Origin of the sequence: Pseudomonas sp. RC4D1 (assembly GCF_018390395.1) — a bacterium.
In the GTDB taxonomy this organism is placed as follows: domain Bacteria; phylum Pseudomonadota; class Gammaproteobacteria; order Pseudomonadales; family Pseudomonadaceae; genus Aquipseudomonas; species Aquipseudomonas danubii.
The window spans coordinates 165469-218454 of sequence record NZ_JAHBAW010000002.1; the positions used below are offsets into that span (position 1 = coordinate 165469).

Annotated in this window: 65 protein-coding genes, 2 tRNA genes and 1 pseudogene (1 of these 68 only partly in view); 37 read left to right on the forward strand and 31 right to left on the reverse strand. The window is 59.9% G+C overall.

Going from position 1 to position 52986, the window contains the following annotated elements; translation table 11 throughout:
• Positions 1-290: 290 nt before the first annotated feature.
• The 14 genes from KHO49_RS16570 to KHO49_RS16635 all read left to right on the forward strand — a co-directional run bounded on the left by KHO49_RS16570 (position 291) and on the right by KHO49_RS16635 (position 8793).
• Complete coding sequence (locus KHO49_RS16570; protein ID WP_213665368.1) at positions 291-554, forward strand: hypothetical protein; 264 nt, start codon at positions 291-293, stop codon at positions 552-554.
• 252 nt (positions 555-806) lie between these two features.
• The gene (locus KHO49_RS31525) at positions 807-1007 is read left to right on the forward strand and encodes a DUF551 domain-containing protein (protein WP_213665369.1); all 201 of its coding nucleotides are present in this window, start codon (positions 807-809) and stop codon (positions 1005-1007) included.
• A 175-nt stretch (positions 1008-1182) separates the two neighbouring features.
• Positions 1183-1593 (forward strand): hypothetical protein, encoded by a 411-nt coding sequence (locus KHO49_RS16580; protein ID WP_213665370.1) that lies wholly within the window; start codon positions 1183-1185, stop codon positions 1591-1593.
• Positions 1590-1793 carry a hypothetical protein gene (locus KHO49_RS16585; protein ID WP_213665371.1) on the forward strand — a complete coding sequence of 68 codons (204 nt, stop codon included), beginning with the start codon at positions 1590-1592 and terminating at the stop codon, positions 1791-1793. The genes KHO49_RS16580 and KHO49_RS16585 overlap by 4 nt, the downstream gene beginning before the upstream one ends.
• The gene (locus tag KHO49_RS16590; RefSeq protein WP_213665372.1) at positions 1790-1960 is read left to right on the forward strand and encodes a hypothetical protein; all 171 of its coding nucleotides are present in this window, start codon (positions 1790-1792) and stop codon (positions 1958-1960) included. Before KHO49_RS16585 ends, KHO49_RS16590 begins: the two co-directional genes overlap by 4 nt.
• Positions 1961-2113: 153 nt before the next feature.
• Positions 2114-2872, forward strand: coding sequence for an ERF family protein (locus KHO49_RS16595; RefSeq protein ID WP_213665373.1), 759 nt, complete (start codon positions 2114-2116; stop codon positions 2870-2872).
• Entirely contained in the window at positions 2869-3636 is a 768-nt protein-coding gene (locus tag KHO49_RS16600) for a lambda exonuclease family protein (protein WP_213665374.1), read from the forward strand. Before KHO49_RS16595 ends, KHO49_RS16600 begins: the two co-directional genes overlap by 4 nt.
• Positions 3633-3878, forward strand: a complete 246-nt coding sequence (locus KHO49_RS16605; RefSeq protein ID WP_213665375.1) for a hypothetical protein — start codon at positions 3633-3635, stop codon at positions 3876-3878. The genes KHO49_RS16600 and KHO49_RS16605 overlap by 4 nt, the downstream gene beginning before the upstream one ends.
• Complete coding sequence (locus tag KHO49_RS16610) at positions 3875-4345, forward strand: hypothetical protein (protein ID WP_213665376.1); 471 nt, start codon at positions 3875-3877, stop codon at positions 4343-4345. The genes KHO49_RS16605 and KHO49_RS16610 overlap by 4 nt, the downstream gene beginning before the upstream one ends.
• A gap of 81 nt (positions 4346-4426) precedes the next feature.
• The gene (locus tag KHO49_RS16615; RefSeq protein WP_213665377.1) at positions 4427-4906 is read left to right on the forward strand and encodes a hypothetical protein; all 480 of its coding nucleotides are present in this window, start codon (positions 4427-4429) and stop codon (positions 4904-4906) included.
• 9 nt (positions 4907-4915) lie between these two features.
• Positions 4916-5413, forward strand: coding sequence for an NUMOD4 motif-containing HNH endonuclease (locus tag KHO49_RS16620; RefSeq protein ID WP_213665378.1), 498 nt, complete (start codon positions 4916-4918; stop codon positions 5411-5413).
• A 280-nt stretch (positions 5414-5693) separates the two neighbouring features.
• On the forward strand, positions 5694-6545 hold the full coding sequence (locus KHO49_RS16625) for a hypothetical protein (protein ID WP_213665999.1): 852 nt from the start codon (positions 5694-5696) through the stop codon (positions 6543-6545).
• Positions 6538-8067 (forward strand): Lar family restriction alleviation protein, encoded by a 1530-nt coding sequence (locus KHO49_RS16630; protein WP_213665379.1) that lies wholly within the window; start codon positions 6538-6540, stop codon positions 8065-8067. Before KHO49_RS16625 ends, KHO49_RS16630 begins: the two co-directional genes overlap by 8 nt.
• 48 nt (positions 8068-8115) lie before the next feature.
• Positions 8116-8793 carry an ASCH domain-containing protein gene (locus tag KHO49_RS16635; protein ID WP_213665380.1) on the forward strand — a complete coding sequence of 226 codons (678 nt, stop codon included), beginning with the start codon at positions 8116-8118 and terminating at the stop codon, positions 8791-8793.
• A 276-nt stretch (positions 8794-9069) separates the two neighbouring features.
• On the opposite strand, the gene KHO49_RS16640 is transcribed toward KHO49_RS16635, so the two are convergent.
• Complete coding sequence (locus KHO49_RS16640; protein ID WP_213665381.1) at positions 9070-9399, reverse strand: hypothetical protein; 330 nt, start codon at positions 9397-9399, stop codon at positions 9070-9072.
• Between KHO49_RS16640 and KHO49_RS16645 the strand changes: the two genes are divergently transcribed.
• From KHO49_RS16645 to KHO49_RS31070, 3 genes are read left to right on the forward strand one after another with little or no spacing between them, the layout of a single operon-like run.
• Positions 9398-9571 (forward strand): hypothetical protein, encoded by a 174-nt coding sequence (locus KHO49_RS16645; RefSeq protein WP_213665382.1) that lies wholly within the window; start codon positions 9398-9400, stop codon positions 9569-9571. The two genes, KHO49_RS16640 and KHO49_RS16645, sit on opposite strands and share 2 nt — an antisense overlap.
• The gene (locus KHO49_RS16650; RefSeq protein WP_213665383.1) at positions 9568-9927 is read left to right on the forward strand and encodes a hypothetical protein; all 360 of its coding nucleotides are present in this window, start codon (positions 9568-9570) and stop codon (positions 9925-9927) included. Before KHO49_RS16645 ends, KHO49_RS16650 begins: the two co-directional genes overlap by 4 nt.
• Positions 9928-9938: 11 nt before the next feature.
• Positions 9939-10130, forward strand: a complete 192-nt coding sequence (locus KHO49_RS31070) for a helix-turn-helix transcriptional regulator (protein WP_349628980.1) — start codon at positions 9939-9941, stop codon at positions 10128-10130.
• Between the two features lie 6 nt (positions 10131-10136).
• Here KHO49_RS31070 and KHO49_RS16660 read toward each other — a convergent pair whose 3' ends face one another.
• The 4 genes from KHO49_RS16660 to KHO49_RS16675 form a co-directional block, all read right to left on the reverse strand.
• Positions 10137-11363 (reverse strand): tyrosine-type recombinase/integrase, encoded by a 1227-nt coding sequence (locus KHO49_RS16660; protein WP_213665385.1) that lies wholly within the window; start codon positions 11361-11363, stop codon positions 10137-10139.
• A 163-nt stretch (positions 11364-11526) separates the two neighbouring features.
• Positions 11527-11613, reverse strand: a tRNA-Leu gene (locus KHO49_RS16665).
• Between the two features lie 367 nt (positions 11614-11980).
• Positions 11981-12187, reverse strand: coding sequence for a hypothetical protein (locus KHO49_RS16670; RefSeq protein ID WP_213665386.1), 207 nt, complete (start codon positions 12185-12187; stop codon positions 11981-11983).
• Between the two features lie 280 nt (positions 12188-12467).
• Complete coding sequence (locus KHO49_RS16675; RefSeq protein ID WP_102863157.1) at positions 12468-12731, reverse strand: DUF1652 domain-containing protein; 264 nt, start codon at positions 12729-12731, stop codon at positions 12468-12470.
• Positions 12732-13099: 368 nt separating this feature from the next.
• Between KHO49_RS16675 and KHO49_RS16680 the strand changes: the two genes are divergently transcribed.
• On the forward strand, positions 13100-13588 hold the full coding sequence (locus KHO49_RS16680) for a P-loop nucleotide/nucleoside kinase family protein (protein ID WP_110596569.1): 489 nt from the start codon (positions 13100-13102) through the stop codon (positions 13586-13588).
• 588 nt (positions 13589-14176) lie between these two features.
• On the opposite strand, the gene KHO49_RS16685 is transcribed toward KHO49_RS16680, so the two are convergent.
• A complete protein-coding gene (locus KHO49_RS16685; RefSeq protein ID WP_213665387.1) occupies positions 14177-14785 on the reverse strand; it encodes an NAD(P)H-dependent oxidoreductase in 609 nt (202 codons plus the stop codon).
• A gap of 93 nt (positions 14786-14878) precedes the next feature.
• Here KHO49_RS16685 and KHO49_RS16690 point away from each other — a divergent pair, with 93 nt between their 5' ends.
• From KHO49_RS16690 to KHO49_RS16705, 4 genes are all read left to right on the forward strand, one after another.
• Complete coding sequence (locus KHO49_RS16690; protein WP_213665388.1) at positions 14879-15511, forward strand: TetR/AcrR family transcriptional regulator; 633 nt, start codon at positions 14879-14881, stop codon at positions 15509-15511.
• Between the two features lie 56 nt (positions 15512-15567).
• Complete coding sequence (locus tag KHO49_RS16695; protein ID WP_213665389.1) at positions 15568-16101, forward strand: hypothetical protein; 534 nt, start codon at positions 15568-15570, stop codon at positions 16099-16101.
• 105 nt (positions 16102-16206) lie between these two features.
• Positions 16207-16920: an HAD family hydrolase gene (locus KHO49_RS16700; RefSeq protein WP_213665390.1), complete on the forward strand. Its 714-nt coding sequence runs from the start codon at positions 16207-16209 to the stop codon at positions 16918-16920.
• A 189-nt stretch (positions 16921-17109) separates the two neighbouring features.
• A complete protein-coding gene (locus KHO49_RS16705) occupies positions 17110-18015 on the forward strand; it encodes a hypothetical protein (protein WP_213665391.1) in 906 nt (301 codons plus the stop codon).
• Here the strand turns inward: KHO49_RS16705 and KHO49_RS16710 are convergent.
• Positions 18002-18487, reverse strand: coding sequence for a winged helix-turn-helix transcriptional regulator (locus KHO49_RS16710; protein WP_102882575.1), 486 nt, complete (start codon positions 18485-18487; stop codon positions 18002-18004). The genes KHO49_RS16705 and KHO49_RS16710 overlap by 14 nt on opposite strands.
• Positions 18488-18603: 116 nt before the next feature.
• Here KHO49_RS16710 and fabF point away from each other — a divergent pair, with 116 nt between their 5' ends.
• On the forward strand, positions 18604-19872 hold the full coding sequence (gene fabF, locus KHO49_RS16715) for a beta-ketoacyl-ACP synthase II (protein ID WP_213665392.1): 1269 nt from the start codon (positions 18604-18606) through the stop codon (positions 19870-19872).
• A 70-nt stretch (positions 19873-19942) separates the two neighbouring features.
• Here the strand turns inward: fabF and KHO49_RS16720 are convergent, their stop codons facing one another.
• From KHO49_RS16720 to KHO49_RS16730, 3 genes are all read right to left on the reverse strand, one after another.
• Positions 19943-20395 (reverse strand): anti-virulence regulator CigR family protein, encoded by a 453-nt coding sequence (locus KHO49_RS16720; RefSeq protein WP_213665393.1) that lies wholly within the window; start codon positions 20393-20395, stop codon positions 19943-19945.
• 122 nt (positions 20396-20517) lie between these two features.
• The gene (locus KHO49_RS16725) at positions 20518-20751 is read right to left on the reverse strand and encodes a YceK/YidQ family lipoprotein (protein ID WP_102882572.1); all 234 of its coding nucleotides are present in this window, start codon (positions 20749-20751) and stop codon (positions 20518-20520) included.
• 75 nt (positions 20752-20826) lie between these two features.
• The gene (locus KHO49_RS16730; protein WP_102863146.1) at positions 20827-21330 is read right to left on the reverse strand and encodes a hypothetical protein; all 504 of its coding nucleotides are present in this window, start codon (positions 21328-21330) and stop codon (positions 20827-20829) included.
• A gap of 199 nt (positions 21331-21529) precedes the next feature.
• On the opposite strand from KHO49_RS16730, the gene KHO49_RS16735 reads away from it, so the two are divergent.
• Positions 21530-21775 (forward strand): hypothetical protein, encoded by a 246-nt coding sequence (locus tag KHO49_RS16735; RefSeq protein WP_102882571.1) that lies wholly within the window; start codon positions 21530-21532, stop codon positions 21773-21775.
• A 172-nt stretch (positions 21776-21947) separates the two neighbouring features.
• Positions 21948-22097: a hypothetical protein gene (locus KHO49_RS16740; protein WP_170003584.1), complete on the forward strand. Its 150-nt coding sequence runs from the start codon at positions 21948-21950 to the stop codon at positions 22095-22097.
• 142 nt (positions 22098-22239) lie between these two features.
• Here KHO49_RS16740 and KHO49_RS16745 read toward each other — a convergent pair whose 3' ends face one another.
• Positions 22240-22719: a hypothetical protein gene (locus KHO49_RS16745; RefSeq protein ID WP_213665394.1), complete on the reverse strand. Its 480-nt coding sequence runs from the start codon at positions 22717-22719 to the stop codon at positions 22240-22242.
• A 162-nt stretch (positions 22720-22881) separates the two neighbouring features.
• On the opposite strand from KHO49_RS16745, the gene KHO49_RS16750 reads away from it, so the two are divergent.
• Genes KHO49_RS16750 through KHO49_RS16760 form a run of 3 tightly spaced genes read left to right on the forward strand, consistent with a single transcriptional unit; the run spans position 22882 to position 24920 of the window.
• On the forward strand, positions 22882-23442 hold the full coding sequence (locus KHO49_RS16750; protein ID WP_110596562.1) for a hypothetical protein: 561 nt from the start codon (positions 22882-22884) through the stop codon (positions 23440-23442).
• Positions 23443-23453: 11 nt separating this feature from the next.
• Positions 23454-23840 (forward strand): hypothetical protein, encoded by a 387-nt coding sequence (locus KHO49_RS16755; protein WP_102863142.1) that lies wholly within the window; start codon positions 23454-23456, stop codon positions 23838-23840.
• A 36-nt stretch (positions 23841-23876) separates the two neighbouring features.
• On the forward strand, positions 23877-24920 hold the full coding sequence (locus tag KHO49_RS16760) for a hypothetical protein (RefSeq protein ID WP_207166011.1): 1044 nt from the start codon (positions 23877-23879) through the stop codon (positions 24918-24920).
• A gap of 80 nt (positions 24921-25000) precedes the next feature.
• Here the strand turns inward: KHO49_RS16760 and KHO49_RS16765 are convergent.
• The 3 genes and pseudogenes from KHO49_RS16765 to KHO49_RS16775 all read right to left on the reverse strand — a co-directional run.
• Positions 25001-25225, reverse strand: a pseudogene (locus tag KHO49_RS16765) (IS5/IS1182 family transposase); the annotation flags it as partial.
• A gap of 87 nt (positions 25226-25312) precedes the next feature.
• Entirely contained in the window at positions 25313-25705 is a 393-nt protein-coding gene (locus KHO49_RS16770) for a VOC family protein (RefSeq protein WP_213665395.1), read from the reverse strand.
• A gap of 162 nt (positions 25706-25867) precedes the next feature.
• The gene (locus KHO49_RS16775) at positions 25868-26227 is read right to left on the reverse strand and encodes a hypothetical protein (protein WP_170003593.1); all 360 of its coding nucleotides are present in this window, start codon (positions 26225-26227) and stop codon (positions 25868-25870) included.
• Between the two features lie 264 nt (positions 26228-26491).
• Between KHO49_RS16775 and KHO49_RS31075 the strand changes: the two genes are divergently transcribed.
• Positions 26492-26716 carry a hypothetical protein gene (locus KHO49_RS31075; RefSeq protein WP_249735664.1) on the forward strand — a complete coding sequence of 75 codons (225 nt, stop codon included), beginning with the start codon at positions 26492-26494 and terminating at the stop codon, positions 26714-26716.
• Positions 26717-26868: 152 nt separating this feature from the next.
• Here KHO49_RS31075 and KHO49_RS31080 read toward each other — a convergent pair whose 3' ends face one another.
• Both KHO49_RS31080 and KHO49_RS16785 read right to left on the reverse strand, forming a co-directional pair.
• On the reverse strand, positions 26869-27207 hold the full coding sequence (locus KHO49_RS31080; RefSeq protein ID WP_249735819.1) for a hypothetical protein: 339 nt from the start codon (positions 27205-27207) through the stop codon (positions 26869-26871).
• Between the two features lie 23 nt (positions 27208-27230).
• A complete protein-coding gene (locus tag KHO49_RS16785) occupies positions 27231-27557 on the reverse strand; it encodes a hypothetical protein (RefSeq protein WP_213665396.1) in 327 nt (108 codons plus the stop codon).
• Positions 27558-27587: 30 nt separating this feature from the next.
• On the opposite strand from KHO49_RS16785, the gene KHO49_RS16790 reads away from it, so the two are divergent.
• Complete coding sequence (locus KHO49_RS16790; RefSeq protein WP_213665397.1) at positions 27588-28499, forward strand: bifunctional GNAT family N-acetyltransferase/nucleoside diphosphate kinase regulator; 912 nt, start codon at positions 27588-27590, stop codon at positions 28497-28499.
• A gap of 798 nt (positions 28500-29297) precedes the next feature.
• On the opposite strand, the gene KHO49_RS16795 is transcribed toward KHO49_RS16790, so the two are convergent.
• The 5 genes from KHO49_RS16795 to KHO49_RS16815 all read right to left on the reverse strand — a co-directional run bounded on the left by KHO49_RS16795 (position 29298) and on the right by KHO49_RS16815 (position 31741).
• The gene (locus KHO49_RS16795) at positions 29298-29834 is read right to left on the reverse strand and encodes a hypothetical protein (RefSeq protein ID WP_110652724.1); all 537 of its coding nucleotides are present in this window, start codon (positions 29832-29834) and stop codon (positions 29298-29300) included.
• 201 nt (positions 29835-30035) lie between these two features.
• The gene (locus KHO49_RS16800; protein ID WP_146232962.1) at positions 30036-30224 is read right to left on the reverse strand and encodes a hypothetical protein; all 189 of its coding nucleotides are present in this window, start codon (positions 30222-30224) and stop codon (positions 30036-30038) included.
• Between the two features lie 13 nt (positions 30225-30237).
• Positions 30238-31107, reverse strand: coding sequence for an HNH endonuclease (locus KHO49_RS16805; protein WP_249735665.1), 870 nt, complete (start codon positions 31105-31107; stop codon positions 30238-30240).
• Positions 31055-31444 carry a (deoxy)nucleoside triphosphate pyrophosphohydrolase gene (locus KHO49_RS16810; protein ID WP_110652726.1) on the reverse strand — a complete coding sequence of 130 codons (390 nt, stop codon included), beginning with the start codon at positions 31442-31444 and terminating at the stop codon, positions 31055-31057. The genes KHO49_RS16805 and KHO49_RS16810 overlap by 53 nt, the downstream gene beginning before the upstream one ends.
• 223 nt (positions 31445-31667) lie before the next feature.
• A tRNA-Cys gene (locus KHO49_RS16815) sits at positions 31668-31741 on the reverse strand.
• A gap of 394 nt (positions 31742-32135) precedes the next feature.
• On the opposite strand from KHO49_RS16815, the gene KHO49_RS16820 reads away from it, so the two are divergent.
• From KHO49_RS16820 to KHO49_RS16830, 3 genes are all read left to right on the forward strand, one after another.
• Entirely contained in the window at positions 32136-33236 is a 1101-nt protein-coding gene (locus KHO49_RS16820; RefSeq protein ID WP_213665398.1) for a polyamine ABC transporter substrate-binding protein, read from the forward strand.
• 58 nt (positions 33237-33294) lie between these two features.
• The gene (locus tag KHO49_RS16825) at positions 33295-34710 is read left to right on the forward strand and encodes an aminotransferase (protein WP_110652769.1); all 1416 of its coding nucleotides are present in this window, start codon (positions 33295-33297) and stop codon (positions 34708-34710) included.
• A gap of 77 nt (positions 34711-34787) precedes the next feature.
• A complete protein-coding gene (locus KHO49_RS16830) occupies positions 34788-35666 on the forward strand; it encodes a response regulator transcription factor (RefSeq protein ID WP_213665399.1) in 879 nt (292 codons plus the stop codon).
• Between the two features lie 117 nt (positions 35667-35783).
• On the opposite strand, the gene KHO49_RS16835 is transcribed toward KHO49_RS16830, so the two are convergent.
• From KHO49_RS16835 to KHO49_RS16845, 3 genes are all read right to left on the reverse strand, one after another.
• On the reverse strand, positions 35784-36824 hold the full coding sequence (locus KHO49_RS16835) for a gamma-aminobutyric acid-binding protein (RefSeq protein WP_110652729.1): 1041 nt from the start codon (positions 36822-36824) through the stop codon (positions 35784-35786).
• 547 nt (positions 36825-37371) lie between these two features.
• A complete protein-coding gene (locus KHO49_RS16840) occupies positions 37372-38319 on the reverse strand; it encodes an AEC family transporter (protein WP_213665400.1) in 948 nt (315 codons plus the stop codon).
• Positions 38312-39559: a hydroxymethylglutaryl-CoA lyase-like TIM-barrel protein gene (locus KHO49_RS16845; RefSeq protein WP_213665401.1), complete on the reverse strand. Its 1248-nt coding sequence runs from the start codon at positions 39557-39559 to the stop codon at positions 38312-38314. Before KHO49_RS16845 ends, KHO49_RS16840 begins: the two co-directional genes overlap by 8 nt.
• Positions 39560-39948: 389 nt before the next feature.
• Here KHO49_RS16845 and KHO49_RS16850 point away from each other — a divergent pair, with 389 nt between their 5' ends.
• Entirely contained in the window at positions 39949-41097 is a 1149-nt protein-coding gene (locus tag KHO49_RS16850; protein WP_213665402.1) for a MalY/PatB family protein, read from the forward strand.
• A gap of 98 nt (positions 41098-41195) precedes the next feature.
• On the opposite strand, the gene KHO49_RS16855 is transcribed toward KHO49_RS16850, so the two are convergent.
• From KHO49_RS16855 to mdlC, 5 genes are all read right to left on the reverse strand, one after another.
• Positions 41196-42449 (reverse strand): OprD family porin, encoded by a 1254-nt coding sequence (locus KHO49_RS16855; RefSeq protein WP_213665403.1) that lies wholly within the window; start codon positions 42447-42449, stop codon positions 41196-41198.
• 118 nt (positions 42450-42567) lie between these two features.
• The gene (locus KHO49_RS16860) at positions 42568-44043 is read right to left on the reverse strand and encodes an aldehyde dehydrogenase family protein (RefSeq protein WP_170003641.1); all 1476 of its coding nucleotides are present in this window, start codon (positions 44041-44043) and stop codon (positions 42568-42570) included.
• A 157-nt stretch (positions 44044-44200) separates the two neighbouring features.
• Entirely contained in the window at positions 44201-45118 is a 918-nt protein-coding gene (locus KHO49_RS16865) for a ketopantoate reductase family protein (protein ID WP_213665404.1), read from the reverse strand.
• Between the two features lie 60 nt (positions 45119-45178).
• Entirely contained in the window at positions 45179-46570 is a 1392-nt protein-coding gene (locus KHO49_RS16870) for an MFS transporter (RefSeq protein ID WP_110652735.1), read from the reverse strand.
• Positions 46571-46694: 124 nt separating this feature from the next.
• Complete coding sequence (gene mdlC / locus KHO49_RS16875; protein ID WP_102880222.1) at positions 46695-48281, reverse strand: benzoylformate decarboxylase; 1587 nt, start codon at positions 48279-48281, stop codon at positions 46695-46697.
• 116 nt (positions 48282-48397) lie between these two features.
• Here mdlC and KHO49_RS16880 point away from each other — a divergent pair, with 116 nt between their 5' ends.
• Positions 48398-49294: a LysR family transcriptional regulator gene (locus KHO49_RS16880; protein WP_102880221.1), complete on the forward strand. Its 897-nt coding sequence runs from the start codon at positions 48398-48400 to the stop codon at positions 49292-49294.
• Between the two features lie 41 nt (positions 49295-49335).
• Here the strand turns inward: KHO49_RS16880 and KHO49_RS16885 are convergent, their stop codons facing one another.
• Positions 49336-50343 (reverse strand): zinc-dependent alcohol dehydrogenase family protein, encoded by a 1008-nt coding sequence (locus KHO49_RS16885; protein ID WP_213665405.1) that lies wholly within the window; start codon positions 50341-50343, stop codon positions 49336-49338.
• Positions 50344-50545: 202 nt separating this feature from the next.
• Positions 50546-51517, reverse strand: a complete 972-nt coding sequence (locus KHO49_RS16890) for a bifunctional helix-turn-helix transcriptional regulator/GNAT family N-acetyltransferase (RefSeq protein WP_110596548.1) — start codon at positions 51515-51517, stop codon at positions 50546-50548.
• Between the two features lie 168 nt (positions 51518-51685).
• Between KHO49_RS16890 and KHO49_RS16895 the strand changes: the two genes are divergently transcribed.
• Both KHO49_RS16895 and KHO49_RS16900 read left to right on the forward strand, forming a co-directional pair.
• On the forward strand, positions 51686-52195 hold the full coding sequence (locus tag KHO49_RS16895) for a sigma-70 family RNA polymerase sigma factor (RefSeq protein WP_102880219.1): 510 nt from the start codon (positions 51686-51688) through the stop codon (positions 52193-52195).
• Positions 52192-52986, forward strand: the 5' portion of a protein-coding gene (locus KHO49_RS16900) for a DUF4880 domain-containing protein (protein WP_213665406.1). 186 nt of this gene lie beyond the right edge of the window; only the first 795 of its 981 coding nucleotides appear in the window; it begins with the start codon at positions 52192-52194; the stop codon falls past the right edge of the window. Before KHO49_RS16895 ends, KHO49_RS16900 begins: the two co-directional genes overlap by 4 nt.

A 52986-nucleotide genomic window follows, 5' to 3' on the forward strand; every position in this document is an offset into this window, starting at 1 on the left:
AGATCACACCCCGATGCGAAGAGTCGCATCATTTTGTTGTGAAACTACCCGGCGAGCGGCCGCCACTGATGCCGCGCTCAAGAGGATAAGACCATGTAAACCATCCAAACGACCTTCCCAGCGAAGGCGCTCTTCACATCCGGAGGCGTTTGTGAAGCAAAAAGAAAGCCCGGGGAATCCTCGGGCTTTTTCATTCCCGCCTTTACCCGTCAGCACTCCCCGGCGCCCATCGGCAAACAGCCGTGCGTGAGTGCTGACGAATACAGGTGAATCAACGAATGGAGAGAGTCATGAGCATTCAAGATGGAGGCCCAGCCTTCCCGGTCGCGGATTACGACCACATGGTTTTTCAGCCGGCGACGGTTGCCGAAACGAAGCGTGATTTGTCTGGAATGAGCTTGCGCGACCACTTCGCTGCCAAGGCGCTTCAAGGCCTGCTGGCGTGGCCTGGGGATGATTCCAATGGCAGCTATCACTCGAATAGCGATCCGGGCCATACCGCCAGCATGGCCTATGAGTACGCAGACGCCATGCTCGCCGCCCGTTCCGCCTAACCCCAAACACTGGAGGTCGCCATGTACAGCTTCATGCAACCGCCTGATCCCCCTGAATTAGGCCACTGCCTTACCTGCAATAGGATCATCCACATCGACGACAAGCGCGGCGACCACTGCATTGACTGTGATGAGCCTGAGACAGGCAAGTGCCTTTGCGGGAAGCGCGGCGAGATCAACTGGGACGACGGCACTGAGCGTCGTTACTACTGCTACAGCGGTCCTGACTGCTGCCCATAACTGGAGGTCGCCATGAGCGACTGGATCAAGGTAAGCGACAGGCTGCCAGAGCCAGACACGCTTGTTCTTTGCACGTCCGAGTTCTTTGGTGCAGGGGACTGGCGCTGCGCAGTCGGCGCGATAGACCGAAATAACAATTATTGCTGGTGGCTCAAGGGAGCTTCCTGGACACCAACTCACTGGCAGCCACTTCCCTCACCGCCCACCGAGTAACCCGACATGCGCAACAAATACCCCGGCACCTGCTACCGGTGCGGACAGCGCGTAGAGGCTGGCCAAGGCCACTTTGAGCGTCACGCCGGTGGCTGGCGCACTCAGCATGCCGATTGCGCCATAAAGGCCAGACAGGCCAAGCAGGACAACCGATAACGCAGCCCTGGAGGCACCCATGAACACTGCAATGCAGATATGCCAAGCCCGGTATGACGCCATGCTGCCTCCGGAGCCGGTTGATAATTCGGAGGCTGAACGGATCTGGGTCGACAACGCGACCTATGACCTGCTGGACGGCCAAGATGTGAAGTTCCAACGCCGGATGCGCAAACCCCAGGGTGTGACGCATGAGCAGTTTTCCCAGGCGGTTGATGAGTACGTGATGGCAAACGTAAGCAGTCCATCAGTAATCGGCCGACTGGTCCTTGCCGCGATACGCAGAGATACGTCAGACGCCCAGGGCGCTGCTATAGAGGCTCTCTGTGCCCCAGACCCCAAGGAAGCACTCCGCGAGATTGCACGCATCCTCCTGCGCCCTCTCGCTGCGGATGGTCTGATTGCCCAGGCCGAGGATGACGAGCTATGAGCCCTCATGACATTGCTGTGAAAACCATAGAGGCATCCATTGAAACGATGCTTCTGCCCGGCGCCGGCCCTATCGAAGAAGCCAAAGCAGAGACGACCATCGTCAACTACTTCTCGATCCTGGTCATCAGTGCCGACGAATTCAAACACTACTGTGAGCGCGTTCGGCGGATAGTCGAGCGGCGAAAGGAGGCAGCATGACTACTGCACCAGTTAAATCTCTGATCGACGAACAGCTTGAGCAGATCGAACGTAGCCTTGCGATTGTCAGCGCCGGGGTTCCTCGAAACTTGCCTGTTTCTGCGCTGCCTCCAGCCCTGGCAGAAGCCATCAAGAATGGTCGGGTCGCCATCAGGCCACGGCCATGACCTCCCGCCAGCGCGCCCGGCGAATCCTGATCTGGCGCGGCTCCCTCCCCGTTCTACTCATCTTCTCACTTCTGATGCTGCTCAGCGCTCTTGCTGATCGCGTCACTTCCTAAACATTTACGGCGCCCCTCTCCGGCGGCGCGGAGAGCAATCATGTCTACAGTAGCGACGGTTGAGCGCAATACCCCACCAGCAGTCATTGGTGAAGCAGCAACAATCCTCAGCGTCATTCAACGTGCTGCAGCTGATCCTCAGTGCGATATCGAGAAGATGGAGCGCTTGATGGCCATGCATGAGCGCATGCAAGCCAAAGCCGCAGAAACCGAATTCAACGCCGCCCTATCCCGCGTACAGGGTGAAATGGGCCGCATTGCTGCCGACGCCACCAACAGACAAACGAGCAGTCAGTACGCAACATACGGGAAGCTCGACAGCTCATTACGCCCTAAGTACACCAAGGAAGGATTCTCGCTGTCATTTGGAACCGAGCCTGCATCGGAAGGCATGGTTGGCATGGTGTGCTTCGTGAGCCACATCGGCGGACACACCCGAGAATACCGTGCTCATGTCCCTTCTGACGGTAAGGGCGCCAAGGGCGGTGACGTGATGACCAAAACCCACGCTTTTGGCTCTGGCACCTCCTACGGCATGCGCTACCTGCTCAAAATGATCTTCAACGTCGCCATCGGCGAAGAGGACGATGACGGCAATGGCGCCACCGGTGACGACTTTCGCAACGCGATCATAGACGACCTGACATCCAAGGTTGCGGCAGCAACAGATAAGGCAGCGCTACAAGAAGCCTGGCAGCACGGCCTGAAGGTTTTGCATGCTGCGAAGGATGCAGTAGGAGCCGAAGAGTTACGCGGCGCGGTCAATAAGCGCAAGGCTGAACTGGAGACCGCGACATGATCTTGATCAATTGCGAACAGGGAAGCCCTGAGTGGCACCAAGCACGCGCCGGATGCATCACCGCCAGCATGTTCAGCATAGCGCGCACCAAGGTCGGCGGATTGGACGACAAGCAGCACATGTATGTCTCTGCCATCCAGTCAGGCATGACCGAAAAGGAGGCGATGGCAGAGGCTGGCTACAAGGCTGCTCCCAAGGCTGAGTCTGTACGTCTGGCACTGGCCGGCAAGCCAGTTGGCCAACCATCCGAGGCGGCCATGAATTACGCCTTCGGCTTGGCAGTTGAACGGATCAGCGGCACGCCTCTGGATAGTGGCTTCGAGACTTGGCAGATGAAGCGCGGCCATGAGCTGGAGCCGATGGCCAGGATGGAGCACGAACTGCAAACAGGCCTGATGGTACAGCGCGCTGGCTTCGTCACCACCGATGACCGCGCGTTCGGTGCCAGCGCTGACGGCCTGATCGGTGATGATGGTGGCAGCGAGTACAAGTGCTTCATTGCCCCCGACAAGCTCCGCACCTTCCACATCGACAACGACGCCAGCGGCATCATGGATCAGGTGCAGGGCTGCATGTGGATTACTGGTCGTAAGTTCTGGCACGTCGGTATGTACTGCCCAGCTCTTGAGCCTGTCGGCCGGCAGCTTTGGTGGCAGGAATTCAAGCGCGACGACGACTACATCGAAAAGCTTGAGGAAGACCTCTGGCAGTTCAAGCTGCTGGTAGACGGCTACGAGGCCAAGCTGAGGAGCAACGCAGCATGATCAGCAACCACACAACCCTGATCGACCAGAAGCGCCAGAGCGCCGCTGACCTATCAGCTCAGGTCGCTCAGTTCATTGCAGCAGATGGGCAGATCCAGATCCTGGAAAGCGCACCTTTCAACCCGATCCCGCCAGTTCGCTCCAAGCACATAGACCCTGAGACGGTCCTAAAGCGCAAGCCAAAGGGCCTGACCCTAGCTGATCGACGGGCCCTCAAGCGCATGGCGGACGCACTGCTATGAAAACTCGCAAGCCCAACAACGCTCGAACCAGGGTTGAGCGCGCATGCCGCGGCCTGGTCCGCACAAACCATGTCGCCGTCGTGAATATCGACCCAAGCGGCCGGCAGGGAATGATCAACTACAAGTCGCTCAAGAACATCGCACCCGGGAAGATCGGGCAGGCCGTGTGCGGAATTCCCCATCGCTGGACGATCTACATGAGCGCCATGTGTTTAGACGCCCGAGGCGACCGCTATAGCAAGTCGATTGAGCTGGCCCCGGATGGCGTCTATCTCTCCGACCACCTCGAAGAAGTGATTGAGCATTGCTACATGAAACTGCGCTCAGAAGCCAACCAAGCGCAGATGGTAGCTTCAGGCTGGATCGCCATTCCCGACACCGTGTCGCTCGACGAAGAACACGCAGCGCGGATCTTTGAAGCCGTCGGCGCCTGGCGCCAGGTCAAGGTCGATTCACAAGCTGCATAGCTGAAACTCAACACGACGAATAACCCACACTACTCGCTGCATCCGGAACCCGGAGGGCGGCGCTTACCCTGGAGTAAACCCATGACCAAGCAAGCACAGCAAACAGTACTCGCCGCCGAACTCCCTGAGCGCGGCCAACCTCTGGCCGGCGGTGTGTTCGTCACCCGCTACTGGCTCAACGGCATCGAGCGCGCCCTGATCCTTCTGCCTGATGAACTCAGCGGGCCCTGGGGCGAGTACGGCGTCGAGATCAAAGGCGCAGGCAGCTACAGCGATGGCGAAGCGAACACACGCGCCATGGCTGAGGCTGGCAGCGTGATCGCGATCAAGGCCCTGGAGCTGGATGGCTTTATCCCGTCTTGCCTGGAAGGCCAGTTGCTGATGGCAGCCAAGGCTGATGGCCTGGTGGAGCTGCGCGAAGATCGCTTCCACTGGCTGAGCACGCAGCGCTCCGCCCACGGCGCCTACGACATGGACTTTGGAGATGGCTGGCTCTACTACTTCGGCAAGGGCTACGAGCGGCTCGCGCGCCCTGTCCGTCGCATCTATGTAACTTCATGAGGGCTGCACATGCTTGAAGAGCAATGGCGACCAATCATGGACTGGCCGGGTTACGAGGTCAGCGATCACGGGCGGGTAAGGCGTGGCTCTCATATCAAGAGCCACTACTTCGACAGGAAGGGATATCCAAAGGTGAAGCTGTGGAACAGACAGGTCTCCAAGGGCTTTCTGGTGCACCGCTTGGTCGCCATTCACTTCATAGGACCTATCCCTGCTGGCCACATCTGCCGCCACCTGGATGGCGATAAAAAAAACGGTCACGTCGGCAATCTTGCTTATGGCACGCCGACTCAGAACGAGGCCGACAAGAAGCTCCATGGAACTGACGGAGCGGGCGAGCGACACCCAGCGGCGAAGCTGACCGAGGCTCAGGTCATTGAAATCAGGTCTTTATTTAAGTCGCACAGCAAGGAATTTGGCGGTGTAGCCCTGGCAAAGCGATACGGGGTTACTCAGATGCTGATCAGCGCGATTGTTCGCCGCCGCATCTGGAAGCACGTCGCATAGCAGCAACAGCGTCAACTCGGCGCTGACCAGGACATTCAAGAATGTCGTAATCACCCGCAACCGCCCGGGCCCACCCGGAAGGACTCCCCATGATCCGGCAATACCGCTTCAGCGAGCTCATGGCTCGACTGACGAATAAAGAGTGGTCGGTCGTTAAGTGCGGCAAGGACCGTTTTGTGTTCATCCCGACGATCTACAAGGGGAGCCGGTCATGAGCCTGTGCGACTGCAACCAGGGGCGCCTGCCCTGTGCCTGTAAGCCAATTGATGGAGCAAAAATTATGAGTGAAGTAAAGCGGTATGGTCGCATTGGCGAAATGGTTGAGACGACCGATGGCATCCTTAAGCTGTACCCGATGATGTCGGTCTATGTGAAATCCGAAGACTTCGACCGCGTAAAAGCCGAGCGCGACGCCCTGCAAGAGCGCCTGAACGCGGCGGATCAGAAGGACGATGATCTGTCGTTCCAGCTCAACGACCGCGAAGCGTCGCGCTACGACTGGCTGCAAGCCGCCCTGGCAGCAGAGAAGCGGGTTGAGGTGCTGGAGGGGTTGTTGCGTGATACCAAGTCAATGCTCGCCAGCGAGTTGAGCTATGAATTGTTCGAAAAAATGGCGAGCCACATCAAGCGCATTGAAGTCGCCCTATCCGCCAGCGCAGATCCAAATCAGTGTGACGGCTGTCAAGCAGGGATTCCACTGGTCAATGGTGCGCATCGCATGGGCAAGCCCGGTGGGCACCCGGATACGATGAGTTGTCAGGCTGGTAAATACGCCAGCGCAGAGCCGAGCGCGCCGGTTGAAATGCAAGCCCTTGGCGGTGAATTCATGCAGGTTGTCGAGGACAATTTCCATGAGTTGGTGTTGAAGTCTGGCGCACCGGGGGTTTGTAAAGGAGCAAATTGCGCCAGTAACGGCAAGACGCCCCATTCCACTGAATGCCGTTTCGAGCATGCTAGAGCGGTTGCTTCGGGCATCAAGTCGGTGACGGTTGAGCGCGACGAGCGGGCGGATTTTGAAGCCCATTGGCGCGAAAAGCACGGCAACCAGCTCTATTGCGAAAGCACTTGGCGCGGCTGGCAAGCCCGCGCCGCCCTGGACAGCAAAGCCACCGAGGACTCAAGCCATGAGTAACGAAATGATCGGCGTGCCGCTTCTGCCTTGCCCCTTCTGCGGCCAGCGGGACTTCCTCATAGAGCGTCTAGACAGCGACGCTTCAGTGGTGATCTGCCAAGGCCTGACCGGGCCGCATGAGGCCTGCCTGGCCCGTGGCCCGGTGGGCGTGGCGCAGGATGAAGGTGAGGAGCAGCCAGGTCGCGACAAGGCGGTCGAGCTGTGGAATGCGAGAGCCGCCCAGCCCCAGGGCGAGCCGGTGGCGATGGTCCGCACTCACGGGTCGATCTGCTGGGAGGAGATTGACGGAGAAAGCCTTGAGCTGTGCCAGGCCGAGCCTGATGAATATGAGGTGCGTATTCTGTACACCCACCCAGCCGAGCAGCTCAAACCAGTCAGCTCAACGAGTGACAAGTACAAGGCCGAGCTGTACGACGAGGTCTGGCAGCTGGCCCGCGACATGGGCTATGGCAACGTCACTGATGCGCTGACAGCCAGGGCAGAGCCCGGATGCCCATTCGACCCAACGAAACACTTTCGCGCCGAGCCTGGTGCAGTGCTTACTGTCCATGGTGGCGTCAAGGCCCCGGTCGAGCGCAACTGGTCGGGCCTACACAAGCTCGCGGCCTGGGTACGCGGAAGCGTTCCGGGGATTGATGTTTACGACGAGGAGTGCGACCACAGTGAAGCGAACAAAATCGGCCACCAGGGGCGCAAGCCAACAATTCAACGCGGATTCAATTTCGCAACCGTACCGAAGCACAAGTTCGATACGCTTGTTCAGCACTGCAAGCGCCTTGAAAGCGACATTTACCAGGCTCGCGCCGAGGTCAACGAAATCACCCTGTATCAACAAAACGCAGTGTGGTTCTGGCAGCACGACGGCGAGGACTTCCTGGAGAGCCTTGCCTGCCCGATCATCATCCAGCCGCATCATCTGCGCGAGCTGTTGCAAGGAAAGGCGCAGCACAACCCTATTGCCGAGCAGCCCGCGCAGAAGTACGACGACACCCTGCTGCCGTTCGTGGCCATGATGCGCAAAGAGCTGCACGCCAATGCCGGCAAGGGTGATCGTCCCGGCTGGCTTGCAATGTCGTCAGACACTTGCCTGCTGGAAATCATCTACCACTTCGGCAAGCTTCAGGCTTCTGTCAAGCGCGGTGATGGTGACGGCATGGCCGAATACGCCGCCGACGTGGCCAACATGTGCATGATGCTGCTGGATATCTGCGGAGTTCTGGCATTTGTCGAGAAGGGCGCCCCTGTTGCAGCGCCGGATGCGCCTGAGTGTAGGTGTAAGCGCTATGGCAAAGACAACCCTCACTGGCCATGTCCGGCGCACTCAGCCGCTTCCGAGCAGCCCGCGCCGGTTGCGGTGGTGCTGCCTGAGCGCCTGCAACAGATTCTCAAGTTTCTTGAAGGCGCTGAGAACCTCGACGGCCACTGGTTTGGCGAGCCAGGACCAACTGGTCAAATCCACTGGTGGCGCGCAGAACTGCGCAAAGCCCTGGAAGAAACCAACCTCTTCGCAAACCAGCAGTAACCCCTCCCCCACATTCAAGTCAGCCGCTATAGCGGCCAAGGACGACGTATGTCTGCAGTAAAAGAACGGCCGATCCTATTCTCGGCGCCGATGGTGCGCGCCATTCTGGAAGGCCGGAAGACGGTCACGCGCCGCGCTGTGAAGCCGCAGCCTGAAGTGCGCGAGGTCGACATGATCGGTCCAATGCTGACGTTCAAAAACAAGCGCGGCGGCCACTGGCTTTACCCAAATGCCAAAGCTCAGATCATTGCCGATTGCCCCTACGGCCGGCCAGGCGACCGGCTGTGGGTGCGCGAGAGCCTCGGCTATGACTGCGAATACGGTCACTACTTCGCCGCCGGCGGAAAGCATGGCGAAACAGTTTACCTGTGCTCGCTGTTCGATGATGAGGATGCCCAGACAGGCCCAAGCTATGACGGCCTGCTGCCCGAGCGATCCGTGCCAAGTATCCACCTGCACCGGCGTTACAGCCGCATCCTGCTGGAGATCACCGACGTGCGCGTCGAGCGGTTGCAGGACATCAGCGATGAGCAGGCTCTAGATGAGGGCATTGGTGATCACCGATTTGAATGTGATCGACCTGTAGAGCCGGATGGGTATCCGGCATGCAGTTGCGGCAGCGTCGGCTATGTCGATGCGTTCGCCGCTCTATGGAACTCAACCGGCGGCGACTGGGACGCCAACCCCTGGGTCTGGGTCGTCGAGTTTCGGAGGGTGCAGCCATGATCCTCCCCGCCCTGCTCTACCTCGCCTGGAACATCTACACGGGGCCAAGGCCATGAAAGCACGCATGACCTATTGGAACGGATCCTGGTGGTGCCGACGCATGGGCTGCACCGGCCAGGGATCGACAATGCAAGAGGCCTGGGACGATATGTGGACGCTGTATCGCGAGGCAATGCGCCCGACTCGTCCACAGACCTTCCACTCACCGCGTGTGCGCTGCGGATGATCTGCAGGCGCAAGAACTGAAGAGTCCGCCCGGCCCGGGAGCAGTCACCCTCACAGGACGGTAAGGACATAGACCGGGCGAACGCCTGAACAGTGCCACGGCGCAACGCCGGCGGCGATCAGCACCATCTGAAACACCCCACTCAACAATCGGAGCCTGCCGGCGATGGCGGGCAGGAGGCGCTTGTGTCCCTCATCGAAATTCAAGAAGGCCGGAAGTTCGCGGCTGAGATGCTGATGCAGGCGTCTCACCTGCCGCGGGCGATGTTCGACGAACGCGGCCCCGTAGAAACGATGGCCTGCAACCTGGAGCAGTCCGCTCTCAATCACCCCGCCGACTACGCCCTGGGCATCCGGCAGGTTATCGAGGTAGCACGCCATGGCGACTGCTGAACTGCACGGCCAGAAGATAACCCCATTCGAACAGGGCTATGCCGCCTTCTTGCGCGGCGTAAGCCTGGAACGTAATCCATTCGAAGACGCCCCCTACTCGAAACAGAAGTGGGTAGACGGCTGGAACAAAGCACAGCGTGAAGCATGGAGGAAGGTATGACCGACTACGAAAACCTGCAGGCCCGCTGCCAGCGCGGCGAGCCAACTCTGAGCGCAGCAAACAATCTTCTAGCCGAGTGCCGCGCAGCAATTGGGCGCCTGCTTGCTGAGAATGAGCGCGTGGAGACCGAGAACGAAACCTTCAAGGCCGAACTTTCCGGCCTGCGCACCGGCTTCGACGCGCAGAACGCGGTCATCGCGGGGTTGAAGAAGGAAGCCGAGCGGTGGCGCTTTGTGCGAAACGCCATCCCGAACCAGTCGCCTTTTGCGGTGTGGCGAGAAGGCTCTCGCCCCTTATTTGGTAAATGGGCAGATGAAGCCATCGACGCCGCCATGGGCAAAGGGGGTGAGGCGTGAGCGCAGAGCCAGTGGCAATTGAATACATCCGGCTGCCAGAGGTACGACGCATCTCGGGACTGAGTACCGCGACCATCTACAGGATGGCCGGCGGCGGGAAGTTTCCCCGCCAGGCCAAGGTGGGAGAACAGGCCGTCGCTTGGGTGCGTTCGGAGGTGGAGCAATGGGCAGCCAATCGCGCATCAGCGCGGAAGCAGGCCTAGGCCACACTAAACGCCTTCAAGTCGGTCTAGGTAGTCAGCCCAATCCTGCATCATCTTGCGCCTTTGCTCGACGTATTCGGCGTGATTGTACGTCTTGCGGATCTTCCCCGAACTTGCATGCGAAAGCTGCGCCTCGATCCAGTCCTCGTTGTAATCCATCTCGTTTAAGGCCGTTGATATCGTTGCGCGGATTCCGTGCCCGGTTAGGCGGCCTTCATATCCCATGCGCTTCAATGCCATGTTGACCGTGCCGTCGCTGATCGGCTTGCTAGGGTCGCTTCGACCCGGGATCAGCAGTTTGTATCGGCCGGTCAGCTCGTGGACATTGCGCACCTCCTCTACCGCCTGCCGCGATAGTGGCACCAGATACGGCGGTACCTTATCCCCTCCTTTGGCTCTGATGACCTTCTGCAGTTGCTTTACGCCTTCTGCCGGAATGGTCCAGAGCGCATTGTCCAAATCAAACTGACTCCATGTCGCATTGCGCAACTCGCCTGTCCGCACGCCGGTCAGCAGAAGGATGCGTATCGCACTTTTCGTGTATGCGGCACCGTTAAACTGGCGCAGAGCTATCAAGAAGTCCTTGAGCTCACTTTGTCGCAGCATAGGGTTGTGCTTCTCCGGCGGCTCCTTGACAGCAACGATATCTAGGTCGGATGCCGGGTTTGTGTCCATGTACCCGGAAGCGATTGCGAAACGAAAGATCTCGTTCAACCAGGATCTGCACTTGCGCGCCACGTTCAAGGCTCCCCGGGCTTCGATACGACGCATGGTGCTTAGTACATCAGAGCGCTTGACGTCGGCCACCGGGATCTTTCCCAAAGATGGAATCAGGTCTTTTTCCAGGTAGAGGCGAGATTGGGTGACGCCTCCTTTCTTCGCGGCGACCATGCGGGGCGACTTGAACGCATGCCACTCGTTCGCAACGACTTCGAACGTCTTCACGGCACCGGTAGTGGCCGTGCGCTTTTCATCGCGGCGCTCTGCCCTGGGGTCAATGCCCTTCGCAACGAGGGATCTTGCCTGGTCGCGGCGCTCGCGTGCCTCTTTGAGGGTGATTTCTGGATAAGTGCCCAGGGATATGCGCGGCTGCTTTCCGTGCCATGAAAAGCGGAAGTGCCACGCTTTCGAGCCTTTGGCGGCTACGAATAAGGAAAGGCCGGCGGTATCGCTGAGGCTATAGTCCTTGTCTCTGGGCTTTGCTTGCCTGACGGCCGTGTCAGTGAGGGGCATTAGTACATCACCATGAGCTGTCTAATTCAGATGTGCTGGGCAATGTACTAAAAATATTGAGAAGGAGTGAGAAGAGTTGATAAGAGATGAAAACAAAAATCCCCGCAGGCATTGGCCTTACGGGGATTTTTGAGAAGGCTTGGTAAGGCCTGAGAATCGAAAATGGTGCCCGAAGCCGGAATCGAACCGGCACGCCCTTACGAGCGGGGGATTTTAAGTCCCATGCGTCTACCAGTTTCGCCATTCGGGCGGTAGCGCGATCACGCGGCACTGGAACAGTCAATCGGCATCAGGCCGGCCAGTGCTTAAAGCAGGGTGTGGAATATATACATCCAGTCCTTGTGAAGCAAGGTCGAAGCAGGCAAAAAAACCTCTCCCTTCACTCTGAGCTCTGTGTAAAAAAACACAGTAAATCAGCAGCCTACAGCGGCGGTCTGATCATCCTGGATAGGGTCACCAAACATCGCGTCGACTTGTTAAACGGCGCCAAGACTAACACGGAGAATTTATCCAACCAACTGATTTATAAAGACTTATCACCAACCACAAGCTCATTCGAGAGGGGCGCCAGTCAAACCATGCAATGCGTTCAGCGCGAAGCGGGCCCTTGGCAGGTCTCAAGCTTCAGCCAGAAAATTCAACGATAGTTTGAGTTTGAGCGGGTCGTCCTGGGGGGCGGTCAACTCGGTTTCCAGGTGAGTCGAAAACGCCTGTTCCACTGGCGCCTCGGGGCCCTTGACCTGGGTCACTGTGCGGTTGTTTTCCAGCACCTTTGGCAGTTGTGCGTAGGTGTAATTGGCGGGAGGCGTATTGCCTATGTTCATGGAGGTCTTCCTTGATATCGAGTCAATCCGCAAGGACAGATCGAAGAGTCAAAAGTCATGGCATGCCGCGTCCCGGTTCATTGACCAGATACTGACGCTGCAATGGGATACTACAGACTCTGGGCTGGAAATAAGCACATCGATAGCCAACGGAGTTCGCCCAGTACACATGACCTCGCCATCCATGAACCGGTAAAGAGTCATAGATACCGGGCGAACGCCACAAAACTATGCGTTCAGAATGACATGTTCAACTGTCACCAATGACAACCGGGGGATGTTAACCAGCGTAGTTGGTAAAACCACCGGCAAAGCCTCTGCGCCCTGCCCGGAGCTCAGTACGCAACTCGCCGATCAGGTTGGAGATGTCGCGCACACTGGTGAGTTCGGCAGTCGAGACTCCAGTTAACAATAAATCCACCCGGCCTGAATCGGCATCGTAGATCTTGATCGTCAGGGAGCCGCTGGGATGCACGCTGCAGACGCAGGAAAGCGGGAGAAAGCCGGACTCCAAGATGTGACAAAGCTCGCTGGTGGAGAGCATGGCTTATCGCCTGTGTGGAATTTTGTGGATTTTTCCCATTCAGAATAGGTCAGCACCTGATCCTTTGTATCGAAAAAACACACAACAAATGCTAACTACCTCTCAGTTCTACTGCGCAGTTTCTGCGCCAGGCCACGCTCTGATCGCCTGGGCCTACCTGCTTCTCCAGCGTTATTCTGCGCTGTGCTTTTTTCCGTCAGTTGTGTAAGTTTCAAGCCTATGAACCTGAATCTTCAGTCCCGCCCCGCCGCGATTATGACCGCCTGCACCAGCAAGGTGGGCTAGCGGTCGTTCAACCCCTAATCAACCCGCCTCAGAGGCGGGTTTTATCACCCGTCTTCTGAAGCGCAACCCCCCAGGAGACAAGCATGAGCCACTCATCCCCTGCTGTTCTACACCTGCTGTGCGGCAAGATCGCCTCGGGTAAATCCACACTGGCCAAGCGACTGGCCCAGGCTCCCGGCAGCGTGTTGATCTGTGAGGACCAATGGCTGGCGCAGTTGTATCCGGGCCTTATTCATTCAGTTGCTGACTATGCGCTGCATGCCCAGCGCCTGAAAAACGCATTGGAGCCTTTGCTGATCAGTCTGTTGCGTGGTGGCAACAATGTCGTGCTGGACTTCCCCGCCAATACCTTGGCCCAACGCGCCTGGTTGCGAGCCTTGGCAGATCAAGCACAGGTCGAGCATCGACTGCACCTGTTGAATGTCGATGAGGATGTCTGCCTGACAAGACTGCGGGAACGTAACAGCCTGGGAGATCACCCCTTTAGTACCAGCAAGGAACAATTCGAGCTGATCTGCCGTTACTTCGAGCTTCCACAGACGGAAGAAGGACTGCACATCCTGGAGCACTGAATTGCGGGATTGTCGCCCGCGATGCCGGGCCGGCTTCTGAAGCTTGCGTAGGAAGGGTGCGTCGAGAAAGGTGGCGGAGACAAATTTCAGGCAAAAAAAAGCCCAAGTAGCTGATGGACACTTGGGGCTAAAAATGCATAAACCGTGGTAGGTGAACGCGGAGCTATAGTAACGGAACAGTACATTCTGTAACAAGATATTTTTAAGAAAAAAACGCAAATAAAATCACCTAAGTCATTAAATATCCACACTTTTTTTGAGTATTTGAGTTTCATGTCACGCCTTCTCGCACCTTTTTAGGTGCCAAGATGATGCGCCTGAATTGCCCATCACCGCAGTGCGAGAGCCCGTCCACCGTTAAACGAAAATGCGCTGAAAATTCACAGAATCGCAACAGACAGACAACGTTGCTCACCTTAAATTGCCGGCACTTGCCTGAATGGAATGTGTGGGTATGAATGACTTTCTCGACGCCCTGCCCCTGATGCTGTGCCTGTCCACCTTTGCCTGGTGTTGCTGGGGCTAGGCTTTGTACGAAAAGCCTTGATACTCGGTGATGCTGCGTTGAAAACGGTTCCAGCCCCCTTCTCACGCCGACTCGACGACTGCGCTGGTACTGAACAGTGCCTGCCCTAGCGCTCGTGCCCGCTCCAGGCAAGGCGCCACATCGCCGCTCTCCGAGTCAAACATCAGTTGCGAGGTCAGCACCCTGGCGCCGCAGTAGTCGAAGATTCCATGGTCGATCTGGGTCTGCATCGCGCCGAGATAACCATGTCGCTCATAAGTGCCAACGTCGGCCCCGGCAACGCCTATCAGGTGCACGCTCAGACGCCCTAGCTTCTTCTCCAGCTTGGCGTCCGCGCGAAAATCGAAGGCCCAGCCATTGGAGAACACGCGATCAATCCAGCCCTTGAGCAGCGCCGGCATGGACCACCAATAAACCGGGTAGACCAGCACCAGAGCATCGGCGCGGTCGATCCGTGCCTGTTCGGCGAGCACATCGGCGGGAGGAAGCACCTGGGTACGATGCACAGCAATATCGGCAGCACCGAAGCGTGGTTCGAACCCTTCAGCCCAGAGATCGGCAATCTCGAATGAATGCCCGGAACCGCGCCCCACCCCCTCGGCAATCTGCGCCGCGAGGCTATGGGTGAGAGACTTGGGATCATGATGGGCGACAACAATAAGTGCATGCATGGCGAGTACTCCTGCGGACGGATTGCGCTGGGGGATTGAGCTTTATATACTTTTAGTAAGTTACTGCCGATAAGTTACTTTTGGTATATAGCCATGTCAAGCAGTCAGAAAACCGATTCCACTTCATCGCCGCGACGGCGCCTGTCGCGGGAGCAACGCCTGCAACAACTGATGGCCATAGCCTGGCAGATTGTCCGTGAGCACGGCACCGAGGCGCTGACCCTGGGATATCTGGCGGAACAGGCCGGCGTCACCAAGCCGGTGGTCTACGACCATTTCGGCACTCGAGCGGTGCTCCTGGCGGCGCTGTATCAGGACTTCGACCAGCGCCAGACGCTGCTGATGGAACAGGCCCTGCAAACCAGCGAACCGACCCTTGCCGCCCGCGCAGCGGTCATTGCCACGTCCTACGTCGACTGCGTGTTGTTGCAGGGCCGCGAAATCCCTGGGGTGATTGCCGCCCTGGCCAGTTCGCCGGAGCTTGAGATCATCAAGCGCGACTACCAGGCAATATTCCTAGAGAAATGCCGTCATGCTCTGGAACCCTTCGCCGCCGGAGCCGTGATCGCAAGGGCCGGGCTGCGCGCCATGCTGGGTGCGGCCGAAGCGGTTTCCCACGCGGCGGCGGTGGGAGAAATCACTCCCGCACAAGCCCAGGAAGAACTCTGCGCCACCATCGTGGCCATGGTTGAAAGAGCACGCGCCAGCACCTCTGCAACCCAATGAGCCACTGCCCGGATATCAATGACCGGCCCCAGCGCCAGTCCTGCAAGGGAAAAGCAATGTTGCTGACACGATTGGAACCGCTGGATCAATTGCTGGAACGCTATCGCCAAGAGTTGGGCAAGGACTTCACCGGCTATCGCAACCATGTGTACCGGGTCATCAACTTCTGCAACCTGCTCATCAATGCCGATGCCCAGCAGTTGCAGAAACTGGCCATAGCCGGCGCCTTCCACGACCTGGGCATCTGGACCGCCAAGACGTTCGACTACCTACCGCCATCGCTGCGCCTGGCTGAAAACCACCTGGATGAAATAGACAGGTCCGAGTGGAAAGCCGAAGTGCTGGCAATGATCGAACAGCACCACAAGATCACCGCCGCCCCACACCCAGGCAGCCTGGTGGAAAGTTTTCGCCGAGCCGACTGGATAGATGTGTCGCTGGGAATGTTGAGTTTCGGCCTCTCGCGAGACGATCGCCGCCGGGTATTTTCAGCCTTTCCTGATGCAGGCTTTCATCTGCGCCTGGCTCAGCTGTCTTTCAAGCAACTGCTGATCCGCCCGTGGAAACCTTTGCCCATGCTGCGCCTCTGATCCTCCGGCTATCCGGCCCGCGGCTAAAGGCTGGAGCGCGTAAACTGCATCCATTACTGGCAATACCGGCCGCGAATCAAGCGGCTGCAACCACCGAGAACAGCTATGTCGCCCCACCCTAAGACCCTGCCGCCCCTGATCGCTGAGGCTGAAACACAGCCGCTACCCCCGGACGCCGTTGGACTCAACGCCGATGCCAACCCAGTGCTTTCGGTATTCGACTTCGACGGAACCCTCACTCGCCACGACAGTTTTGTGCCCTTTCTGAAGTTTGCCTTCGGGCAACGCGGGTTCAACCAACGGATACTCAAGCTGGCGCTACCCAGTCTGGGCTACCTGACTCGTCGCGTTGACCGCGACCGACTCAAGGCGCAATTGATCAGCACCTTTCTCAAGGGCATCGAGGCGGCGTGGCTCCAGCAACAGGCCGAAGCCTTCTGTCTGAAATCCTGGACCCGACTGATGCGCCCGAGTGGGCTGCAAGCCGTAGCCGGTGAACTGCGTTCCGGAGCGCTGGTGACCCTGTGCTCGGCGTCGCCGGCCCTGGTGCTGCAGCCTTTCGCCACACGCTTGGGCATCAGCCTGATCGGAACCGAACTGGAGGTGGTCGATGGCGTGCTGACCGGCCGCATCGCCGGCCACAATTGCCGTTGCGAAAACAAGGTACTGCGCCTGGAAAGTGTCTACGGCCCATTGAACCAATATCGACTCAGGGCCTGGGGCGATACCCGGGGTGACCGCGAGCTCCTGGCGGCGGCACAGGACGCCCACTGGCGACACTTCCACCCGGCCTGGCGCCGCGGGCTTGGCGCTCGCTGACACCCGCCGCCCCCTACAAAACACCCGACCAACGGCAAACGGCCAGGAAAAAGATTCGCTATACCCAACAGCAGGCGCCCCAGCGGCCATGAGCCGGAGGGCGCCCGCGACGTCAAGCAGCCTGGAGACAAGAGCGGCCTCGCAGACCAAGGAAAAACAGCCGCCTACACAAGGAGAGGGCCTGCCACGATGAAAACCAATGGCTATCTGCTGCGTACGCTGGCCGTGTTGCTCGCGACCGGCGCACCCGCCGCCCTACTTCTGAGTCACCCCAACCCTCCGCCGTACCTGACAGTTGCACCTGCTTTGGACTGGCCACGGCTGGGCGCCTGGGCCAGTTGCCTGGCCGGCCTGTTCGTCTTGTTCGTCCTCGCCGGTCTGCGAATTCGCGGACGGGTACTTGGGGTGCTGATTGACGAGCGCAACCGGTATTCGCTGTCACGCCTGCAAATGACCCTGTGGACACTGCTGGTACTGGCCACTCTGTATACGGTGTACATCGGCAACATTGTCCGGGGAAACGCCACTACAGCGCTGATGGTGGACTTGGACTACAACCTGATCGCGTTGATGGGCTTCAGCCTGGCCAGCTTCGTCACAGCCCCCATGGCCTTGAACCGCAAGGCCGAGCAGCCTGCAGACACCAGCGCTCTGGCAACCACCGGCCAGCAGTTGCTCGACAGCCAGAGCCTGGTCGCCCTGCCGTCGGCCAAGGGCCAGGTACTGATGAAGAGTGACCCGAAGGATGCGCGATTGGCCGACCTGATTCGCGGCGAGGACGTGAGCAATGGCGTCATCGTCGACCTGCCACGCCTGCAGATGCTGCTGATCACCATGGTGGTGGTGTTTGTCTATGGCGCCGCCGTCGGCCATAGCCTGGGCTCAGGCAGTTGGGTGCTGGAGGTGTTGCCGAAACTGCATAACACACTGCTGTTGCTGGCCCTGATCAGCCACAGCGGCTACGTGGTGGGCAAATTAATCCCCAGTAACCTCAATCCTTCCGTCCTTCTCCCGGGACCCACCGTCCAGAGCGAGCCGCCCGGCAGCGCAGCCGCTCCACGGAGCCAGCCCCAAACCGGACTCACTCCACCATAGCCATCAGTCGCTGACGCATGCCGACGCTGGCAGCAGGTCCCGCCTGTACCGTGCACGCCTGCAACGGCACCAGATGACCATCGGCAACATCCACCATCACTGGCTGCACAGGTCGTCCGCTCTCACGCTCGACCAGTTGCACGCTTTCGCCCTCGGGCGCGTAGTGGCGATTGCCCCAAGCTACAAAGGCCATGAGTACGACACGGAAATCCTCGCCCTTGGCTGTAGGCACATATTGGTAGCGCAAGGGGCGCTCGCTGTAGGCCTGGCGCTCCAACAGCCCCGCCTCCACCAGTGAGTTCAAGCGTCGGGTCAGCATGTTCGGGGCGATCTCCAGGCTGCGGGAGAATTCGTCGAAGCGCCTCAGGCCATGCAGCGCGTCGCGCATGATCAAGATGCTCCACCATTCGCCGACTCGCTCCAGGCTGCGGGCAATCGGACATTCAGCGTCGATCAGACTTTTTCGTTGCATGGCTGGCTCCTGCGATGCACCTCAGTATTTGTGGATTCGGATGTTACTTTCATGATGATAGTATCGTCCACGTTTCGTTGTTCCCCACGCAAAGCAACTGAAGGAGCAGGACCCGCATGAGTAAACGCATCGTAGTCACCGGTATGGGCGCAATCACTCCACTGGGTTGTGGGGTCGAGCAGGTCTGGCAGCGCCTGCTGGCGGGACAATCCGGAATCCGTCAATTGCCCGAAGAGTTTATCCAGGATCTGCCCACCACCATTGGCGGCCAGGTGCCCGGCGCGCTCGAGGATCCCCAGGCAGGCTTCGACCCGGACCGGCTGCTGGCCCCCAAGGAACAGCGCAAGATGGACCGTTTCATCCTCTTCGCCCTGGCAGCGGCCGAAGAAGCCCTGGCCCAGGCCAACTGGAAACCCGATAGCCCTCATGCACAGGAACGTACAGCCACCATCATTGCCTCTGGTGTAGGCGGCTTCCCGGCCATCGCCGATGCCGTGCGAACCACCGACAGCAAGGGCCCGCGGCGCCTGTCACCGTTCACCATTCCGTCATTCCTGAGCAATATGGCGGCAGGTCACGTTTCGATCCGCCACGGCCTCAAGGGACCACTGGGAGCGCCAGTCACTGCCTGTGCTGCCGGAGTCCAGGCCATTGGCGACGCCGCGCGGATGATCCGCGCCGGTGAAATCGACATCGCTGTCTGTGGTGGAGCTGAGGCGGCGATCCATCGGGTCAGCCTGGGTGGCTTCGCCGCAGCCCGCGCGCTGTCCAGCGAGTACAACGACACCCCGGAACGGGCTTCACGCCCCTTCGATCAGGCACGGGATGGCTTTGTCATGGGTGAAGGCGCCGGACTGCTGGTCATCGAAGAGCTGGAACATGCCCTGGCTCGGGGCGCACAGCCCATTGCGGAGCTGGTGGGCTATGGCACCAGCGCCGACGCCTACCACATGACCGCGGGTCCGGAAGATGGCGACGGCGCCCGGCGTGCCATGCAGCAAGCCTTGCGCCAGGCCGGCGTGCAAGCCTCTCAGGTCCAGCACCTGAATGCCCATGCCACCTCCACGCCAGTGGGCGACAAGGGCGAACTGGCTGCCATCAGGACTGTATTCGGCACCGGCAGCGGCCTGGCCATCAGCGCCACCAAGTCCGCCACCGGGCATCTGCTGGGTGCCGCCGGCGGCATCGAGGCGATCTTTGCCATCCTCGCCCTGCGTGACCAGATCGCGCCCGTAACCCTCAACCTGGACAACCCGGACAGCGCCGCCGAGGGCCTTGATCTGGTGCGCAACCAGGCACGCAAAATGGCCATGGAATACGCACTGTCCAATGGTTTCGGCTTTGGTGGGGTCAATGCCAGCGTGCTGTTCAAGCGCTGGCAATAACGCTTCGAGAAAACGGACTCGATGTTGAGATTTCAGCCACGACAGGCTGAAACCTCAACAGGCCCGCCAATCAGTTGAGGACGTCATTGAGCACTTCGTAGATGATCCCGCTGGCGATAGCCACCAGAATCAGGTCGGTTCCGGCCTGCCGCCATTCATAACCGTCATAGCGAGGAAGCTGCCCCAATAGCCGGTGGTCCAGCTTCTTGGCAATTCCCGGGGGCAGAGGTTTGCCCCGAGCCAGGTTTTTCTGAATGCCTGGAGGCAGTGCCGGTCCCGGGCTCCAGTAGTCACGGTGCCCACCCAATATGCCCAGGACACTGCCGCGATCGACACTGGGGCCATGACTCCAGTCATCGGCGCCTGACTTCTTCCCCTTGCCATGCCCCCCCTGGTCACCCTGAGAACTGTGTTTGGAATGCCCCTGCCCCTTGCCATTTCCGGGGTCGGCCAATGCCAGAGGGGAAGCGCCAGCCAGGAGCACGCCGGTAAGAACAGCGATCAACGAGCGAGACTTGAGCATGTCGGTTCTCTTTAGGAAGCCAAGGTCACACTTAACTGTAGACGGTCGTCTCTGTCAGTGATCGAAGGTCAGACACATAGAGGCCGCCATGAGTGAGCGGCAGGTCATCGGCCAGCTCAAGATCAAAGCGTGCAGCTGTACTGATACTCGAAGGGAAACATCAGCGTATCCACCACGCCGGAGAATGGAGCATCCAACGCCAGAAAAGGCCAGAGCACACCGTTGTTCTCCTTAGCCAATGCCCAATCCATGCGCACGCCGATATAGGGGCAACTCATGGGAGTAGTGCGAGTCATCAGGGCCGTGCATCCACTCAAGACAAAGATCAACACCAGCAACAACAGACTTCGCAACACATAACTTCCTTATTACGTTCATGACATGAGCGCTATGGACTCGGCAGCCGAGCCCAGGACGGCGGTTGCTGGCTATCAGGCCTTGTAGTCGCAATGAATCTGCAGGCTTTCCGTGTGATTGCGATGAATCTCGAAACCGTGACGCTTCAACAGGTTCTTGACCTCATCAACGACAGCCGAGTACCGCCCTTGCAACTGTTGCTGGCGCGCCGGCGGGGTAAACACCCCCAGTGGCAAAAAGCGCAGGCGCTTGCCATTGAAGACAATGGACACATCGATATGAGTGCCATCCACATCATGGCCATTGGAACCGAAGATATCCTCCAGCTCCTCTTTACGCCCCGGATAACACAGGCAGAACAACCTGATCCCCAGCCAGCGTGACAGCGTCCTGAAAAAACCCAGGTAACTGCTCTTGCGCTCGTAGCCCCGGGTCACCAGCAACTGCACCGAACGCGGCAGGCTGGACTGGACCTTGAGCAGTTGCACAAAGACTTCGCGCTCCATCAACACCTTTGCGGACGGCCAGCGCGGCCCTACCCTCAAGCCCTGGTTGTCGCCCTTTTTCAATATCAGCATGCAGATTGCCTCTGGTGCTTTTTTCGCGGGCAGCAATGGTACACAGGGCTGCCACAGGCGTGCTGAAAATTCAGAAGCGCAAACGCCTATCAGCCCGCGACACCGCCCATCTTCTCCCGATGACAGCGCACCTGCCGTTTAGCTAAAATATGCATGGCTCATCGCCACTACTCATAAGCACAGTGACCATAGGGGCTGTATGTACGACTTAACGAATCTGGTCATTGTCGATAACCGCTTTGGATTGAATGTCCTGCAAGTCACCGCAGACCTGGTGGCCGGCGCCCTGGATGAACTCCTGGCCAATTGCGCAGGCGGTGCCAACATCACCCAAAAGCTGGATTACTCCATTCTGACGATCTATCAGGACAAACTCGCCGCGGCCATTCGCGACATGGGCCTTCCACCCCTGTCCCTACCCTCTCCAGCCGATAGCCTTTGCTGAATAGAGCAACTTGCCACCCCGTGGCAAGTTGAGCCCGGGGCCGAATCACCGCCAATGGCCGAGCTTGCATCGCCCCTAGTGGAGCACGCGCAAAATCGGTCACCTGGAACCTTTTCCCACAATGAGGATCAGTGCTGGGCATTTCCCTATCAAACAGTGAGCGAGTGCCAGCATGGCCCTGAGAAAAACCGTCCTCTACATTGCCTTGGTGTCCGTTGGCTTCTTTGCCGGGTACGCGGCAAAACCAACAACTGGACTGCAGGTCACGGCGGGACAACTGATAAGTTGCGGCAAAAGCACCATGCCGACCATTGAGATGTGATGGTCAGGCAACTCAGCACTCAGTGACACAACGCCCAATACTCAGCAATACCGCGTCTTTCCAGAACCACAGTTTCCAGCATCAGGCCGCCGAAAACGAAAAAGCCCGGCAAGAGAACCGGGCCATAAGCAATCGTGAAGACTCATTTGGAGGACATGAACAACCAAGCGACCACAGCTGCACCGGCCGCCATATAGGTACCGACCGTCTTGGTCTTCTCCCAACCATCCTTCTCGGCCCAGGACTTGCCTGGCTCAGGCGAACCTTGCGGTTCTTTGTGCTGGGTCTGCTTAGGTGTGATCGAAGCAACAAGCTGCTTCAGATAAGCGACTACTTGCGCCCCGCCCTTGCTGAAGTCTTCAAGATCCACCTCGACAACACGCTCATGAACCGCCTTGTTGCGCACGCTCGCAATCCAGCGGATCTTTTTCGCCATTGGCGGGCTGATCATTCCCTCAATGGAACTCAGTTTTTCATGCAGACCTCGGCCTGATGCCCCCAGCTGCAGGAGCAACGATTCGACCTCTGTCGAGATATCCAGTATCTGGCCCCGCATCCCGCTCTCCCTTTTCAGTGGCGGCACTTTAACACCGCACCTGTGCATGCCCAAGGTTCTGATCATGCAGACGACCGCCACTCACAGGTTTCGTTGACCCGATCGATAACGGCAATGCGCCATTAGCACATCCGCCCTAATCGACCGCTACTGCCGGCCAGACCTATATTCCTTCTTCTGGACGGTCCCATGCGGCCACGGACAAGCCCCACCAAGGAAGGAAATATCATGGCGATTCCATTCCCCCGCGCCAGATGGTTGCCGCTATCACTCATCCTGCTGTGTACCAGCGGCACGGCACTCGCCACGCCTCAAGGTGAATACTGGATCGTCTACGGCAAGGGCGAGCGTTACCACAACGAGGTATTCGTCGCCGATGCCGCCGGCATCCTGCAAAAGCCCCAGGGGGTGCAGTCGGCCATGATCATGCAGATCTTCGAAGACCCGGCGATGCCCGTGCTGGCGGCCTACGAGATCCAGTACAAGTGCAAGGAGCGCAAAGTGCGCTTCGACAGCGCCCGCGCCATGCGCCGCTTCGATCACGCCATGAAGGACGTGACCACTGCCCAGGGCTGGATCGCCCCGAAAGACTACTGGCTGCAACGCACCTTCGCCTTCGTCTGCGCAGCAGGCAACCGCGAGAACAACCAGATGCTGCCAATGGGCAAAATGGCCGCCGGCCGCATGGTCGAGACCGTCCAGGCCATGTTCCAGCAACTGTACGGCATCCAGGCCAACAGCGAGGCCGTGCAGAGCCTGGACGCAATGCTCGGCAACAGCCCGCAATGAAGGAGGCCGTCATGACCCGGCACCTACTTGCCCTCGGCCTGCTGTTGCCTTTGCTGAGCGGCTGCATTCCCACCCTCCCGGAATACAGGGCCGGCCAGCAATGGAAGGGACGCGATGCCAAGGAAGCCATCGACTTCTTCGGCCCGCCCGGACGAATGCAGCCCTCGCCCGACCGCAGCGAAGTGCAAATGCAGTGGTACCGCGACACTTCCTACGTAAAAAAGGAAGTGGTCGGCAGCTCCAGTGAGATGCAGGGCGGCGTGATGGTCCACACTAACTACTGGGACGATGTCACTCACACGAGCGGCTGCACCCTCTCCATGACTGTCGACAAGGCCAGACAGATCAAGGACTTCTCCATTCGTGGCCGCTGCACGGGCGTGGCCTTGGCGCCTTAGTGGCTGGCCCGACATAGATAGTTCAAGGACTGATACATGAGACTGTTCCGACTGCGTTTTGCCCTTCCCACGGCGTTGCTTCTCTCTCTATCTCTCTGCGGCTGCGTCTCCGATCTCGATTCGGGTGCCTACGGCAGCATGGACGATCCGCGCTACGCGCAGCTGTTGGACCAAGTGGACGCAGCACTCAAGGCGAACATGGCGGTAGTGCTGGTGGCGGACGTGATGCCGCACAAGTCGCTGAGCGATGCGCTGACCATGACGCAATGGACGCCAACGGTGATCTGGGAATACGAGAAAGATCCGAAGGTGACCTTCGGCCGCAAGTTCCAGACCAACGCGCTGCAGAGACCGCCTGGCGAAACCTACCTGTTCAAGGCCTTCGAGGTGCATATCCTGCCACCCGGCAAATACTTGCTGACCGGCGGCGATGACTACCAGCTCCGCGGTTTGCTTGACCAGGTCGACGCCCGCAGCGGTCCACCCGGTTCAGGCCGTGGCGCCAACGGGACCGCCTACCTGTCCCCCGAACTGTATCGCGAGTACTACAGGGAAGAGGTCTGGAAGGACGCTACCTATGGCAGCGAGACCAAGACCGAGCGTGTCTGTACCGCTGTAGTCAGGGCCTCGGGTGCCTGCGTGAGCTGGGGTGAACAGCAATATACCCAGACGACGGCGGGCTCCCCGGCCGGTTATTACCAACAGACCGACTCTCGCGACATTCCCGCGATCAAGGTCCAGGCGCGCCTGCCGGTCGACAAGGCGCTCGCCAGTTTCACCATCCAGGGCGGGCAATTGCTGCTGGCCCCGCGCATGCATCTGAAGACCCCTGGCTACAAGTACCAGCAGTCGAAGTGCCGAGCGATCGATCCGAAAAAAATCGAGTGTCCGCTCGACAACCTGACCGTCTACACCTGGCCGGCACCCATGAGCTTTTCGCAGCACCTCATCGAGCAGCGCAACCTGAGCGAGAAGCACCGGCAACTGCTGTCCAGGCTCCAGCCCATGCAGATCACGCCGCTGGGCAAACAAGGCATGGAAGATCCCATCTGGGGTGTGCCGTTGTCGCTGTCCAAGTAAGGCAAGTCCGGAGGTATGCGGGGCAGGATTTTGATTGCGGAACTGATTTCTTAGGGGCTTCCAATGCTCAAAAGGGGTCAGTCATGAACGGCTGCTTTCAGGTCCGGCGATTCGTTGAGCTGAACTTCAATTGCTTGAAGCTCTTTCATTTGCGTCTTCAACTTGGCGATTTTCTCTTCCAGCCGCACGGCGTTGGGCTCGGAGACTGTTGGTTCCTGCCGATCGGCAGCATCAAGTGCCGTCAGGTAACGGTTGATGCTCGATTCAATTTCTTCCATTCGCCGCTTCAGTTTGGCCTGGTGAAATTGCGTTGAGCCTCTCGCTCCAGGCGCCGGGGTACTCGACAATGTTTTGTTCACGACTTCAGGCCAAAAATAGATCCTACACTTGACCTACCCCGGATCGTGACAACAGACGCAAAGCTTGTTTCCTTCAGGGTCTCGAAAATACGCCCCATAAAAATTCGGGTGGTATTCGGGTCGCAAGCCCGGAGCGCCTTCACATGTTCCATCCAATGCCAACGCCAAGGCATGGGCGTTGTCTACGATCTGTCGATTAGGTGCCAGCAGAGCAATCATTTGTCCATTGCCTAGCGCCGCAGATTCGCCGTCGAACGGCTTGCCCACCACGAAAAGAGGGCGTGCAGTGTCGGGGTGTTTCCAGCCCGCCCATGGGCGTTCAAGGTCTGTGAACTTGAGCTCAAGTCCGAGCATCTGCATGACCCCTTGATAAAACACAAGTGCTCGATTGAAGTCATTCACTCCGATGAATACATGTGAAATCATTTTTTGTCCTAATAAGAGGAAGCCTTATCGCACCATACCAAGAATTTCCAGGCTGTTTTCAACTCCTCTCCTGAAACATACTCCGTCGGTCTTGGAAGCTGTTTTTACACACTCTGGGCCAGGAGCGGTCACTGCATAAACTCCACGCTCCTGAAAAAAGACTCAGTTGCCCAAGCACTTTAACAACAGGGCCAACACCCAGTCTTCTTGCGAAGCCAATGCCGCGCTGATCTCCTCGCATCTCCCATTCAGAGACAGCAGGTCGCCAGCCAGTACTTCTCCACTGGACATGCACATATCCAAAGCAATACTAAAAACCCCGCTACTTACCTGCTTGCTCTCAAAAACAAGCTCAACCTCTTTAGGGAAGATCGTCACGTAGACGAAGAGTATTTCATCCGCGTATGTGTAGTGGCCATGATTCCTTTTGAGTAAAACACTCTGACTTTTCGAAGCCCTCTCATAAACATTATCTAGAAACCTTTGAAGGATGAACAAAAGCTCTGGCTTTTCAGTGCTCATTGGATTCCCTTGCGAGCAATAGACTTCAACACGCTATTCTAACCAACATCGACGGTGCCCGAGCTGCACGATGCGCAGGGGCGATTCAGTTTGGCGTATGGATTGATCATTTTTGCCCCACAACCTCACCTCACTAGCCAACAACCAGTTCGCCAAATGCAACCAGGGTTGCAAAAATAGGGATTCGAACCCCTTCCCGAATCTGCTCAGGCCGCTTTAGGCCGATTGCTGCTGCGCGATAAGAGTAAAAGATGGAGCTGTATAATGATTGATAGCCTGGAGGTTCAAGAGTTTGATTGCCTTGAGGAGGCGTTACTTGAAGCGAGCGTGTCTTTCGGCGAAATGACACGTCAGTACGCTCGCTATTTGCTCAGTCTGATTGACGGTGGTGTACTTGCTACCATTTCTGATTCTAAGTTGAAGGTGCTGATTCCATATATCGAAGAAAGTATCCTGCGAGAGCGTATAGAAAGCGATGGAGATCTCTGAAGAAAGCTTGTACTAGAACTCTGGGCGGTAGAGAAACAGCACCGTCAATCAGATGAAAACTTTGCGTTTCTCATACGCTGTGTTCTTTTTTTCTTTGAAACTGAAGAGCGCTGGATAGAGGAAGGCACAGGGGACACAACACCTATCTATCTTTACTTTCTGATTCTAAAAAAATATTGCCTGACATAAGACAAAGCTTTATTAAAAGCTTTCAAGATTTTATTGCAGCCAAGAGGAAACATACGTTCAAAGAATAGATCGGCCAGGCCGGGCATCTCCAGGCGCACATCGGCGGTGCTGCGCTGAAACGCAGCCAGGCGGAACTGATAGCGGCTCACGTCGCCGCGGGTGATGGTGACGGAGCCAAGGGCTTTGCCGCTCGTGGCTTGGCCCGACCTACCGAGACTGCGCCAAAAGTTTGCCTTCGATATTTGGCTGATGACCCTCCTGAACTGGACATTCCCCTTCCCTCCCTTGATAGAAAACTCCACTCAAAGATCATAATTGAAAGGAACTACGCGGCCTCTCGACGAACCTCCAGAGCACCGTCCATCCAAGCCATGCAGGCCCTCCAGAGCTGACGAGTCCTCTCTTCGCCGAACTTCATTTTCTTGCCGACTTCCACCAGAAAGGTGTCTCGGCTGGTGTGGTACCGCATCAAGGGGCAGAACGATACAGAGCTGATCATTCTGAATATAGTCGGCTTCATCGAGGCTTGAGCGCTTGACTGGCTCGTGCTCGGCAAAACGATGATTTCCTCGAACTCGCCGGGATATTCGCCATTACTCGCGGTATATCTTAGAATGGCCGGCTGCCGACGAACCGTAATGACCATAGCCATCGAGGGCTTCCATTAATAAGTGTGGTTAAGATGAACAAGCCTTTCATTTCGCTGTGCCCTGAAATTACTCGTGCGCACGCGCTGACGTTGATGGATTGGTTGGAGGATGAGCGCGTTACCTGCTATCTGAGCGATTCACGCGATGTCTCTCGCTCCATCGAGCAAGTCATCGATCGAACTCAATTGCCGATCCTGACCCATCTGTTCAACCGGGGCGGCCGATTTTTCATGGCCTATGACCGGCATGACGCGCCGGTGGGCTTTGTCCGTCTGATCAAGACCGGCTCCAATTGCGAGATAGTTCTGGTCATCGGAGACAGCGACAAATGGGGCCGAAACCTTGGCGCTCGCACCATCCGCGAAGGCATGAAACTGGCCTTCCTCGACATGCGGGCCGAGAAGCTCATCGCCAAGATCCACCCGGACAACACGCGCTCGCTGAAAGCCTTTCAGCGCAGCGGCTTTCTGCTTGAAAGCGAAACGCCGACATTGAAATCATTTTCCATGACGGCCGGGCGCTATCTCCAGTTATTGCGCGAAGGTACCGTTGCCGACTCCACTGAGATCTACATCACCGAAATCGACAAGGCCAGGCTCGAGAGCCTGATCGCGCTCGAGCAAGGCCCGGCCGTTTTTGAACTCGAACATGAGCTTGAGCGAGCCATTGTCGTCAAGCCGCAGCAGGTTGCACGCAATGTGGTCACGATGAACTCCAAGGCCTTGCTGCAACTGGACGACGAAGAGATCGAAGTGGCCTTGGTCTACCCGGAAGACGCGGACAGCAACGCAGGGAAGCATTCCGTTTATTCCGATATAGGCGCCGCCATCCTTGGCTATCAGGAGGGGGACACCATCGACTGGCGGATTTCTGATCGGACCCGCCGGATTGAGATCAGGAAAGTGCTTTACCAGCCGGAGGCTGCGGGCGATTTCCACCTATAGTTGCGTCTTTCCCTCGGTGTTCACCCATCAGACGCGAGGACTCCCCAAAGGACAGTGCCTCACGTTCTGTGCCTGAACGGCTCGTTGTGGGGTCAAGGGTGGGCGCGGAGCCAGTTGCGAAAGCAGGAGTCGGTAGAACGGATCTAGCCGGCTCCTACGACAATTTGAATTCTCTAAGTCGACAGATTCCCGTAATCCCCCAAATCAAATTACCACCACCGGTCACGGAGGGCGGCGCCTACAGCATTGAAGAGCAAATAGGAAACTGACTAATTTAATGCTTGCGGCCTCCTCCCAAGACCGAAAGCACCGCCGCCGACAGTGATCACACTGCGACCTTTCTTCTTTTTCTTTTTTGGGCTGAATAAGAGTCGCAGGCATCTGGCTCTGGCGGCACCAGCCAGGTCACAAACCCTCATGCCTTCAGGGCCTTTGCACGTGTCGAGATGTTTGCGTAAGCGCTTAAATTCTAGATCTAGGTGATGCAAGCCGGCGCCCTACCCTCGTTCATCCGTTGCCTCAAGAACGACAACCACAGCGAACTGGTCCGTGATTCGCTGAACCATGGTGCTCAGTGCCAGGTTATCGTCTGTCGCATCTGCGGAAGCGATCACGTATTCGGCAGGCAAATCCAACTTCGCGCTTTCCGCCACAGCATCCAATCAATGCCGCCCTTGACCCGATGGGCAAAGGTCGGACAAGTCGCCCGCAACCGGGCAACAACAGGGTTTAATTTCATTAGGGAGAAACTCCGGGCAGAAAAAAGCCCCGCTTGTGCGAGGCTCCTCTGAAAAACTGTTATCGCCAGCCTGAAGAATCTGAAACCTCTCCTAGAGCATTCTCAGGATTGCTTACAGACTGAACGTCAACAGTCTGCGATGTTTTTTGGGGCTGTAAAAGTTCCTTTTCTTCCGGTTGCTGGTCACTCTCTTGGGGGTATTTGGAGTCAGCCCGATATGAAACAAGTGCCATTAAAATCTTCATCGACTCAAGTCCTGCCATCCCCCCCGCCAACTCAACAGGCTGCGCATTAACATCTGGCGACTCCCGTTGTCGCTGTAAGCGCTCCTGAGTTTCCAACTGCCGAACGCTCTCACGGTAAGCCTTGTAATCAAGTGCGTAGGGTGCCGCCATCATGCAAATCTGCGCAGCTACCAAACCCGCAACCCCGCCCGCCAACACATTAGCCCAGAAGATAGGAATGCGACCACGGAAACGCAGGATCAGCACTGTGAGCGCTGACCCAACCCAGACAAATAGCTGAAATGGGATAGAAGCTATTGCAAGTGACTCCCAGTCTTCCCAATTGAGCAAGACCCACAACGTCTGTAACACCGATAACTCTCCAAAATCTAAACACCAAAGAAACCCAAAGTCCTTTGGATTTCCTTTTCAACCGAGCAGCAAACTGAAGCGCCCCTTATTTTGTAGAGCATTGAATGACTGCTTCTGGCCGAAAACAGTCGTGATCCAACGCGATCTGAATGCTGCTCTAGCCAGAGAACCAAGACACTACATAGCACACAAAGCACCCACTCAAGCCTTATTCAAACGCAGTACAAAACCACGCAAGTGAGTCAGTGCTGCCATTTGAGGGTCAAGCCCACGAAGAGTAGTTGTCCGCTGGCTGCCATCAGGAAGATAAACGACCAAGTCGTCTCCATGAACAATGTAATGGCTGGTGTACGTCGCACCTTCGTGCTCAAAACTAATTTCTTCTTCCATGCCCACTCCCGAATTAAAGACCGTTCAAACGTGCGGTCAATAGTTGCCTGTCTGCATCATCATCCAGCACATGCATTCTGCGGTGGCAGTTGGGGCAAAGCGCAGCAGTGTTCTCCACCGTATCGGCCCCGCCTTTTACAAGCCAAACAATGTGGTGCGTCTCCAGAAAAGGGGCTCCGTCTTTCTTGTTGAACGGTGCAGCTTCTTGGCACAAGTCACACCGCCCCTTAGATCTGCGCTTGGCATGCTCCGCGACCCAGGCTGAACGTTGATGCTGGATAACTTTGGCACTGCGCTTTCCGACACTGATCCGCCCCTGTCGCCGAGCAAGCGCCTCCACCTCCGCATCACTCAACTTACGAGCCTGCTTCTCCTTCACCTGGTTTAGCTGTTGCAGCGTGGAATCTGATATGGCCGGCAGAGCACCTGACTTCAGGCGAAGCGGGAATATCCATACAGAGCGCTCCCGCCCCTTAACGTCAGGCTGCCTCTCCTGATAAGGCTCATCAGCCAGCTCCACCTCAGCCATGTAGGTATAGGTTTTAGCAGTGAATACCTCGAACAGATGCACGGATACGCCGTTGGCACGAGACTCATTCAGCGTTCTGTTTTGGTTAAATTCCAGCGACTGATCACCCTGCTGACCCATACCGGTGTAGTGCAGCACATCATTAACCCAGCGATCGTCATAAATGGACGCCACATGGTTCGAAACGATGACGAGGGTGTTAGTACGATTTGAGCGGCGCATCCCACCTTGCGGACTGCATTGAAACAACTGCGTCAGATCGTCGTTATTGAGATTAGAGCCTGGGACTGGAGGAACAAAATTAACCATATGTTCGGATGATCTCTTCAGCAATTGGAACATCAGCAGGAGCAAGGTCGTATTGCAGCAATTCGCAAGGGCTTACCCACTCGACCAGGTCATGTACCTGCAGAACAAATTGGGTGGATTGCAAAACGACGCTGACGGCGATCAGTTCGATCGTGCCGCCGGGATAGGTATAAATCGAAGAAGTGAGAATCTCGCCGGCGTCGGACTCAACACCCAACTCTTCAAGTAGTTCGCGGGTGATACAGTCCTGCGGTGTTTCGCCATGCTCAAGCTTGCCGCCAGGAAACTCCCACATGCCTGCCAGCTTCTGGCCTGGAGCTCTGCGTGTGATAAGAATTTTCCCGCCGAGATGTACGACCGCGGCAGCTACTGGTGCTTTCATAGCGCGATTCCTTATCGCCAAGTCAGAAAGATCCGTAGGAACGAAGGGAAAACATCTTAGCCGAGAACCATCACCAGTCCGCACTCCGAGAAGGGAAATTCTCTTCAGTGCGATGCCAAAAACAGGCGAGTTGCGGAAGTGATCTAAAAAACTGCGGAAGTGATTGCCCAAATCCCAGGCAATAAAAAACCCCGTAGACGTTAATCTACGGGGTTTTCAAGGGTGGAGGCCGAGGTCGGAATCGAACCGGCGTAGGCGGATTTGCAATCCGCTGCATAACCATTTTGCTACTCGGCCCCAAATGTCCAATGCCTGAAAAACAACACTGGCCACATACAAACTAGAACGGTTTTCGAGATCAACCTCATCTCGCAACTCTTTGATTTCTAAAGAGTTTTTCCGTTTCCTCGCTGAGGAATGGTCGCAATTATGGACATGTTTTCCATTCCTGGCAACTCCTATTCGATATTTTTTCTGCCGGGCTGTTTCTACAGGTTTCCGGGCGGGCAAATACGCCTCGAAGTCGCCGACGGGGCTGGATGATTGCATAAATCAAGTCCGATAGCTCGCCCTTGCCTGTTCCTCGCTCACCTACCCGATCGGGTTATGGCGTGTGTGCAGCCGCTCGCGGACAGTAGCGCCAACGGCTCGACCCGGGCTCCTCCCATCAGGTTCAAGGCGGAATTCCAGCATGCGTACAGCATTCCCTGCGGTGTTTGGCGTGGTTCTGATAGTGGCGGCGGCCTGGGTGCAGGCCGAGGAGCCCGCTAGCAAGACGCTACGGCTGTACAACTGGTCGGACTATATCGGCGAGAGCACCCTCGCCGGCTTCGAGAAGGCCAGCGGCATCAAGGTGATCTACGACACCTTCGATTCCTATGAAACCGTCCAGGGCAAGTTGCTGCCTGGGCGCTCCGGCTACGATCTGGTGGTACTCAATGCGGCGCTGGTGCCGCCCTTGATCAAGGCGCGGGTGTTCCAGCCGCTGAACAAGCAGTGGTTGCCCAGTTGGCAGAATCTCGATCCCCAGGTGCTGACAAGCCTGGAGAACTACGACGCCGGGGTGCAGTATTCGGCGCCCTATACCTGGGGCAGCAATGGGGTGACCTATAACGTCGACAAGATCCGTGAGCGGATGCCGGACGCGCCCATCGGTTCCCTGGCAATGCTGTTCGATCCCAAGGTGGTGTCGCGCTTCGCTGATTGCGGAGTGACGCTGCAGGACTCGCCCACGGACATTCTGCCGCTGGTGCTGGCCTGGCTGGGGCGCAATCCCAACAGCGCCGAGCCCGCAGACCTCAAGGCCGCGCAAGATGCCTTGATGGCCATACGGCCCTATATCCGCAAGTTCGACTCCACCAGCTACCTCAATGGCCTGGCCAATGGCGACCTGTGCCTGAGTGCGACCTGGTCCGGCGATTACGCCACCGCCCAGGCCCGGGCCAATGAAGCGGGGGCACCGGTCAAGCTCGACTATTTCATTCCCAAAGAAGGCTCGCTGATCTGGTTCGACAACTTCTACATTCCCGCCGATGCGCCGAATGTGGCCAATGCCCATGCCTTTATCGAGTACCTGTTGCAGCCGCAGGTGATGGCCGAGGTCAGCGACTACATCCGCTATGCCAATGCCAACCTCAAGGCCACCCCGTTGCTCGCTGCCGAGGTGCGTGACAACCCGGCGATCTACCCCGATGCCCAGACCCGGGAGCGACTGTTCACCCAGAAAATCCAGTCTCCCGCCAGCACCCGCCTGATCACCCGCACCTGGAACATGGTGAAGATCGGCAAGTGATCCATGCCTACCCATTCCACGGACGTTGCGTCCAATGGTTCAACCCGAGGTGAAGCCCATGGCCATCCAACCCGAAGCCTTTTTTCAACAGTTCGACGACCCACAACTGGTGGCCGCCGACAAGGCCCATTACATGCACGGCTTTCATATGTTCGACGAGCACCGCGAGCAGGGCTCGCTGAACATCGCTGCCGGTGACGGTGCCTATATCTATGACACCGCCGGCCGGCGCTACCTGGATGCGGTCGGCGGCATGTGGTGCACCAACATCGGCCTGGGCCGCGAGGAAATGGCCGAAGCGATTGCCGATCAGGTACGGCAGTTGGCCTACTCCAATCCGTTCTGCGACATGGCCAATGTCAGCGCCATCCAGCTCTGTGAAAAACTCGCCAGCCTGGCACCGGGGGACCTGAACCACGTGTTCCTCACCACTGGCGGCTCCACTGCAGTAGACACCGCCTACCGCCTGGTGCAGTTCTATCAGAACAGTCGTGGCAAACATGAGAAGAAGCATGTGATCTCGCGGATCAATGCGTACCACGGCTCGACCTTCCTGACCATGTCCATCGGCAACAAGGCCGCCGACCGAGCTCCCGAATTCGACTTCATGAGCGACCTGTTTCACCACATCTCCTGCCCCAACTACTACCGTGCCCCGGCAGGTATGAGCGAGGCGGACTTCCTCGATTTTCTGGTGGCCGAGTTCGAGGACAAGATCCTCACCATCGGCCCGGACAAGGTGGCCGCCTTCTTCGCCGAACCCATCATGGGCTCAGGCGGAGTGATCATTCCGCCCGAGGGCTATCACCGGCGGATGTGGGAAATCTGCCAACGCTACGACCTGCTGTATGTCGCCGATGAGGTGGTGACCTCGTTCGGTCGCCTGGGCACCTTTTTCGCCTCCCAGGACGTGTTCGGCATGCAGCCGGACATCATCACCACCGCCAAGGGCCTGACCTCGGGCTACCTGCCCCTGGGGGCCTGCATTTTCTCCGAACGCATCTGGCAGGTGATCGGCGAGCCGGGCAAGGGCCGTTGCTTCACCCACGGCTTCACCTACAGCGGGCACCCAGTCAGTTGCGTCGCGGCGCTGAAGAACATCGAGATCATCGAGCGGGAAAACCTGCTGGCCCATGTCGAGGAGGTGGGGGTCTACATGGAGCAACGCCTGCAGACCCTGGCGCAGTTGCCCCTGGTCGGCAATGTACGCTGCAAGCGGCTGATGGCCTGCGTCGAGTTCGTCGCCGACAAGCACAGCAAGAGCCTGTTGCCGGAGGCCCTGAACATTGCCGAACGCATCCACCTGCGAGCCCAGGCCAAGGGCTTGCTGGTGCGTCCCATCGGCCATCTCAACGTCATGTCGCCACCGTTGATCATCACCCGTGCGCAGATCGACGAAATCGTCGATACCTTGCGCGAATGCATCCTCGAGGCCGCCGCCGAGCTGCGCCGTGACGGCCAGTACCTGGGTTGATGAATCGACAACGGGCACCGACAGCACTGCAAATCGGGGTCTTACCCGGCCTGCGCCCGGCAGTTAAACTGCCGGGCATGAGCGCATCTGCCAATCCCCCCAACGCCCCACTCGCCCTCGATGCCCTGCAGGCCTGGCATGCCGGCTTGGCCAAGGCATTCGAGAGCGTGGACGATGAGGCCTTCCTCAGCCATCTGGCGGCAGCGCTGAATGCCCTGACCCCCATCGAATCCATGATGATCAGCCTGGAACGCAAAGGCTTGCCACCCCAGTTGCTGCATGAGCAAGGCATTGTCGGCGCGTACCGCGACGAGATCATCAACCGCTATTTCTCCCGCGGTTACCTGCTCGACCCCTTTTGCCTGGCGGTGGAAAACGGTCTGGCGGAAGGTTTCTACCACCTCTCGGAAATCGCCCCGGACGACTTCTTCGCCAGCGAGTACTACAAGACCTACTACCTCAAGACCGGGGGCGCCGAAGACAGTTACTACATCGTCGACCTCGACCCGCACAGCAAGATTTCCCTGTGCATGTTCCAAGGCTTGAGTGGTGCACGCTTCGCCAGCGAACCCTTGGCGCTACTGCGGGCGGTGGAGCCGCTGGTGCGCGAGCTGATCCGTCGTTTCGGCAGTGCCGGCGGCCTGCAGCAACTGGTGCGACACGCGACTCAGGGTTCGCTGCCGGCCCTGGCTCCGGCCGACCTCAACCAACAGATCGAAGCCGCCTTCATGAGCTTCGGCACTCCGCTACTGACGGTGCGTGAACGGGAGATCGCCCACCTGATCCTGCGCGGTCACTCGGTGAAATCCACGGCCAAGGTGTTGGAAATCTCTCCGGAAACCGTGCGCATGCACCGTAAGAATCTCTATACCAAGCTGGCCATCAGTTCCCAGGCGGAGCTGTTTTCGTTGTTTATCGACTGGCTGACCCAGCGCCCTCAAGCCCCCGCCCATTGAGCCGACGGGTGTGTCCAGCTCGCCGCCGACTCGGAAACGTCGTCAGGTCCCGGAAATCGGACCAGGGCCTGCACAGCTTGTGCAGGCCCTTTTTTCCTCAGTGCATCAGTGATGCGTTCAACGGGCCGCCCAGGCGTTGAAGCGCTGCTCCAGCTCCTCGCCATGGTCGACCCAGAACGCCGCATCCACCGCCCGCGCGCCCCGCAGGTTGGCCTCGTAGGTCGGCAGTTGCTGCTGCACCGCCTCAGGCAACAGGGGCAGTGCCTGACGATGCACCGGTCCATAGGGAATGTTCTGCGAGAACACCTTCTGCGCCTGGGGCTGGCTGGCGAACAGGATGAAATCTTCGGCCAGGGCCTTGTTCGGCGAGCCTTTGACTACCGCCCAGTACTCCGGGTCGTAAAGGCTCTGGGGCCAGAGGATACTCAACTGCATGCCCTCCTTCTGGGCCATGGCAATGCGTCCGTTGTAGGCCGCGCTCATCACCACATCACCGGCCACCAGCCATTGCGGAGGTTGCGCCCCGGCTTCCCACCACTGGATGTAGGGCTTGATCTGATCCAGCTTGGCGAAGGCCCGGGTCACGCCTTGCGGGGTGTTGAGCACCTGATACAACTGGGCCGGCGCCACACCGTCCGCCAGCAGGGCGATTTCCAGGGTGTACTTGGCGCTCTTGCGCAAACCGCGCTTGCCGGGGAAGTCCTTGAGGTTCCAGAAGTCGGCCCAGGACCCGGGCGCCTTGGCCAGCTTTTGCGGAGCAAAGGCCATGACCATCGACCAGACGTAGGTGGCCACGCCGCACTCGCTCAGGGTGCCCGGGACGAACTGCGCCGGATCACCAAAGCGAGCCAGGTCCAAAGGTTCGAACAAGCCCTCGTCACAGCCGCGCAACAGCTCCGGGCTCTCCACTTCGACCACATCCCAGCTGGTCTTGCCGACATCGACCATGGCCTTGATCTTCGACAGTTCACCGTTGTACTCCCCCGCCACCACCCGGGCCGCCCCGCTCTGGTTGAAGGGTTGGAAATAGGCTTTTTCCTGAGCCTGTTTGGTGGCTCCGCCAAAGGAAATGACGGTGAGATTCTGCGGTTGGGCCCAAGCCCCGGTGCACAGCAGAACCCACGACAATGCAACGCCGCAACGCAAGGTGTTGGACATAAAACCCATCCTCAAGAAAGCCGGCTCGCCCGCACGAACCCGCACAGCAGGAGCCTGGAAGCGACCGTATTCACGGGCGGTACTGCACCAGGCACTACGAGTCTTGGTCAGCGGTGCAAGGCGCCTGGCAGCACAGGCCAGGTAGCCGGATCGTCACCGTTGCGGGCTCTGTGGCCCCGTTCGCTTGGAGTGTTTGCAACCGGTCCGGGGTGAGCGGACGCGGTCTTGCTCGAATGGCGGTTCATCGCTTGCTCCCTGTTGTTTTTGTAGGAAGAACAAATCGATCGGCAGTGCATCGCCGCAGGCGCCCGTGGCAGTCGGGCAGGCGTATGCAGGGGTTCATTGTTTCCATAACCCGGAACGTTGCGAAACGAGGTTTTTGTGAGGCACAGGCAAGGGAAAAGCTGCTTTGCGGGAAGCTGCTGCAGGTTTTCGCAGGGATCATCAGCCCTGCAGCGAACGCCGCAGGACAGGCAAACAAAACACCCCGCAAGCGCCTAACGCTTGCAGGGTGCAATGGCCGGTCATGTGCCGGCAGGCTTGAGCATCAGTCCAGCACGACCAGCAACCCCGAGATCACCCCGATGCCCATCACCGCGGAGAGCAGCATGCTGCTGGAGACCTCCGTCTCATAGGTCTTGTAGCGCGACGCCAGGATGAAAACGTTAACCGCCACCGGCAACGCCGCCATGATCACCGCAATCTTGATCAGAAAGTCGCTGAGGCCAAACACATACCGGGCGGAAACGAACACCAGCACCGGCAGCACCACCACCTTCAACAGTGCCAGCGACAGGGCGTCGCCCTTGATCAGGCTCTGATTGCGATGCACGGCAAAGGCGGCGCCCAGGGCTACCAGGGCCAAAGGCCCGGTGGCGTTGGTCATCTGCGTGGCGAAAATCTGCAGCGGACTGGGCAACTGCCATTGCAGGACAATGAACAGCACGGCCAGCAGCACCGCCAGGATCAGCGGGTTGGTGACAATGGAGCGGGTCGTGGTGAGCAGCACGCGGCCGATATCCGGCTTGGCCTGCACCTCCTGTTGCGCGGTGAGCTCCATGATCAATGCGCCACCCGCCAGGATCACCAGGTTGTCGGCCATGGTGATCATCAACGTTGGCAAGGCCGCCTCATCGCCAAAGGCCATGACCATCAGGGGCAACCCCATGTACCCCACCACCCCCGAGATGGACGACAACCCACGCAGGCCGGCTACGCGCCCATTGCCGCCCCAGATCAGCCAGCCACCTACCGCAGCGATGATGAAGGTCACCAGGCAAGCCAGGTAGTAGGCGCTGAGCAGCCCCCAATCCAGCTCGCCATGGTCCCGAGTGCCCAGGGTCTTGATGAAAATGAAGCATGGCAGGAACAGCCAGAACACGACGCCCACCAGGCCCTTTACCGTTTCCTTGCCGATGACCCCGATCCGCACTATCCAATAGCCGGCGAAGATCATGGCAAACAACGGCATCACCACCGTAAAGACCTTATCCATGAGCAGCATGCCCCCGAACAATCCACCGTTCGGCATACTGCGCCAGTTGCCGGGGGGTGTAGGTCGAGGCGCGGTAGAAATCCATCACCCCGCCCATGACCCGCCGATAGTGGGACTCGATGTCCTTCATCGAGGCCCGCATCTCCACTTTCAGGCTCTCCACTATGGGCCACAGGTCCGCATCGGCCATCGTCGCCACATTCAGCCCTGCCGTTGAATAGTGTCTCAGGGCCTGGCGAATGGTTTGCGGATGCAGGCCGACATAGTTGACGAAGTAACTCTTCTCATCCTGAGTTTCAAGAAAGTCCGGAATATTCAGAACACCGTAATTGGAAAGTGTTTCCAACTTGCCACTCACCGGCCGATAAACACTGGGCACTTGCAAGAAGGCGTCTTCACACTGATGAGCTGCATCGATCAACTTATCCAGATCAAGTTCACAGGAGCCCAGACTTATATTATTGGTCTTGCACAACTTGATCACTTGTTCCAAGGGCGCAATACCCGATCTATTGCCAAAACCGGCGAGCGCCCCTTCAACCATCTGAAAGCCCGAGTGAATGGCTTGCATGGTATTGGCAAGGGCCAGTCCGTTGTCGTTATGGGCATGCAGGCAAAACACCAGCCGGGGGTAATCCTTGACCAGCTTCGAACACAGCCACTGGGTCACATGGGGCTGCAGCGAGCCCACCGAATCGTTGATCCTGATGATCTCCACCCCCAGGCTGGCAGCCCAGTCGATTTGCCGGCAGATTTCGCCATAGCGCTGCTCAGACACGCCCTGGCGAAAATTATTGAGCACGCTGGCCTTGAATCGGACGGCACCGATGCTGCGGAACGCTTCGATGGCCCGCTCGAACTCCCGCTCGCCCTGCCTGTAGGTGATCATGCCGAAGCTGAACACGGTGTCGGCGATCCACTGGCGATGTTGCTGGCGGGACTGGAAGTAAGCGAAAGCAGTCTCCCAGCAGTTGAGCAGAATGATGAAGGTGGCGCGGGTATCGGCGGGCAGTTCATGGGCTTCCCGGGCCTGATGCAGACGGTCCCAGACCAGCGGCTCTTCAGGCCCGCAGCCCACCACGAAATCTCTCAAGCCTGCTGCTGCCATGGACTTGAGAAGCGCCACCTTGGCGTCCACGGAAATGGGAAAGGCCGTGCGTTCAATTCCTTCCCGAAGGGTTTCATCCACTAGATAGGGGACCGAATAATCACGATAGCGAATTCCACTTTCAGCCGTCATTGTCCTGCTCCTTGGCGGTTCGATTATTGTTATACCCACTTAGGTTTAAACCTTGAACAACTCCAATAACCGCCACACCATATAACACCAACTAAAAAACACAACCTAAGACAATCCTTAAAAAATCCAGAAACAAACAATGACAAATAAACAGAAAAAAGTGCCTTGACACAAACCCCATAAAACAAAAGAAAAACAATACTCCGCTTTAAATAAACACCCGTTTCAACTTCAATATTTCAGTCTGCAAACAACCGACATTTTTCGCACCCACTCCCTCACCTTGAATCCCCCCTTTGCCCGGGCCTGGCCCAACCCAGCCTGCCGGCCAACCTCAGGGAAGGCTAGAATCCCTGCACCTTCCCCATGCGATTCGACGAGACCCGCTCATGAGCTTCGATTTCGATACCCTGCATCCGCGCCAGGGCACCGGCAGCACCAAGTGGAGCCGCTACCCCGAGGACGTCCTGCCCATGTGGGTGGCGGACATGGACTTTGCCGTGGCAGACAGCATTCTCCAGGCCTTGCACCAACGCCTCGAGCACCCGCTGCTGGGCTACAGCGTGGCCCGGGATGAACTGCGCGAAGCCGTGGTCGCCGACCTCTGGAACAAGTACGCCTGGCGCGTGCAGCCCGACGAGTTGATCTTCCTGCCCGGGGTCGAGCCCGGGTTCAACATGGCCCTGCACGCCTTCGTCCAGCCCGGGCAAACAGTGCTGGTACAGACCCCCAACTACCGCCCGCTACGCATGGCCCCGGACAACTGGCGCCTGGACAAGGTCGAAGTGCCGTTCCAGCTCACCGAGCAAGGCACCTATGTCACCCCCATGGACGCACTGCGTCAGGCCTTGCAAGGTGCTGGCGCGATGCTCCTGAGCAACCCCCACAATCCCTTGGGCAAGGTCTTCCCCCGGGAAGAACTGCAAGCCGTGGCCAACGCCTGCCTGGACCAGGGCGCACTGATCATTTCCGACGAGATCCATGCCCAGCTGTGCTTCGATGGACGCCGGCATATTCCTACCGCGTCCCTGAGCCCGGAGATCGCCCGGCGCACCATCACCCTGATGTCGGCGAGCAAGGCCTACAACATCGCCGGGATGAAGACCTGCTTCGCCATCGTCCAGGACCCGGCCACCCGCCTGGCCTTCAACAACGCCCGCGCCGGCATGGTGGACAGCGTCAGCCCCCTGGGCCTGGAGGCGACCCAGGCCGCCCTGACCCACGGCGGCCCATGGCTGCAGGCGCTGCTCGGCTACCTGCAGGACAACCGCGACTACCTGCTGCACGCGGTGCAGACCCGCCTGCCGGGCATACGCATGCATGCGCCCCAGGGCACTTACCTGGCCTGGCTCGACTGCAGCGAGCTGGGGCTGGACGATCCCCACGGCTATTTCCTCAAGGAAGCCAAGGTCGGCCTCAGCGCCGGACTCGAGTTCGGTGACGACTGCGGGCAATTCGTGCGCCTGAACTTCGGTTGCCCCCGTGCCTTGCTGGAAGAAGGCATCCAACGCATGGAGCAAAGCCTGCAGCGACGCTGAGCCAGGCGGCTCGGAACCCTCGCCGGGACCAGGGCCCGCCAGCCTCTGTACCGCAGCCGATCAGCGGCTGCGGCCATCAGGTCGACGCAGACGCCAGCTCAGAAGGACAGCGGGTAGCTGACGATCAGCCGAGTCTGGTCGAAGTCACTGCTGAAGCTGCGCCGGGTGGTCGCGTTGTTCAGCCGCAGGTTGAGGTTTTTCAGACGGCCGCTTTGCAGGGTGTAGCCCAGCTCGGTGTCCCGCTCCCACTCCTGACCGTCGTTGCCGACCCGGGTCGTGGCACTGTCGCCACGGCCATAGCGCACCATGGCCAGCAACCCGGGAATGCCGGCGGCGGCAAAATCGTAGTCGTAGCGCAGTTGCCAGGAACGCTCGCCGGCATTGCTGAAGTTGCCGTTGAACATGTCGTTGCCCAGGGTCCGTCCACTGCTGCCGTAGACCGACATCCACGGGCTGTCACCGCTGACTTTCTGCCATCCCAGGTACAAGGCATGTCCAGCACGGGAGGCAGAAAACAGGCCATAGGCGGTGTGGCTGTCGACCTTGCCGATGCGCGCGCGACCCTCCTCGCGGTCGATGAAATAACCCAGGTTGGCCCCCAGCACCCAGTCGCCTACCGGCTGCTTATGCAGCACGTTGAAGTAGCTCTGCCGATAGATATCCTCCAGCTGCGAATGCCAGACACCCAACAGTGTGCGCTGCTGATTGAAGCGGTACTCGGCACCGCCATAGTTGAAACCGTCGGACTTCACCCCGGGGGCCGCCCAGGCCGCAAGGTCCTGCATGTCCGAAGAGTCGCGCAGGCTGACCGCACGGTATTGCCCGGCCTGCAGGCCCAGCCCGGAGATCTCCCGGGACACCAGCATCGCCCCGCGAAAGGTCTGGGGCAGCAGGCGTCCGTCGTCATAACGCAGCAATGGAACATCCGGCAGCAACTCCCCCACCTTCAGTTCAGTGGCCGAAATCCGAGCCTTCAAGGCCGCCCCGGCGCGCCCGAAGTTGTCGGCCGCCCGCCCGTCATCGTGCACTGGCAGCAATTGCGAGCCACTGACCCCACGGCCGCTGTCGAGCTTGAGACCGAACAAGCCAATGGCGTCCAGACCAAACCCCACGGTGCCCGGGGTGTAGCCGGAACTGAACTTGAAAATAAAGCCCTGGGCCCACTCCTCCACGTGCCCCTTGGGCGCATCGTGATCGCGAAAGTCCCGATTGAAGTAATAGTTGCGCAACAGCAGATCGCTCCGGGCGCCCTCGACAAATCCACTGTCATCGGCCCAGCAGGCGCCACACAGTCCCAGTGACAAAGAGGCCCCGAACAAGGAGCGGCAAAGCATTGGCTGACGGTCGTTCATTATTATTGTTCTCCGTTTTTTTGGCGCAGCCGTACCCCGACAGGCCGTTGCCGGCCCGTGCGTCAAGGATGCGCAGAAAACCCGGCCAGGACGGCCGGGGGTCATTCAGGGCGCGGGGTCAAAAGGGATACTGACGCGGCCGATGCTGCAGGCTGATCCACTGATCCCGGGTGAACTCGTCGATGGCCCAGTCGCCGTTGAAACGGCCCAGCCCGGAGTTCTTCTCGCCCCCGAACGGCGCATTGGCTTCGTCGTTCACCGGTACATCGTTGATATGGGTCATGCCGGCCCGCACCTGGCGGGCAAAGTTCACCCCACGCTCCAGGTTGCGGGTAAACACGGCGCTGGACAGGCCGAACTCGCTGGCATTGGCCAACTCCAGGGCATGGGCTTCATCCCGGGCCCGCAGCAGCCCCACCAGAGGCCCGAAGATTTCATTGCGGGCCAGATCCATGTCGGCGCGAACCTCGCCATACACATGGGGCGCCAGCAGGTTGCCGCTGACTCCGCCTTCGTACAGCGGCTCGGCCCCCTCTTCCCGGGCCAGGGCGATCTTGTCCTGCAAGCCTTGCAGTTGTCGGGCATTGATCACCGGGCCGATCACCGTTTCCAGCGATTGCGGATCGCCGACCTTGAGCTGCCTGACCCGCGCCACGAAGCGCTCGGCAAAGGCGTCATACAGCGACTGGTCAACGATGATCCGGTTGATCGCCATGCAGATCTGCCCCTGGTGCAGGAACTTGCCAAACACCGCGGCATTCACCGCTTGCTCAAGGTCGGCGTCGTCCAGCACCACGAACGGGCTGTTGCCTCCCAGCTCCAGGGCCACAGGCTTGAGGTGCTCGCCGCCACTGGCGATACGGCCTATGCCGCGCCCCACCGGAGTCGAGCCGGTAAAGGTGATCAGGGAAGGCACCGGGTGCTCGACGAAGGCATCGCCGATCTCGCTGCCGGCCCCCACCACCACACTGAACACCCCGGCGGGCAAGCCGGCCTCTTCGAAGATCCGCGCCAGCAACAGGCCACCGCACACCGGCGTATCACTGGCCGGCTTGACCACCACCGCATTGCCCAAGGCCAGGGCCGGCGCGATGGATCGCTGGGTCAGGTGCAGCGGGAAGTTCCACGGGCTGATTACCCCCACGACCCCCAGGGCGCTGCGATAGACCCGGCTTTCCTTGCCCGGGACATCGGACTCGACAATTCGCCCATGAACCCGCGCCGGAAACGACGCCGACTCCAGGGTGATGGCCCGCGCCGCGCCCCACTCGGCCAGCGCCTTGATTCGGGTACTGCCGGATTCGCGAATGATCCAGTCGACGATCTCTTCCTGGCGCTGGTCGAAGATCGCCACCGCCCGATGCAGCACCGCCGCCCGCTCCGACGGGCCGAGCGCGGCCCATTGCGGCTGCACTTGCGCGGCTTTCGCGTAGGCGGCATCCAGGTCACTGCGGTTGGCCTGGACCACTTCCAGCAACAACGAACCGTCGAACGGATTGCTCACTGCCAGGGTTTTGCCCGCAGCGCCGATGCGCCAGGTTCCGGCGATGGGTTGCAGATGCAGATCGCAATAGACAGCTTTGGAATCGCTCATGACACACCTCTTCAAATAACAGCAGTCAAATAACAGCAATCAAATACCCCTGTTTGCGGCGGCTGATCCCTCCCCCAACCGCAGGAGCCGGCTTGCCAGCGAAAGCGTCCTCAAGCCCCACACAAGGCTCGCGCGCCCTTCGCCGGCAAGCCGGCTCCTACATTCGGGCTTCGATCAGGCGCAGCAGCCCGAGCAGGGTTTCGTTGTGGGGCACGGCAATACCGGCCTGCCGTGCCCGAGCCAGCACCTCACCGTTGATCGCGCCGATCTCCGTCGCTCTGCCGGCCAGCACGTCCTGCAACATGGACGGCTTGTGATCCCGGTGATTGGCCATGGCGAACGCCACCGAGTCCAGGCAACGCTGCTCATCCACCGCCACCCCGGCCGCCCGAGCCACCGCCAGCACCTCCAGGACCATGTGCCTGGCCAGGGCTACGCCCTCGGGCGCGGCTCCCAGTTGCCCCACCGTACAACCACTGGCGGCGCACAGGCTGTTCAAGGCGGCGTTGAACGCCACCTTTTCCCAGATCGAGGTCCAGACGTCCCGGTCCACCCGGCATTGCAGTCCCGCGCCATCGAGCACCTGGGCAACCTGTCTGGCGCCCCGAGACGTCCCCCCTTCCAGCCCCAGGACCCGGACCACGCCCTCACCATGGGAGCGCACATGCCCAGGCCCCAACAGATCGGCGGGCCAGTTGGTCATGCCGATCAGCACCCGTTCCCGGGCGACGTGACGGCTGACCGCCTCGGCATTGCCCAGGCCGTTCTGTAAGGTCAGCACCAGGGTTTGCGCGCCGATATGGCCAGCCGCGCTGCGCAATGCACGCTCGGTATGCAGGGTCTTGGTGAACACCAGCAACAGATCCGCGTGCCCGGGGGCCTGCTCCGGACGGCACGCCGCGAGGCCGTCGATGCGCCGGTCGCCGCTATCGGTCTCCAGGCGCAAGCCCTGGCGGCGGATGGCCTCAAGGTGCCGCTCGTCAATATCCAGCAGCCTGACCTTCTGCCCACTTTCCGCCAGCAGGCCGCCGAACAGCGAGCCCATGGCGCCCGCTCCCAGGATGGAAATATTCATCGAATTGCCCTTCTCAAGATCATTGTTCACCGGCCAGGCCCTCCCTGTGTGGCGAGGCACTTATGCCGCCCCCGGCCTGCGCCGGGGAATGTGCCGACGCACGATCAGCAGGGCGATCAGGGCCAGCACCATCACCGAGCCCAGCAACGTCAGGTAGCCCTGTGCCCCGCCCTGAGTGATCACCGTGGCGCCGGCGAAGGCACTGAGAATCGCTCCAAGGCGGCCAAAGGCCAGGGCCGAGGCGGTGCCAGTGGCACGTACCCCAGTGGGATAGATAAAGGCACACAGGGCATACAAGGTGGATTGCACGGCGTTGACGAACAGGCCATGCACGCCGATGCCGAAAATCAGCAAGCTGGTGTTCTGGTGGATGTCCACCGCCTGCAAAGCGAAGGCGCTGGCCGCGCCCCCGGCGCAACAGATCGCCAGCGGCCAGAACGACCCCCAGCGGGTCATGGCCACCGCGCAAACCAGCGCCCCGATCACCCCGCCCAGGTTGTAGGCGGTGAGGCCGGAGCTGGCCACCGCCAGCGGCAGCCCCGTGGACTGCAGCATGGTGGGCAACCAGCTGAAAGCGCTGTAGACCGCAGTCAGGCACATGAAGAACGCCACCCACACGGCCAGGGTGTCGCGGCCGTAGCCGATGGCGAACAAGGCACGAAAACCACCCTGCTGCTCGCTCTTCTGCTCCAGGGCATCGGTATAGCGAACGCCCTCGGCCATGGGCCGCCCCATGCGCCCCAGCAAGGCGCTCAACTCACCCCAGCGCTGGGGCCGACGGGCCAGGAAACGTGGCGATTCCGGCAGTGTCGCCAAGAGCAAGAAACCGAAGACGATGGGCAGGCTGCCGCCGAGGAAAAACAGTGTGCGCCAGCCATACACCGGCAACACCTGGGAGGCGAACAAGCCGGCGAGCATTCCGCCCAGGGGTACGCAGACAATAGTGGCGGTCACCGCCAGGGTACGGCGGCGCGCCGGGGTGAACTCCGCGGTCATGGTGGTGGCACTGGGCAATGCCCCGCCAATGCCCAGCCCGGCGATAAAACGCAGCACGGCCACCGCCAGCGCATCCGGTGCCAGGCCAATGGCACAAGTCGCGGTACCGAACACAAAGACGCTGGCGATCACCGCCATGCGCCGTCCGAACCGGTCGGCGAACAGACCGGCACAGGCACTGCCAATGCCCATGCCGATCAGCCCGGCTGCCACCGCCGGCGCGAAGGCTTCGCGGGTGATGCCCCACTCCTTGATCATCAGCGGTATGGCAAAGCCGATGAGCTGCCCGTCGAAGCCGTCCATGACGATGGACAGCGCGGCCAACAGCACCACAATCTTCTGCATGCGGGTATAGGGGCCCTCATCCAGCAAGGTGCCGATATCGGCGTTGCCGGATACGGGACGCACTGGCAGGGAGGCTCCCCCCAGCACTTGGCTGACGGATGTCGTGTTCATAACCACCTCTTTTTTATTGTTGTGGTGTATCCGCAGGCTTTGTACGAAAAGCCTCGATACTCGGTGATGCTGCGTTGAAAACGGCTGGCGCCGCCGGGCCCCGTGACCGGCGGCGATGGCACCCTCAGGGTTCGATGGTCAGGGTCGGCACCTCGATCAGCACCGGGCGCTTGCCGGCCAGCGCTGCGCTGAAAGCCTCGGCGAATGCCTCACGGGTCGTGGCCTGCACGGCGTGCACGCCATAACCGCGGCCGATGGCGCAGAAGTCCAGGCCGGGCACATCCAGCCCCGGTGCGTCATCGACCTGCAGGACATCGGCGAACCAGCGCAAGGCGCCGTAGGTGCCGTTCTTGAGGATGATGAACACCACCGGAATCTGGTACTGGGCCGCGGTCCACAGCGCGGTGATGCCGTAGTTGGCCGAGCCGTCGCCGATGATGCCGATCACCCGACGCTCGGGGCGGGCCAGTTGCACCCCCACCGCCGCCGGCAGGCCAAAACCCAGGCCCCCTGCCGCCGGAAAGAAATAGCTGCCGGGCTCGCTCATCTCCACCCGCTGCCAGAAGGCGCCCACCGTGGACGTGGACTCCTTGACGTAGATCGCATCCCTGGGAGCCAGCTCGTTGATCACATCGAACACGGTTTCCGGACGCAGCAACCCGCCCTGTTCCTGGATCGGCGTTGGCCGCGCCAAGGCCTGGGGCGGTTGGCGATCGCTGTCCGGCAAGGCCCAGACCAGGGCCTGCAGGGTTTCGGCGATGTCCCCCACCAGCGCATCACCCATGGGCGCCCGGGCCGCTTCACCGGCATCGCAGGTGATGTGCAGCAACTGCGTGCCGTCGGGCAGGTAGTCTCCCGGCGCGTACTGGTGATAACGGAACACCGGGGCGCCCACGACCAGGATCAGGTCATGGGCGGCCAGGCAGCGGCTGATGCCGGCAATGGCCGCCGGCAGCACCCCGCGAAAACTCGGGTGGCGGGTTGGAAACGGGCAACGGGACGCGGAAGGCGCCACCCAGGCCGTCATCCGCAGTTTCTCCGCCAACTGCACCGCCAGCGCGTTGCTCTGGCTGCCGTCCACATCCGGCCCCAGCACCAGCACCGGGTTGCGCGCCGCCACCAGGCGCTGCACCAGGCTGCGCAGTTGCGCCGCCGAAGGCAGCCCGGCGCTAGCCACCTGGCGCCGCGCCAGGTGCTCGACTCCGGCCGGTGCGGCGCGGGCCCAATCGTCATAGGGAATCGACAGATACACCGGGCCCTTGGGCGCCTGGTTGGCCAGGTGAATGGCCTGGCTCAAGGCCCGAGGCACGTCCTCGGCACAGGCCGGTTCATGGCTCCACTTGACCAGCGGCTTGGGCAACTGCGGCGCATCGACGTTGGCCAGCATCGCCTCGACACCGATCATCGACCGCACCTGCTGGCCGGCGGTGATCACCAATGGGCTGTGGGAGTACCAGGCATTGGTCAGCGCGCCCATGCCATTGCCGGTGCCGGCGGCCGCATGCAGGTTGACGAAAGCCGGCTTGCCACTGGCCAGGGCGAAGCCGTCGGCCATGCCCACGACGGCGCCTTCATGCAGGCCGAGGATGTAGCGAAAGTCTTCGGGAAAGCCCTTGAGAAAGGGCAACTCGTTGGAACCCGGATTGCCGAACACGGTGGTCAGGCCCTGTTGCCGGAGAATGTCGTAGGAGGCGCTATGGACGGTTTGCATAAAGACCCTTGCCGCTGCTTTTTTAGAATTTGAGTGACTCTTGCAGCCGCCGCCAGATTGATCAAATTGATACTATCTCTATCAAAAATAAGACCCGTCTATATCAGTGAGGCACCATGAGCCACATCGATCTGAACCTGATCCGCACCTTCGTCACGCTCTACGAGGCCCGCAGCGTGACCCTGGCTGCCGAGCGCCTGTTCGTCACCCAGCCCTCGGTCAGCTACGGCCTGGCACGGCTGCGGGAGCTGTTCGACGATGCCCTGTTCAGCCGCACCCGCGACGGCATCCAGCCGACCCATCTGGCCGATGAGCTGTACCGGGGGTTCAGTGAATCCCTGACGCGGATTGAAAATGCCGTGCACAGCACCCGCCGCTTCGACCCGGCCACCACCGAGCGGCGCTTTCGCATTGCCCTTTCGGACCTGGGGGAAATGGGCTTTCTGCCGCTGATCCTGGCGCGTCTGAACCGCGAGGCGCCGGAGGCCGAAGTGGAGGTGCTGCCCTTGCAGGTGGACCAGGCCGGGGACTGGTTGAGCAGCGGCAAGGTGGACGCCCTGATCTGCCGCAAGAACGTGCCCGGGGCCCGCAGCCAGGTGCTGATTCGCGAACGTTACGTGTGCCTGCTCAGCGATCGCCATCCACGGATCGACGAGCTATTGAGCCTGGAGCAGTTCCTCGCCGAGCGGCACATCGCCGTGACCCGGGCCACCGGCCACGGCAGCGTCGAAGACGTCCTCAAGCAGATGAACCTGCAGCGCCGGATCAGCCTGCATGTGCCGCACTTCTCGGTGCTGCCCAAGGTCTTGCCCGGCACCGAGCTGCTGGCGGTACTGCCGGCGCAGATCGCCCGGCTGTTCACCCTGGAGGGCGGCCTGAAACAGCTTGAACTGCCGTTCCCGGTGGGCGAGTTCGAAGTGTCCCTGCACTGGCACCCCAACAGCGACAGTTCCGCCGCCCTGCGCTGGTTCTGCCAGACGGTGGCCGGCGCCATCATCGACGGTCAGATGTGAGCCCAGCGCAGGGAATCAACTGCGAAACGGATTAGGCTCCATCAGAACGTCAGGCAGATTTTCCCCAGGTGCGCGCCCGAGGCTTCATGAGCGAAGGCCTTGGCGATCTCGGCCAGGGGGAAGGTGCTGTCGATGATCGGCTTGATCCCCGTCGCCTCCAGGCCACGAATCATCTCCACCTGGTGCTGGCGACTGCCGACGATCAGGCCCTGCAGGCGCTGCTGCTTGGCCATCAGCGCCGCGGTCGGCACCGGTCCGGCCCAACCGGTGAGCACGCCGATCAGGGCAATATGCCCGCCGATGCGGCAAGCGGTGATGGACTGCGGCAAGGTGCCCGGGCCGCCGACTTCCACCACATGGTCGACGCCTCGGCCGCCAGTCAGTTTGAGCACTTCGTTGCCCCATTCAGGCTGGGTGCGGTAGTTGAGGGTGTGGTCGGCGCCCAGCTCACGAACCTTGGCCAGCTTGGCGTCCGACGAAGAGGTGGCAATCACCGTAGCGCCCATGGCCTTGGCCAGTTGCAGGGCGAAGATCGACACGCCGCCGGTGCCCAGTACCAGCACGGTTTCCCCGGCCTTGAGCCCGCCGTCCACCACCAGCGCACGCCAGGCCGTGAGACCGGCGGTGGTCAGGGTCGCCGCTTCGGCATGGCTGTAGCCCTTGGGCGCATGGGTGAACCAGTGGCTGGGCTGGATCACCACTTCACGGGCATAACCGTCGACGCCATCGCCCGGGGTGGTGCTGAAGTCGGCAATCGCCGGGCCGCCATCGTGCCAATGGGGGAAGAAGCACGACACCACCGCATCACCGACCTTGAACTCGCTGACGCCCTCGCCCACCGCCTCCACCACCCCGGCGCCGTCGGCCATGGGAATCCGCCCATCGGCGGTGGGCAGCGCGCCGGTGACCACGGCGTAGTCGTGGAAATTCAGGGAACAGGCATGCAGACGCACGCGGATCTGCCCGGCGCCGGGTTGCCCGGGATCGGCCAGTTCCACGATTTTAAGGTTGTCCAGGGATGCCGGCAGGCTGAGCTTGATGGCTTGCATGGGATGCTTCTCCACAGATCGATAATCATCAGGGGGCTAACCCTACCACCAATACCGGCTATCTGTAGCCGCTGCCGAAGGCTGCGAACGGCTGCGCAGGAGACGCAGGTTTTCAGTGCCGCTAGAGGCTCGGCTCGGGACTGCCAAGCAAGGCCCTGCGGGCCTTTGCGCAGCTTCGCGGGCTCAGCAGCGGCTACAACGCTCAGCGAGTTCCGGCGTGCTCCGCCCGCCTGGCTCGCACAAAACACTGCTCGGTCACCGCCGCGCCCCACTGCTCGCCCACCTGCTCCTGCACCAGGACGAAACCCTGTTGCTCATACAGCGTGCGCGCCGCATCCAGACCCTTGAAGGTCCACAAGCGGGTGGCTGTAAAACCCCACTGATCACAGAACCCCAGGGCCTCGACCAGCAGCCGTCGGCCCAAACCCTGGCCACGCGCCGAATCATCGAGGATGAAGCAACGCAGGATCGCCTCGCCGTCCGCGCCCTCCCCGTCAATGGCGATGGAACCAACAATCCGCTCACCCTGCAGCGCCACCCAGACCTGATTGCGCGGGTTGTGCAAACGTCCCATCAGCTCAGCCATGTCCGTTGCCACCAGGCTTTCAAAGGCCTGGCCGAAACCGGCGCGGGCGGCGTAGTAGCAGGCATGCATTTCGGCAATACGGCCAATCACCCCCGGTCTATAGCCACGAGCGATGGACCAGCACGCGGGCGGCTCGGGCGCCTCGCCCAGGCGCACCGCACGCAGTGCCCGGGCGTAGTCGGCGATGCCCGTCGAGGCGCAAAGCTGCTGGTCCGCGCTCAGGTGCACCAGGGCTGCGGCCACCTGGGCCTGGGCAAAACGGTCGATACCGCTCAGGGTCTGGCGTCCCTGGGCGGTGAGGTGCAGGCGCTTCGAGCGGGCATCCTGTGCATCGGCCTGTTCGCGGATCTCGCCGGCCTCCACCAGCTTGCGCACCAGACGACTGACGCTGGATTTTTCCAGCCCCAGCAGCGTCACCAGATCGCCAGCGGTCAAGGCATTGCCCTGGCCGATCTCCAGCAACGCATGCACTGCCGAGGGCGAGTAGTCGGTGGCGGCCAGGGTGCTGTGCATGAAGCCCAGCTCACGGACCATCTGCCGGGAAGCCTGGCGCAATTGCGGGATGAAACCTGCGGATGGGCTCGACATAAAGGTGACCTCTCTCGTGGAATATTTAGTTGTAACCTACAACTACATGACCAACAAGCCGCGCGTGCTAAGGCCCTGGCCGGCAGCGATAAAAACTTGAGCGCCCACTAATGAGAAGCATTACCATAAACACCCTTTTCGCTCGCCTCGGTCCCGGAACCCCTATCGATGGTGCCCAACTCCTCGCTACAGCACGCCGTGGGCGAGCTCTACGTCCAGCATCACAACTGGGTAGTGCAACTGCTGCGACGCAAGCTCGGTAACCAGGACCAGGCCATGGACCTGGCACAGGACACCTTCCTGCGGATTCTGCGCAGCGAACAACTGCCGGTATTGCGTGAACCCCGGGCCTATCTGAACACCGTGGCCAGCCGACTGTGCGGCCAGTATTTCCGCCGCCAGGCCCTGGAGCGGGCCTACCTTGAATCCCTGGCGCAGTTGGAACCGCAACACCAGCCCTCACCGGAAACCCGCCTGCTGGTGCTCGAAGCCCTGGACGCCGTGGGTCAGGTGCTGGACGGTCTGGGCCATCGGGTGCGGGACGTGTTTCTGCTGTCCCAGCTCGAAGGCCTGACCTACCCGCAGATTGCCGAGCGCCTGCAGCTCTCGGTCAACGTGGTACAGAAAGCCATGCTCAAGGCCTACCGCCACTGCTATGCGGCGGTGTACCCGGCATGAGCGCCTTTGAGCCCATGGACGATCAGGGCGCGGTGGACCACCGCGTACTGGATCAGGCCCTGGAATGGCTGGTGCTCCTGCAGTCGGGCACCAGCAGCGCCGAGCAACAGGCCGGGTGCCTGGCCTGGCGCCGGGCCGACCCGCAACATGAATTGGCCTGGCAACGCCTGGCCGGACTCGGCCAGGACCTGCGCGACAGCACCCGCAGCCTGCCCGCCGCTCGCACCCGGCAGTTGCTCCAGGCCCGCAGCCACCCTTCGCGGCGCACCTTGCTCAAGGGCGTCGTCGGCCTTGGAGTGGTGGCCGCCAGCAGTTGGAGCGTGCGCGAGCGGCTGCTGTTGCCGCAGTTGTTCAGCGACTACCACACCGCCACCGGCGAACGCCGCCAACTGCAACTGGCGGTCGGCACGGCGCTGCAGCTGGACACCCGCACCACTCTGGATCTTCAGGACCGTGTGCAAGGACCGCAACTACGGCTCAACAGTGGACGCCTGCTGCTGACCCTGGGCAACGCCGCGCCAGTGCGGGTCGTCACCGCCGAAGCCAGGATCCACCTGGCACCGCTGTCGCAGTTGATGGTCAGCGTCGGCTTGCCGGGACACCGCGGCACCCGGGTGCAACTGCTGAGCGGCAGTGCCTCAGTCAGCCTGGGTCAGGGGCCCGGACAGGTCCTGGGCCCGCGCCAGCAGGTGGACATCGAGCAACGCATGAGCCTCGTAACGCCAGTGGCCGCCGCAGCCAGCGCCTGGACTCAGGGCCTGCTGATCGCCGAACGCATGCCATTGGGCGAG

Bases quoted from the DNA above. Each gene is read 5' to 3' on its own strand.
- KHO49_RS16570 (WP_213665368.1), top strand. From the start codon at position 291: ATGAGCATTCAAGATGGAGGCCCAGCCTTCCCGGTCGCGGATTACGAC.
- KHO49_RS31525 (WP_213665369.1), top strand. From the start codon at position 807: ATGAGCGACTGGATCAAGGTAAGCGACAGGCTGCCAGAGCCAGACACG.
- KHO49_RS16580 (WP_213665370.1), top strand. From the start codon at position 1,183: ATGAACACTGCAATGCAGATATGCCAAGCCCGGTATGACGCCATGCTG.
- KHO49_RS16585 (WP_213665371.1), top strand. From the start codon at position 1,590: ATGAGCCCTCATGACATTGCTGTGAAAACCATAGAGGCATCCATTGAA.
- KHO49_RS16590 (WP_213665372.1), top strand. From the start codon at position 1,790: ATGACTACTGCACCAGTTAAATCTCTGATCGACGAACAGCTTGAGCAG.
- KHO49_RS16595 (WP_213665373.1), top strand. From the start codon at position 2,114: ATGTCTACAGTAGCGACGGTTGAGCGCAATACCCCACCAGCAGTCATT.
- KHO49_RS16600 (WP_213665374.1), top strand. From the start codon at position 2,869: ATGATCTTGATCAATTGCGAACAGGGAAGCCCTGAGTGGCACCAAGCA.
- KHO49_RS16605 (WP_213665375.1), top strand. From the start codon at position 3,633: ATGATCAGCAACCACACAACCCTGATCGACCAGAAGCGCCAGAGCGCC.
- KHO49_RS16610 (WP_213665376.1), top strand. From the start codon at position 3,875: ATGAAAACTCGCAAGCCCAACAACGCTCGAACCAGGGTTGAGCGCGCA.
- KHO49_RS16615 (WP_213665377.1), top strand. From the start codon at position 4,427: ATGACCAAGCAAGCACAGCAAACAGTACTCGCCGCCGAACTCCCTGAG.
- KHO49_RS16620 (WP_213665378.1), top strand. From the start codon at position 4,916: ATGCTTGAAGAGCAATGGCGACCAATCATGGACTGGCCGGGTTACGAG.
- KHO49_RS16625 (WP_213665999.1), top strand. From the start codon at position 5,694: ATGAGTGAAGTAAAGCGGTATGGTCGCATTGGCGAAATGGTTGAGACG.
- KHO49_RS16630 (WP_213665379.1), top strand. From the start codon at position 6,538: ATGAGTAACGAAATGATCGGCGTGCCGCTTCTGCCTTGCCCCTTCTGC.
- KHO49_RS16635 (WP_213665380.1), top strand. From the start codon at position 8,116: ATGTCTGCAGTAAAAGAACGGCCGATCCTATTCTCGGCGCCGATGGTG.
- KHO49_RS16645 (WP_213665382.1), top strand. From the start codon at position 9,398: ATGGCGACTGCTGAACTGCACGGCCAGAAGATAACCCCATTCGAACAG.
- KHO49_RS16640 (WP_213665381.1), bottom strand. From the start codon at position 9,399: ATGGCGTGCTACCTCGATAACCTGCCGGATGCCCAGGGCGTAGTCGGC.
- KHO49_RS16650 (WP_213665383.1), top strand. From the start codon at position 9,568: ATGACCGACTACGAAAACCTGCAGGCCCGCTGCCAGCGCGGCGAGCCA.
- KHO49_RS16660 (WP_213665385.1), bottom strand. From the start codon at position 11,363: ATGCCCCTCACTGACACGGCCGTCAGGCAAGCAAAGCCCAGAGACAAG.
- KHO49_RS16670 (WP_213665386.1), bottom strand. From the start codon at position 12,187: ATGAACATAGGCAATACGCCTCCCGCCAATTACACCTACGCACAACTG.
- KHO49_RS16675 (WP_102863157.1), bottom strand. From the start codon at position 12,731: ATGCTCTCCACCAGCGAGCTTTGTCACATCTTGGAGTCCGGCTTTCTC.
- KHO49_RS16680 (WP_110596569.1), top strand. From the start codon at position 13,100: ATGAGCCACTCATCCCCTGCTGTTCTACACCTGCTGTGCGGCAAGATC.
- KHO49_RS16685 (WP_213665387.1), bottom strand. From the start codon at position 14,785: ATGCATGCACTTATTGTTGTCGCCCATCATGATCCCAAGTCTCTCACC.
- KHO49_RS16690 (WP_213665388.1), top strand. From the start codon at position 14,879: ATGTCAAGCAGTCAGAAAACCGATTCCACTTCATCGCCGCGACGGCGC.
- KHO49_RS16695 (WP_213665389.1), top strand. From the start codon at position 15,568: ATGTTGCTGACACGATTGGAACCGCTGGATCAATTGCTGGAACGCTAT.
- KHO49_RS16700 (WP_213665390.1), top strand. From the start codon at position 16,207: ATGTCGCCCCACCCTAAGACCCTGCCGCCCCTGATCGCTGAGGCTGAA.
- KHO49_RS16705 (WP_213665391.1), top strand. From the start codon at position 17,110: ATGAAAACCAATGGCTATCTGCTGCGTACGCTGGCCGTGTTGCTCGCG.
- KHO49_RS16710 (WP_102882575.1), bottom strand. From the start codon at position 18,487: ATGCAACGAAAAAGTCTGATCGACGCTGAATGTCCGATTGCCCGCAGC.
- fabF (WP_213665392.1), top strand. From the start codon at position 18,604: ATGAGTAAACGCATCGTAGTCACCGGTATGGGCGCAATCACTCCACTG.
- KHO49_RS16720 (WP_213665393.1), bottom strand. From the start codon at position 20,395: ATGCTCAAGTCTCGCTCGTTGATCGCTGTTCTTACCGGCGTGCTCCTG.
- KHO49_RS16730 (WP_102863146.1), bottom strand. From the start codon at position 21,330: ATGCTGATATTGAAAAAGGGCGACAACCAGGGCTTGAGGGTAGGGCCG.
- KHO49_RS16735 (WP_102882571.1), top strand. From the start codon at position 21,530: ATGTACGACTTAACGAATCTGGTCATTGTCGATAACCGCTTTGGATTG.
- KHO49_RS16740 (WP_170003584.1), top strand. From the start codon at position 21,948: ATGGCCCTGAGAAAAACCGTCCTCTACATTGCCTTGGTGTCCGTTGGC.
- KHO49_RS16745 (WP_213665394.1), bottom strand. From the start codon at position 22,719: ATGATCAGAACCTTGGGCATGCACAGGTGCGGTGTTAAAGTGCCGCCA.
- KHO49_RS16750 (WP_110596562.1), top strand. From the start codon at position 22,882: ATGGCGATTCCATTCCCCCGCGCCAGATGGTTGCCGCTATCACTCATC.
- KHO49_RS16755 (WP_102863142.1), top strand. From the start codon at position 23,454: ATGACCCGGCACCTACTTGCCCTCGGCCTGCTGTTGCCTTTGCTGAGC.
- KHO49_RS16760 (WP_207166011.1), top strand. From the start codon at position 23,877: ATGAGACTGTTCCGACTGCGTTTTGCCCTTCCCACGGCGTTGCTTCTC.
- KHO49_RS16770 (WP_213665395.1), bottom strand. From the start codon at position 25,705: ATGATTTCACATGTATTCATCGGAGTGAATGACTTCAATCGAGCACTT.
- KHO49_RS16775 (WP_170003593.1), bottom strand. From the start codon at position 26,227: ATGAGCACTGAAAAGCCAGAGCTTTTGTTCATCCTTCAAAGGTTTCTA.
- KHO49_RS31075 (WP_249735664.1), top strand. From the start codon at position 26,492: ATGATTGATAGCCTGGAGGTTCAAGAGTTTGATTGCCTTGAGGAGGCG.
- KHO49_RS16785 (WP_213665396.1), bottom strand. From the start codon at position 27,557: ATGGCTATGGTCATTACGGTTCGTCGGCAGCCGGCCATTCTAAGATAT.
- KHO49_RS16790 (WP_213665397.1), top strand. From the start codon at position 27,588: ATGAACAAGCCTTTCATTTCGCTGTGCCCTGAAATTACTCGTGCGCAC.
- KHO49_RS16800 (WP_146232962.1), bottom strand. From the start codon at position 30,224: ATGGAAGAAGAAATTAGTTTTGAGCACGAAGGTGCGACGTACACCAGC.
- KHO49_RS16810 (WP_110652726.1), bottom strand. From the start codon at position 31,444: ATGAAAGCACCAGTAGCTGCCGCGGTCGTACATCTCGGCGGGAAAATT.
- KHO49_RS16820 (WP_213665398.1), top strand. From the start codon at position 32,136: ATGCGTACAGCATTCCCTGCGGTGTTTGGCGTGGTTCTGATAGTGGCG.
- KHO49_RS16825 (WP_110652769.1), top strand. From the start codon at position 33,295: ATGGCCATCCAACCCGAAGCCTTTTTTCAACAGTTCGACGACCCACAA.
- KHO49_RS16830 (WP_213665399.1), top strand. From the start codon at position 34,788: ATGAGCGCATCTGCCAATCCCCCCAACGCCCCACTCGCCCTCGATGCC.
- KHO49_RS16835 (WP_110652729.1), bottom strand. From the start codon at position 36,824: ATGTCCAACACCTTGCGTTGCGGCGTTGCATTGTCGTGGGTTCTGCTG.
- KHO49_RS16840 (WP_213665400.1), bottom strand. From the start codon at position 38,319: ATGGATAAGGTCTTTACGGTGGTGATGCCGTTGTTTGCCATGATCTTC.
- KHO49_RS16845 (WP_213665401.1), bottom strand. From the start codon at position 39,559: ATGACGGCTGAAAGTGGAATTCGCTATCGTGATTATTCGGTCCCCTAT.
- KHO49_RS16850 (WP_213665402.1), top strand. From the start codon at position 39,949: ATGAGCTTCGATTTCGATACCCTGCATCCGCGCCAGGGCACCGGCAGC.
- KHO49_RS16855 (WP_213665403.1), bottom strand. From the start codon at position 42,449: ATGAACGACCGTCAGCCAATGCTTTGCCGCTCCTTGTTCGGGGCCTCT.
- KHO49_RS16860 (WP_170003641.1), bottom strand. From the start codon at position 44,043: ATGAGCGATTCCAAAGCTGTCTATTGCGATCTGCATCTGCAACCCATC.
- KHO49_RS16865 (WP_213665404.1), bottom strand. From the start codon at position 45,118: ATGAATATTTCCATCCTGGGAGCGGGCGCCATGGGCTCGCTGTTCGGC.
- KHO49_RS16870 (WP_110652735.1), bottom strand. From the start codon at position 46,570: ATGAACACGACATCCGTCAGCCAAGTGCTGGGGGGAGCCTCCCTGCCA.
- mdlC (WP_102880222.1), bottom strand. From the start codon at position 48,281: ATGCAAACCGTCCATAGCGCCTCCTACGACATTCTCCGGCAACAGGGC.
- KHO49_RS16880 (WP_102880221.1), top strand. From the start codon at position 48,398: ATGAGCCACATCGATCTGAACCTGATCCGCACCTTCGTCACGCTCTAC.
- KHO49_RS16885 (WP_213665405.1), bottom strand. From the start codon at position 50,343: ATGCAAGCCATCAAGCTCAGCCTGCCGGCATCCCTGGACAACCTTAAA.
- KHO49_RS16890 (WP_110596548.1), bottom strand. From the start codon at position 51,517: ATGTCGAGCCCATCCGCAGGTTTCATCCCGCAATTGCGCCAGGCTTCC.
- KHO49_RS16895 (WP_102880219.1), top strand. From the start codon at position 51,686: ATGGTGCCCAACTCCTCGCTACAGCACGCCGTGGGCGAGCTCTACGTC.